A 57671-nucleotide genomic window follows, 5' to 3' on the forward strand; every position below is an offset into this window, starting at 1 on the left:
GATTGTTTGATTTTTTGAAGAAAAAAACACAAGAAGAACCTTTGGTAGAAAAAAACAAAGAGGGTATTTTTGAGCTGGACGATATTGAGGTGGAAACACCCCAAGGCGAAACGACGGATTTTGTTTTGGAAGTGGAAGAAGGCGACGACAAAATATCTGGTGTGAATCAAGCGGTGGGGAAAGCTATGGGAGCCGAGGACGTTCACATTTTTCGGGCGAATAAGGATACCTTATACCAAGAAATAGAGCAAAAAGGAGCAAACATAGAAACTGAATCAGAAATTGAAATCATCCAAGAGGATGGAGAAGCCTTTGTGTCGGAAAACGAACAAGAGGGCATTGCATTTATTGAGGCTGTGACTGATTTGGCATCGGAAATGCTTGAAAAGCCAAGGGGTGATGAGGAAATACTGATTACAACAGCTGAAGGTGACTGTTTTGTGGAAGAAACAAATGAGGAAGCGGAGGCCTTTGTGGAGGAGCTTGTCAATTTTGTGGAGGAGCAGCTGCAGGAGGGAAAAAACCAAAAAGCAGCAGAAGAAGTGCCAGAAGAAGTGCCAGAAGAAGTGCCTGTATCCCTGGAAGCGCAGACGGAAGAACCCAAAATGGGCTTTTTTGCAAAGTTGAAAGCCGGATTGGACAAAACTCGTAAAAATATTATGGGCGGTGTAGATGCGGTTTTAGGTGGTTTTACCCAAATTGATGAGGATTTGTTTGAGGAGCTGGAGGAAGCTCTGATTATGGCAGATATGGGTGTGCAGACCACCATGAGTATTGTGGAAAACTTGCGTAAGCGCGTCAAGCGTGAGCATGCAACAGACCCTTCGTTGATTAAAGGAATGCTTGCAGATGAAATTACGACAATTTTATCCGATGGCGTTCAAGAGGAAGAAAGCTTGCCAAATCCTTCCGTTATTCTTGTCATTGGTGTAAATGGTGTTGGTAAAACCACAACCATCGGGAAATTGGCGAGCCGTTATAAATCAGAGGGGCGCACCGTCTTACTGGCGGCGGCGGATACCTTTCGTGCGGCAGCCATAGATCAGCTTGAGGTTTGGGGACAGCGTTCGGGTATTGAGGTCATCAAGCAGGAGGAAAATTCTGACCCTGCGGCGGTAGTATTTGATGCGGTGCATGCGGCGAAAAACCAGAAATCAGACCTTTTGATTTGCGATACCGCAGGACGTTTGCATAACAAAAAAAATCTCATGGAGGAATTGCGTAAGATTGGGAAGGTGATTGAAAGAGAACATCCCAATGCTCATAAAGAGGTTTATTTGGTACTGGATGCTACAACGGGACAAAATGCGCTGCAACAGGCAAAGCTGTTTCAAGAGGTTGCCGATATTACGGGAATTATTCTAACAAAATTGGATGGTACGGCAAAAGGCGGCATTGTGGTGGCAATTAAAAGCGAATTGCAAATTCCTGTACGCTATATTGGTGTGGGGGAAAGCATCAACGATTTGCAGAAATTCGATGCAAGAGAGTTTGCCAAGGCGCTATTTGGAGAATAAGGAGAAATGAAGGATGGAAAATCAGAAAATTGTGAATACACCCTATGGTAAGGAAATTGATGAGCACATGAAAAAGCAGTTTCCTGAGCGCAAGGAGCGCGTGTTTTATGAGCAAAACTCCGAATTTTTACAAATAGAAATTCACTTATTGGAGGCACCAACAAAAAAGGACTTCCATGTTTTGTATACGGTGGGCATGAGTGCACTGCCTATGACCCTGCCGGAGGACTTATTACCCGAATATCAGGCTTTGGAGCGGGCAGAGATATTATTGCTCTTACCTGCGGAATGGAGCCTTTTTATGCCTGAGGACGGGAAGGTGGATAATCGCTTATGGTGGCCTGTGAATTTGATGAAGTACCTGTCTTATTTTCCCCATGAGAATAAAACATGGCTTGCCTTTGGGCATACGCTTCCCAATTCTGAGGCTTATGAGCCATATGATGATAGCACAAAGCTTTGTGGCGTCATGCTTGGGGCATTGCAGGAAGAAATCAGCATTTTACGGGGAAAAGATGGAACGCAAATCAATTTATATCCCTTAATTCCCCTGTATAAAGAGGAAATTGAGGGGAAGCAAGAAGAGGGCACAGAAGCTTTAATTACCAGACTTTCGACATTAAATGGGTTTGGAATGATTGTTTTTCCGGATCGGCCCAATGTATGGGCAAAATAAAGACTCTCAAAAATAGGCGTCGATGCTTTTAGTGCTTCGACGCCTATTGTATGCTTTATTTTGCCTCTTCGTTGATGATCAAAGCAATCATTTCCATATCTTCATCAGTATTATTTTCGATGGAGTGATATTGGCCAACCTCAATGAGACAGACATCTCCGGGGTGCACAGCTATTTTTGAGCCATCGTTGTCAATGAAGGTTCCTTCTCCCTTGATAATTGCATAAGGCTCTGTGTTTCCAACGTGCTGATGCCAGCCGATACTGCTATGAGGCTTTACGATAACACGGGCGTACATAGTGGCATGACCCAATAATTCTTCTTTTTCCAAGAAGTGATGAATTTCAACGGTGCCTTTTCCATCTCTTAAACCTTCTACTGTTACAACTCTTTCTTTTCTTACCATAATGATTGATTCTCCTTTCGTTTATGAAGCTGTTATTTTTCTACACCCTCTAAATTAAAAATGGGGGTGTAATCAGAGGTTGCAGAGCCTCTTTTTTGCATAAAACCATTTTTTAGCCCAATCGTTAAAAAATATTCCGTAACCTTTTCATATTCAAAGGTGGTTAGCTTCCGTGATAAAGCTTTTATCGTGCTTGCCCGGTGCATGGGTGTGTATTGGCTTAGGAGGGAAACATAGGTGTCCTGTCCAAGAGATTCCTTAATCCAATCCAGAATGTGGAAACTATCCCGATGGTGAGAAGGGAGCACAAGGTGGCGCACAATTACGCCTTTTTGCATAATTCCATTTACATCAAACATGTCTTGTGGTACCTGTCTTCTCATCTCAAGGATGGCTTGAGAGGCAATTGCGGAATAATTGGGTGCTGAGGAATACTTCCTTGCTAGGGTATCATCCCAATACTTAAAATCGGGGAGATAAACATCAATTAGCCCATCCAGTTGGAGAAGACCCTCTAACGCTTCATACCCATTGGAATTATAAACAACGGGTATTTTTAATCCGTTATGTTTTGCCATGCCCAGTGCCGTTGCTATTTGTGGGATGAAGTGGGTGGGTGAAACCAAATTAATATTGTGCAGTCCTCTGTTTTGCTGTTCCATAAAAATTTCAGCCAAGCGTTCTATAGAGATTTCCATTCCAAAGCCATCTTCGCTGATTTCGTGATTTTGACAAAAAATACAGCGTAAATTACAGTGAGAAAAGAAAACCGTTCCGGAGCCGTTTGTGCCGCTGATGGGAGGTTCCTCCCAAAAGTGAGTACTGACCAATGCAACTTTTGGAAGCTTATGTGCATGGCAAAAGCCTGTTTCGCCGTCCATACGGGCTGCATTGCATTGTCTTGGACAGATATTACAGAGGGTTATAGGTGTTTTTTGCTGTTCCATATTGAAAACCCGCTTTCCGGTACCCCTATTGAACAAGGTGAAGCATTTATAAACAGAGGTCTTTTGCTTTCTATATGATACCATGATTAGAAACAGTTTCATATAGAAAAATAAAATCTCTTGTGTTAAAATGTATTTATAAGTCGAAAAAGAAATAAAAAAATGGGGGTGGCGGATTGAAAGAATATGCTTTGAAAGCGCAAGATAGTCAGGTGCTTACAAAAGTGGTTTGTAATTGCTGCGGCAGGGAGATACCCCTTATGAGAGAAGGAATCAGGGAGGAATACTTTCATGGTGTGAAGACTTGGGGCTATTTTTCTAACCAAGATGGACGACAGGATTCCTTTGATTTATGCCAAGAGTGCTATGAAAAAATGATTGAAGGTTTTCAAATTAAAATGCACTAAGGGGGGAGCAATCCCCGATACATATGTGAATTCACTAACCCCATAAGGGGTTTTTTTATGAAAAAAATCCGCATGCCTATAAAAATGCCTAAGAGGCTGAATAGGAAAAATCAGCCCCTTGTATATTTTTTCAACAATTTATTCTTCTGTCATTCGATATCCCACGCCAACTTCCGTAAAAATATATTTTGGTGCGGCGGGGTTTTTTTCCAGTTTTCTTCTTATATTTGCCATATTAACCCGCAATATCTGGTTATCCTTCACGGCATAGGGCCCCCAAAGCTCGGTTATGATGTTATCGTAGGTTAAGACGCGACCGGCACTTCTGGCTAATAATGAAACAATTTTGTATTCAATTTGTGTCAGATGGACGTCGTTTCCGTCGATGGTAACCAGTCTTTTTTGAAAATCAATGACTAACCCTTTTGCACAAAATAGAGTTTCTACTGTTCCTAAATGGTTGCTTGTGCTATGGCGGATTGCAGTACGGATGCGAGCCAGAAGCTCAGAAGTACCAAAAGGCTTCACAATATAATCATCTGCTCCAAAATCAAGGGCCTCAACCTTATCCGATTCGTCGTCACGGGCAGAAACAACAATCACAGGCGTGGCGGTCCATGTTCTAAGCTGTTTTAATATGGCAATTCCGTCTATGTCGGGCAAGCCCAGATCCAAAAGAATTAAATCCGGGCAGTGGGAGGGTATCATGGATAAAGCTTCCTGCCCATTTTTTGCACAAATCACACGATAGTCATTGGCCTTTAGTGTGGCTTCAATAAAATTACTGATGGGTTCTTCATCTTCCACGATAAGTATTTTTGCTCTTGCCGGCATTTTCAAAATTCTCCTTTCATCGGTAATACAAAAGTAAAGGTTGCCCCTCCGCAAACATGATTTGCAGCAGAAATTTTGCCATTATGGGCAAGAATGATTGTTTTACAAATGGAAAGACCGATTCCTAACCCTCGGCTGGAATCCGCCGAAACGGTACTGCTTTTTCCTTCAAAAATTGTTGGAAGACTGGATGGATCAATGCCTTTGCCATAGTCGGTCACGCAAAAAACGGCCTCATCATTTTCCCGGGAAACCTTTAGCCACACGGGAAGGGAGGTTTCTGAGTGGCGAATGGCATTTTCCAGTAAGTTAATTAATACCTGCTCAATCAGCGTTGCATCCATAGGTACCATTAATATTTCATCAGGAACGGAAACATATATGGTGGCATCAGGAAATCTTTTATGAATCCTGGAAACAGATTCAGAAACAATTTCTTCAACAATTTCTTCTTGCTTCTTCACTTTTGCATCCTCGCTGCTGATTTTTGTGATAGAAAGCAGATTTTCAACCATGTGAATAAGCCACTGGGCATCATGATGAATATCATTAAGCAAGCAATCGAATTTTTCTTCGTTTATCTTATCCTTGTTTTCCAGTAAGGTTGTGCTGGCACCCAGAATACAGGTGAGGGGTGTACGCAAATCATGGGAAACTGCGCGTAAAAGGTTACTGCGCATTTTTTCTTTTTCCTGTTCCAAAAGAATCTGCTGCGCCTTTTCTTCGACAGCTTGCCGTTCTAAAGCAAGAATGGTCTGGGAGATCATAATTCTTGAAAATTGAAATGTGTCCGACAAAACAAAATCGGCATTTTCAAAAAGCAGGCCGATCACCCCATAAACCTTATTGTCGGTGGAAATAGGAATATAGGTGCCTTTGCAATTTTGTACCTTGGCCTCCAGTACGACACCCCGAATTTTATTTTTTACATAAGCATCGATGGCAATTTGTAATTCCAAGGGGCTGTTAAATATGGACTCGTCTTGATTTTGCAATGCCTTAATCAGCTTTATTTCTGGACTTGCAGGATTACCTAAATAAGTTACTACACTGCATTGATTTGATTGTGAAAAAAAATCAACGGTGATTTCCATTATTTTGTGTAGAGTATTTCCCGATAACAGGGCATTGCTCATTTTTGTCAGGTTTTCGGCTCTACTTTCTCGCATGGCGGAAAGGATGGCCGCTTTTTTTACTCTGGTGGTTAATGCACTTGTTAAAACGGACATAATAAGCAACAGTGCAAACGTAATCGGGTATCCTGCCATTGAAAAATTCAAGGCAAAATAGGGAAAGGTGAAGAAAAAATTCACGGCGATTACGCCTCCGATGGAAGCAAGAATTCCCCAAATAAAACCACTGGTTATGACAGAGGTTAAGGCAACTCCAAGCATATATACCCCAAAAATATTATTGCTGATTACATTCATTTCAACAACACATAATGCAAAGGAGGTTGCAATTAGAAATACCAATATTGTTTTGAACAGATCAAACAGAATAATATCGGGGGATAGTCTTATTTTTTTTAATTGACGCAAATAATCTCTCATAGAAGCCCTCACAAAAAAAGCATTTGTTTAATTCAATCGAACAAAAGTAAAAGGATGAAAAGGAATACATAAAAAACGGTGGTTTTCTCCGCTAAAACCATTTAAATATTGATAAACACAAAACCTATCCTATTTGAACTTAATCAATAAATTTTGTACAAATTACCTAGGGTTTTTCTCTATACTTATTGAAGAAAAGCTTAAAGAAACCAGGCTATTTATGTTGTTGACTTTATTCATATCTCATATTATACACCTATTCGCTATTAAGAGGAAATGTTTTGTTGCGTAATAATAATGTGGCGGGTTTTGATTTTTTTTAATGTTTCATTGCAAAGAATTGAATAGTTTGTTATAATTGAAAACAAATTTTATCATAGAAGGAGTTAAATTACAAATGAAAACACCATTTGTTTCTTTAGAGCAGGCAAAAAAAATAATAGAACAATACCCAACGCCTTTTCATCTTTATGATGAAAAAGGAATTCGTGAAAATGCCCGTCAAGTAAACCGTGCTTTTGCTTGGAACAAAGGGTTTAAAGAATACTTTGCGGTAAAGGCAACCCCTACGCCTGGCATCATGCAAATTTTAAAAGAGGAAGGCTGTGGTATGGATTGTTCCTCGTTTACAGAGCTAAAGCTGTCAGAGGCGGTAGGCTTTTGGGGAGAAGAAATCATGTTTTCCTCCAACATGACACCTGCGGAGGATTTTGTTTTAGCCAATGAGCTTGGGGCAATCATCAACTTTGATGATTTTACCCATATTGCATATTTTGAGAAGCTTGCCAAAATCCCTGAAACGGTTTGCTGCAGATATAATCCGGGTGGCGTTTTTCAAGTTGCCAACGATATTATGGACAACCCTGGGGATGCGAAATATGGCATGACGAAAGAGCAAATGAAGGAAGGCTTCCGCATATTAAAGGAAAAGGGAGCGAAACACTTTGGGATACATTCCTTCTTAGCAAGCAGTACAAATTCCAATACTTATTATCCCATGCTGGCTAAAATTTTATTTGAGTTGGCAGTTGAGCTGAAGAAAGAATTGGATATTCATATTGCTTTTATCAATCTTTCGGGCGGTGTCGGGGTTCCTTATCGCCCTGAAGAATCGCCATGCGATATTATGGCCATCGGCGAAGGTGTAAGAGAAGTATATGAGGAGATTTTCGTTCCGGAGGGCATGGACGATGTAGCCATTTTTACGGAAATGGGACGGTTTATGCTTGCGCCTTATGGAAGCCTTTTGGCAACGGTGGTGCATGAAAAGCATATCTATAAGGAATATGTAGGCTTGGATGCGTGTGCCGCAAATTTAATGCGCCCTGCCATGTATGGTGCATATCATCAAATCACGGTATTGGGCAAGGAAGATGCGCCCTGCGACCATATCTATGACGTGGCCGGCGGTCTTTGCGAAAATAATGATAAATTTGCCATTGACCGGAAGCTGCCCAAAATTGAAATCGGTGATATTGTTTATATCCATGATACCGGTGCCCATGGCCATTCCATGGGATACAATTATAACGGAAAATTGCGTTCTGCTGAAATTCTTTTAAAGGAAAACGGCGAGGCTGCCTTAATGCGTCGGGCGGAAACCCCTGAGGATTATTTTGCAACGTTTGATTTTACAGGGCTATTTAAAAAATAATTAGCATTTCTTCATGCTTGCACAAAAAAATAGCGGCTTATGCCGCTACAGATTGAAGGCAAAGTCAAAACCTTGAGGGCTTTTTGCCCTCAAACACCCACAAGGGTTTCTCCCTTGACCCACCTGAACCCGCATAGAATGCGGGTTCTATAAAGGTTTTTGGTCTTGCTTTTTTCAAAAATCAAGCAGGTGGTCATCAACTTTTGCTATGCAAAAGCCGGCTCTGCCGGCTGCCCTATCTTGGGCAGTGAGGGGCAAAGCCCAAGGTTTGACTTTATCGATACACTGATAGCGGCTTTTGCCGCTATTTTTTTGTTACTTTAAATGGGTATGCATATATTCTTCTCTAATTTCCGCTGGCACCAAGCTGCCGCCGGTTGCCCAGGGAACATGAATGGCATTGGGCATTTTTTGGCTCAGACCCATTTTTTCAATATAAGCCTTGGTAGCCGGCTCTTTCATAAGCTGAATGGGCCCCCAGAAGGCCGCACAGGCAGAGGGTTCTAAGAATATAGTTTGGGAATTTACAATATCACGCATCAAGTCATAAATATGATAATCCTCTAGGGAGAAAATTCCTGATAACATATGCTTCATTACACCGCCTACAAAGCCAGATGCACGCCCTACGGCAAGTCCATCTGCGTGGGTTTGACCTGTCAAGCCGAAATCCTGAACGCAAACCTTGTTTTGTAAGCCTGATGCCATACCCACCAGCATGCAAGGTGCTTGGGTAGGCTCCACAAAAAAGATATGCACGTTGTCCCCAAAAAACTGCTTCAACCCAAAAGCAACGCCACCCGGGGCGCCGCCAACGCCGCAAGGAATGTATACAAAAAGGGGATGCTCCTCATCAATAACGATGCCTTGTTCTTCAAACTGCTTTTTAATTCGTTTTGCAGCAACGGCATAGCCTAAAAATAGCGTAACAGAATTTTCGTCATCCACAAAATAGCTTGTGGGGTCTGCGTCGGAATTTTTGCGGCCAACCTCAACGGCTTTGCTGTAATCGTCGTTGTATTCAATGACCTCTGCGCCACGTTTGCGAAGCAAGTCCTTTTTCCATTGTTTTGCATCGGCAGACATATGAACGATGACATGAAAGCCAAGAACCGCACTCATGATACCGATACTCATACCAAGGTTTCCCGTTGAGCCTACCTGAATCTTAAATTTACTGAAAAATTCCTTAAATTCCTTTGATGCAAATATACTGTAATCATCACTTTCTTTCAGCATATTATGCGAAATAGCCAAATCCTCGGCGTGCTTCAATACTTCATAAATGCCACCTCTTGCTTTGATAGAGCCTGAAATAGCAAGATGGCTGTCTTGCTTTAGGAAAAGTCTTCCGGGTATTGTTGTGTTGTATTCTTTCTCCAATTGATGCTTCATTTTTTTGATTTCCGTGAAAGGAGATTCAATTAAGCCGTTTTCGGGGGCTGTTTCGGGGAACACCTTCAAAATAAAGGGGGCAAAACGAGCCAAGCGAGCTTCTGCATCATCAATATCTTTCATAGTAACTTCTATTTCTGGCAGGGCCATTTCTGCAGTCTTTAAATTCTCATTTACCCAAACAACTTCTTTGCCATTACTCACATCCTTTAAAAGCTCTTTGTTGTTCATTTGATTCCAAAGTTCTTGATCCATATACAATTCCCCCCGTTTTTATTGTTGTTTTTGCTAAAGTTGATTACTATTTCTTTCGTAATCGTATCATAATGCATGAAAATCTGCAAGAGGACTATATTTTGTTGTGGCTTGGCTCATTTTTGCGAAATATTGACAGCCTCTTTCACTGTCATGTATACTAAGTTAAGGCAACACCGCATCATACGCGGCTGACGCCTTGGACGCCCATCTGCTTGCATCTTTTCCGTTAGCCTGCACAAAATGCTCTCAAATACCTCCAGTATTCACTGTGCGTTTTGTTTTGTCTGACGAAAAACCAGACTGCACAGCTGGACATACAGAACTATGAGGAATTACCTTGATATTTTTAGGGAAAGCTTGGCACTTATTTGTGCATTGCTGATTCTAGTATATTTGAGGTTGTTTCGTTTAAGATAAGATAAAAAGCAGCTCTTTCAAGGATTATTCTGCGAAAGAGTTTTTATATTTCATATTTTTTTAGAAGGAGCATTTATGAACGATTATCAAGGAATGGTGGATAAGCTGATACAGTGGTATCAGGAAAATGCGCGGGATTTACCTTGGCGAAGAACAAGGAACCCTTATTATATTTGGCTCTCGGAAATTATGCTGCAGCAAACCCGTGTTGAGGCAGTAAAACCTTATTTTGAGCGTTTTATTGAGGTTTGCCCCACAATAGAAGCTTTGGCTTTTACCCATGAGGAAACGCTGCTAAAGCTATGGGAGGGTCTTGGCTATTATAGTAGGGTAAGAAACCTGCAAAAAGCGGCGAAAACAGTGGTAGAAGAATATGGAGGAAGCTTGCCCGCGGATTATCAGGCTTTACGAAGGCTAAGGGGGATTGGCCCTTATACTGCGGGAGCCATTGCATCCATTGCATTTTCACTTCCATATGCGGCGGTGGATGGGAATGTTCTAAGGGTAATGTCCCGCTTGACGGTGGACTCTAGGGATATTTCCTTAGAGTCCACAAAAAAGGCATGGGAGGAAGAAATTATTTTGATGATGCCCAAGGGGAAGGAAGGCACCTTTACCCAGGCATTGATGGAGCTTGGAGCCACGGTTTGCCTGCCCAACGGTATGCCAAAATGCCAGGCTTGTCCAATAAGGGAGTTTTGTCAGGCCTACAGAAAAAATGCCGTATTACACTATCCCATAAAAAGCCCGAAAAAGCAGCGGAAATTAGAATATATCTCTGTTTTCTTTTTGGCAGAAGGCAAAAAAATAGCTATTTGCAAAAGAGCGCAAAAAGGTCTGCTTTCGGGCCTTTGGCAGCTGCCCAATTGTTCTGAGGATATAGCTATGCCCGTTATTTTGAGGGATTGGGGCATAATATCTGCTGATATTAGGCTAATGAAAGCACAAAAACATATTTTTACCCATATAGAATGGCATATGAATTGTTATTTTGTCGATGTAAAGAAAAAAGAAAATCAAACTTTTCTTTGGTTAGAAAAGGAAATGGTGGAAAAAGAGTATGCATTGCCCTCTGCCTTTAAAAAGATTTGGATGGAAGGCTGCGGGTTTTTGGAGGAATAATATGGATATTCTAGAGTTGGTTCGGGCATATCAGCCATATAATATGGAAGAGGAAAAGGAAAAGGAAATTGTTTTGGAATTATTAGATCAAAGGAGGGAGCAGATTTTATTTCGTTCCTTCCCTTTCGTTCATGCTACGGCAACTGCCATGGTTTTTAATGAAAAGAAGGATAAAGTTCTAATGATTAAGCACAATATTTTTGATACATGGGCTTGCGTGGGCGGTCATGCAGATGGCAAATCTGATCTTATGTGGGTTGCAAAAAAAGAATTGCAAGAAGAAACCGGCGTTGTTGAAGCAACACCCATTTCTCGAGAAATTCTTTCCTTAGATATTCTTTTGGTTGCTGGGCATTATAAGAATGAGGCTTATGTCCCCAATCATTTGCATATCAACGCTACCTTTGGTTTTATTGCCAATGAAAATGTGAAGCTTACAATAAAGGCGGATGAGAATTCCGACGTGGCATGGATTCCTTTGGAGGAAATAAATTCCTATTGCAAAGAAGTAAGTTTTGTAAAAGTATACAAAAAAATAATCGAAAAAATTATTTATTGATAATTATTATCTGTTGATTTTTTCTAGTTTGTCTAGTAAAATAGTATGAGAACGGAAATAAATAGGAATAGAGTGAACAACTATGGAGAAAAGCGAATTGGTGAGAATTGCAAAGAAGAATGACATAGAAAGCTTTTATCATCTTTGGAAGCTCTGCTTTGAGGATAGCGATCGTTTTTGCAGCTGGCTTTTTCAAAATAGATTTTTTCCCGATTATTCTGTTTGTCTTGAGAAAGATGGAGAAATTCTAAGCGCTATGCAAGGGGTGCCTTATAACATACAGGTTCGGGAAAAGGTATTGGAGGGCGTTATGCTTTGCGGTGTTTCTACCCATCCCAGCCATCGCCAAAAGGGGTATATGCGTAAAATATTTACCTTTGAAATGGATCTGCTGCGACGAAAAGGCGTATTACTTGCCGTACATACTCCTGCTGTATTAGGGAGCTATTTTGCCTATGGGCATTATCCTGTGGCGGATGCGGCATATATTCAAGGCAAAAGAAAGGTTGAGAAAAGAGATGATTTTATTATCTTGGAAAAATCTCAATGGCCGGCATTGTTTCCTTTATATAAAGCAAATATCGGGGAAAGCTACAGTGGCGCACTAAGACGTACGAAACAGGAATTTTTGCGTAAGTGCGAGGATTATGTCTCGGATGGTGGCAGATGTATCGTTTTTCAAGATACAATAATACAAGGCTATGCGTTTTATTACCTTATGGAAAATCAATTAATCTGCCCTGAGGCAGTGGCAAACCCTGGTTTTTATAATGCTTTATTAGAAGAAATATTTGCGTTGGCAAAAGGGAGAGAGGTTTTGGTTAAGCTCCCACCTGATATAGATACTTCTCAGCAATTTGGCACCAAGAAGTGCTATCCAAAGGGAGTTGCAGGCGTTTGCAATATTGGTGCAATTCTTAAAAAAATGGAAATATATTGTCCCTATGCGGTTGAATTTTGCGATCCAATCGTACCGGAAAACAACGGCATTTTTTCCTTTGATGGAACGAAAGTGTGCGAAAAGCCGGCAATCAAAATTGATGCGGGGCATTTTCTGGGTGTGATCATGGGATATGCTTCCTTGGAAGAGGTAAAACCCTTTGTCACAATTTTTAATCAGGAAGGCTATGATTTTATTAATCAAGCTTTACCTAAATGTAAATGTTATATTATAGATGAATATTAATTGGAGGCAATTATGCAATGTATGAATGAAATTGAAGTGGAAGAGAAAAAGGAAGAAAAAACGATAAATTCCGTTTTTATATTTCAGCCAATCACGTTAGATAAAAAGGCCTTGATTGAAAGCTACACCAAGCCTTGGGGTGCTGAATGTTCTGACCTTTCCTTTGCAAATATGTTTATTTGGGGCACTGAGGGAAAAATGCAATATGCAGAAAAGGACAATGTGCTTTTCATTAAACTAGATTTTATAGGAGTTCCTGTGTATTTTTGGGCACCCATTCCTAAATTTGGAGTCAAGGTGGATTACCGTAAGGCGGTTTGTGATGCCATAGATTATATGAAAAAGCTTGGGAGTGAGCCAACCTTTCGCTCTGTTTCCAAGCCATTTTATGAAATGCTGCAAAATGCCTGTCCCCAGCTTTATATTCAGCCCACGGATATTGCATGGGATTATATTTACGAGCGGGAGAAGATGGAAACACTGAAGGGCAAAAAACTGCATGCAAAAAGAAACCATATTAATAAATTCCTCTCACTTTACCCTGATTTTGAGTATAGAAAGCTGGATTCCTCTATGATTCAGGATTGTATTGCCCTTTATGACCAATGGCAGGAGGAAAAGGAAGAGGAAAGCACAGAATACAACGAAGAAAGGGAATCCGTGCTTTTGGCTTTGAAGCATATGGAGGAGCTGGGGCTGGTAGGCGGTGCAATTTTTATTGACGAAAAGTTGGTTGCCTTTACGTTAGGCGAAAGATTGCAGCCCCATATGCAATTGGTTCATATTGAAAAGGCGGAAGCCTCTTATGAAGGTATCTATCCCATGATTAATCAGCAGTATGTGAAAAATGAGTGCATGGACGTGGAGTTGATTAATCGGGAGGAGGACATGGGGATCGAAGGTATGCGGAAGGCAAAACGCGCATACTATCCCGTTAAGATGATCGAAAAATTCATGTTTAGTACACACGACCTTTCTCAAGCAAAAGGAATTTGGGGCAGGGAGAATGAAAATTGATTTACTCCACTTTAAGTAATTTTGGTAGAGATAATTTTTTAATATGAAATCGATTGATATTAATATAGGTAAAGTCGAAAAGCCCAGGCTACATGGATTCTAAGAAGAATTTTATGTACGCAGTCGGGCTTTTTATATATTTGACTAATACGAAAAATTAAGCATTTACTGGATTTTAGCTTTTCTTGAAATATTCCCCAGAGTAAATCACAAGTTTTATTCTTCGTCCTCTTATCATATCTTAAATAGGAGGAGGGGAAGAGAATGAGCTTTATTGATGCAATCAAGCAATTGATTATAGAATTGGGCGCAGGCGGAATTTTTGTTGCCACCGCTTTAGAATATGGCTGTTTTCCTGTTTCCAGTGAGATCCTGTTGCCCTTTATTGGCTATGTGATTGCACTAAATCATTATAGCTTATTGAATGCCATACTCATTGCCACATTAGGCGGTATGATTGGAACCACCGCCTGCTATTTAGTGGGGAGAATAGGGGGACGGATGTTTGAAGAACTGGCGGTGCGCTTTGAGTGTATTGCCCTTGGCGTTAAAAAAGCGCAAAGTGTTTTTGAAAAATATGGAAAGGAATCTGTCTTTTTTGCCAGACTTTTTCCCATCGCCCGCACCTATATTTCTTTCCCGGCAGGCTTGGCAAAAATGCCGGCTATTCCTTTTGTGGTATATACTGCCTTTGGTGTATTGATTTGGAATACTGCTTTAATTAGCGCGGGGTATTTTTTGGGTAGCCATTGGGATATTTGTATAGCATTTTTAAAAGCTTATCAATGGCAATTGTCAGGTGGCATTGCCCTGGCGGTAATTCTATTTATTGCAGCAAAAAAATTTCTGAGGAAAAAGCATGACTGAATAAAGATGAAAAAAATCACCGCAGAGGAACTTCTGCGGTGATACGATTATTCAGGAAGCTGACTTAAAGCATTTTGCACATTTACAAGCTGGTTGGAATCAGGATAGTCGTTAATCACCTTTTCATAATAGGTTTTCGCCTTTTCTGTATCTCCGTCATTTTCTGCTATTTTACCTAAATAGAAATAAGCATCATCAATAAAATTTTCTGTGGATGCGTATTTTAAAGTGGCTTCCAAGTTGGTTTTTGCTTCAGGGAATTTGTTGCTCAAAAAATCACTCTTGCCTTTGGTGTAAAGGCTATCTGCCGCTTTTGGGTAAGCTGTCGCTTTCAGGGAATTGTATTTTGCAATATCTTCATCGCTAAAGCCTATGGTTTCAATACGATCCAGTGTGGAAACACAAGCTTCATAATCCCCGTCAGTCATTTGGGACACGGCGGTTTGCAATAACTCCAGGTTCGCCTGCTTTGTTTCCTCGCTGCGTAAACGTTTGTTTTCATTCTGTAAGGTTTCCAATTCGGTTCTCATGGCTAAAACTTCTTGCGGAGACATTTGAGTTTCGCCCGCGTAGTTATCAACCTTTGTCTGCAGATCTGTAATTGCTTTGTCCTTTCCTTCGTTGATGGCGGGCATAATTAAAACCAAAATCACAATCGCCGTAGACGCAACACCAAGAACGAAGGAAATAATATCTTTTTTTTCTAAAACCCCAACTTTCTTTTCCTTTCGCTTGTATCTAGGAATAGGTGGGGCGCTGTCTGTTTTTTTCACAGGAACCGTTTTTTGCAAGGCATCCTCTTTGTTTTCTGTGGAGCGGGCAGCTTTTTTTCGGCTGCTATTGGAAGCACCGCCATTGATAATACTTGCATATTTTAATGCCTTTGGATTCTTGGTGTCTTTTTTTAATACCATGTCAACAAAATGCTGGGCTCGTTTGTTGTTCTTCTCATCAATACAGCACAGCGTTAGCAAATTATAAGCCTCAATAAAATCCGGGTTGCAGTCTATGGCTTTTTTTAATTGAATAATAGCCATGTCATCACTGCCGTGGTTTAGATATAAGAGGGCTTGGTTATACATAATCACAGCATCGTTATATTTTTCCATTTCTCGGGCATTTTTTTGCAAAAAGTCCATATAGCCAAACGCCGGGTTATTTTCCTTCATAATAGAGGTACTGACAATCCAATGCTTTAAAGCATTGGCAATTCTGCCTGTTTCGCAATAAATCAGCCCCAATAGGTTTCGGGCTTGAACGTTATTTTTATCAAAAAGAAGGCTTTGCTCCAGTTTTTCTGCTGCGCCTGAAAGATCCATTTCCCTTGCCATTTCTAATGCTTCGTTATACAAGCAGATAGAAAGATTTCTGGTTCTAAGAAAAACAAAGGTATCAATCCCGCATTTTGGGCAGAGATAGCCTTCGGAAAAATCATATCCACAATTCGGGCATCTCATTTTCATCGCTCCTTTGCTTATTCTTGAGAAGCACTGATTTTTTTATCTTCTGCAATATGTTCTAAAATATCAACCAAATCTTTTAATTGATTGGGCTGTAGTGCTTCTTCAATTTGATCCAGCTCAAGGATGGGCTGATATCTGGAAAGTTCATCTTTAAAATTGAACATAATGTAACCTCCTTATTCAATTGACAGTATATAGGAACGCAAGGCACCAATCATATAAAGAGAGCCGCAGCAAAGAATTATTCCTGCTTCATCGGTAATTCTCAACGCTTCATGATACGCATTTTCAAGCTGGGGCTCAATATAGATAGGCAGCTCTTTAGATTGTATGATATTTGCTAACTTTTTTGCATCCAGCTTTCGCTCGCTGTGGGGTTCCGTTAGAACCACTTGATGGGCAAAGGGTAAAATCAGTTTTGCCATTTTTTCGTATTCTTTATCACCCAAAACGCCTAAAACCAGGGTGATTTTTTTGTTTTCAAAATAGATTCTTACACTTTCTGCCAAACGACCAATTCCATCTGCATTATGGGCACCATCGAGAACAACCAAAGGATTTTTTTTGCAAATTTCCATCCTGCCTGCCCAAAATGATTTGGAAACTCCGGTTTGAATTTGATTTTTGGTCAGAGGAAAGCCGCTTTTTTTCAAAACCTCGCAAGCCTCTAAAATTGTAACACAGTTTTGAACTTGATGCTGCCCTAATAAAGGTAAAAACAAGCTTTCATAGGTAAATGACCCACTTTTTACGCCAAAAATAGTTCCTTCCAAAGTTTGAGCGAAAATTGTTATCTCGGCATCCTTTGGGCAAAACAAGGGAGCATTCAAAAATTGAGCTTGGGTTTTTACAATATTATATACTATTTCTTTCTGGAAATACAACACCACCGGACAATTTTTCTTAATGATACCAGCTTTTTCCCCTGCGATTTGCTCTATTGTATTTCCCAAGAAATCTGTATGATCCATACTGATGGACATAATAACGCTTAGGATGGGGCTTTCAATAATATTTGTTGCATCAAATTTTCCGCCAAGGCCTACCTCGATTACGGCAATATCCACGCTTTCTTCGGCAAAGTACAAAAATGCAGCCCCCGTGATTACTTCAAAAAGGGTGGGGGCAGCCTTTCCTTCTGCAATTAACTGCTTACAGGCAAGCTTTGTTCTGGTCATGATTGTGGCAAAGGCATCATTTGAAATTTCTTGACCATTTATAAGAAAACGTTCGTTATATTTTTCTAAATGAGGAGAGGTATAGCAAGCGGTGCGGTAGCCTGCCTCTTGTAAAACAGACGAAAGCATTGCCGCAGCTGAGCCTTTCCCGTTGGTTCCCGCAATATGAACTACTTTGAGCTTTTTTTCGGGACTCCCCAGTTTTTTCATTAAATCAAAGATTCTTTCCAGCCCGGGGCAGGATGCAAACCCGATTTCTTCTTCTAGATATTGTATACTTTCTTTATAATTCATATTGTTCTCCATTCAACTATTGAAAAAGCTGTAAAAATTTGGTTTTCTATTGAAAAGGCTACCAGGGAAAATCAGTTTCAATAAAGTTTGTTGTTTCTAAAAAAATGCAGCTTTTTTTAACAGTAACAAAAATGTAAAAAATGATTTTAACGGTTCCTTTTATAAGCCTGTATCTATTATACCAAGAATCAAGCATTCTGCAAGAATATTAAGAAAACCACAAGAGAAATTTACGAAGGATTTTAGATTGCAAATTATTGTTGTCTGAATGCAAATAAAATTGTATAATAAAACAGATTTGTGGCTTAAGAAAGGAGAATTACCTTGAACGAAGATATAAATTTTGATAAAGAAAGAAAAAGGCAGGTAGAAAGACGGAGATTGAGAGAAAAAAAGCGTCAAAAGTTGAAATGGATACGATTTGGTGTTTTTCTTGTCATTGCCATCGTGATTGGACTTCTCTCTTTTGGAATTATGAAAAATTTTATGATGTCGTCTGTAGAAGAACCTGTTTTAAGTGGCGAAACGATAATTGTAACCATTCCCCAGGGTGCGTCTACGGCTGACATAGCTAATATTCTAAAGGAAAATAAGCTGATTAAAAATACCTTTATGTTTCGTTTAAGCAGCAGGCTTGACGGTTTTGACGGAACCTATCAGCAAGGAACCTATGAAATTGATAAGAGCCTAAACGATACACAGATTATGGAATTATTGCAAACGGGTGTGGTTTTTAATGATATAAAGTTTACTGTTCCTGAAGGGTATACAACTAAGCAGATTGCTGAAAAGGTTAAAGAAGCTGGTATTTGTACGGCGGAGGAATTTATTGAGGAATGCAACACAGGCAGATTTGATTTTGAATTTTTGAAAAACCTGCCGGACAGAGATTTTAAGCTGGAGGGCTATCTTTTTCCTGATACCTACTATATAAAGGAAGAAACAACGGCCCACGAGTTGATTGAGGCGATGTTGGCACGTTTTGAGCAAATGTATACAAAGGAATATCAAAATGCTGTGTCAGCAAGTGGATATTCTTTGGACGAGATGGTAACCATAGCGTCAGTAATTGAAAAAGAAATTAAATTGGATGAGGAGCGTCCTCGCGCTGCCGGCGTAATTTATAACAGATTGAAGGATGGAATGCCTTTGCAAGTGGATGCCACTGTTTTATATGCCATGGGCATTGTGAAGGAGGACATTACCACCGTCGATTTGCAGTACGATTCCCCTTACAATACCTACAAAGTAACTGGGCTTCCCATAGGACCCATTTCTAATCCGGGAGAGGCGTCCTTCAAGGCTGCTCTTAATCCTGAGGATAATAACTACATTTATTATATTGTTGAAGCAAAGGGGCAGGATAATCACGTTTTCTGCGAAACCTATGACCAATTTTTGAAAGCCAAGGAAAAATATAAGGCAAGCGGTAATTAATTTTAGGAGAGAATAGAATGAATTATGTAACGGACGAAACAATGAATACCTTCTTGCGTACCATTCAGCCAATGTATGACGGTGTTTTAGGCGAAATCCAAAGAGAGGCAAATGGGGCGAATGTGCCCATTATTCCTTTGGAAACAGCCAGATTAATTAGTGTTTTGCTTACCATGAAAAACCCGAAGCATATTTTGGAAATCGGTACTGCAGTTGGCTTTTCTGCCGGACTTATGAGCCGTTATTTACAGCCCGGCGGCACTGTAACCACCATTGATCGTTTTGAGGTTATGCTAAAGGACGCCCGTCCTAATATTAAGCGGATGGGACTGGAGGATGTCATTTCGATTTTGGAGGGAGATGCGGCGGATATATTGCCAACGCTGGAGGGGCCATATGACGTGATCTTTTTAGATGCGGCAAAGGGTCAGTATCATAGCTTTCTGCCCCATTGCCTTCGATTATTGCCCGTGGGAGGGCTTCTGATTGTGGATGACGTTTTGCAAGGAGGAACCATTGCCCAAACCCGTTACAGTGTGCCAAGAAGGCAGCGTACCATCCATAAACGCTTAAGAGCGTTCCTGTGGGAGATTACCCATAATGAAGCGTTGGAAACTTCCATTATCCCCATAGGGGATGGCATGGCCCTTTGTTATAAAACAAAGGAAACAAAAGGAGAAATTAAAAATGTGGAAACAGAATAAGCCGGAGCTTTTGGCTCCTGGGGGAGATTTGGAAAAATTAAAAATTGCAGTTTTATACGGTGCGGATGCTGTATATATCGGCGGCGAAGAATATGGTCTGCGGGCAAAGGCAAAAAATTTTGGTTTGGATGCCATGGCAGAGGGGATAAAATTTGCCCACGACCATGGGGCGAAGGTGTATATTACAGCTAATATTTTTGCTCATAATGCGGATTTTAATGGAATGGCGGAATATTTTCAGGCAGTTGAAAAAATCGGCGCAGATGCCTTGATTATTTCCGATTTGGGGGTGTTTTCTGTGGCAAAGGAAGCAGTTCCTAATATGGAAATACACGTCTCAACTCAAGCAAATAATACCAATTATATGAGCGCATGCATGTGGTATCAGTTGGGAGCAAAGCGAGTGGTTTTGGCAAGAGAGCTTTCTTTTCAAGAAGTGAAGCAAATTCGGGAAAAAATCCCCCAGGATATGGACATTGAAGCCTTTGTGCATGGAGCTATGTGCATTTCTTATTCGGGCAGATGCTTGTTAAGCAACTATTTAAGCGGCAGGGATGCCAATAAGGGGGCTTGTTCTCACCCGTGCAGATGGAAGTATCATTTGGTTGAGGAAACCAGACCCGGGGAATATATGCCCATCGAGGAGAACGAACGAGGAACCTATATCTATAATTCCAAGGATCTTTGCATGATTGAACATATTCCCGATATTTTAGAATCGGGGATTATGAGCCTGAAAATTGAAGGGCGTATGAAAACACCGTTTTATGTTGGTACGGTGGTTAAGGCCTATAGACAGGCAGTGGATGATTATTTGAAAAGCCCTGCATTATATCACGAGAGGTTGCCATATTATTTGGAAGAGGTTTCAAAAGCCAGCCATAGAGATTATACAGAAGGTTTTTTCTATCAAAAGCCTGACGGGAAACAGCAGATTTATAACAGTAATACCTATATTCGCGGTTACGATTTTATCGGTATGGTTCAGTCGGACAGTGACCCTGCTACAGGGATTGCTGTTGTGGAGCAGCGAAACAAATTTTCCGTTGGCGAGGAGATCGAGGTTATGCCGGCAAAGGGAGATGCCTTTACCATGAGGGTATCAAAAATGATGGATGAAGATGGGAATTTTGTGGAATCTGCGCCACATCCTCAGCAGATTTTACAAATATTCTTTGAAAAACCAGTGAGAAAATTCGACATGTTGCGCAAAATTGTGTTGGATGCAAAATAAAAAACTTGATTTTTGTCAGAAATACGGCTATCCTATATAGTAGAATTGAGAAAAAGGAAAAGGAAAAGCTTATGGAATTAACACAGTGTATTAACTATTTATTGACTACGGCGCAGCATTCTGTTTTTCAGTTTTTAAGTTCCAAGTTGTCTGAGTATGATATTACGCCTTCACAGTATGGTGTATTAAGCTGCTTATGGCAAAGGGATTTTGCTACGCCCAAGCAAATTTCTGAAATTCTTTGCTTGGAAACATCTACTATTTCAGGCGTGCTGGATCGTATGCAGAAAAAAGGTCTGATAGACCGAGTAATCAACAAAGAAGATAGACGCGAGGTAAGAGTAGTTCCAACGGAAAAAGGAAAGGCATTAGAAGAGCCGATTTCTAAAATTATTGATGATGTGAATGAAGAGGTTTTGAAGTGCTTTAGCGATGAGGAAATTGCTGTTTTGAAAAATAATCTAAGGATTATTGCAGAAGGAAGTCATTATGCAGAAGGGTAAGTAAGAAAGGTGGGTCATTGACCTGCTTTTTTTTTGGTGAAAATTCAATATGTATCAGGGCAAGCCCTGATTAATCTTTTAAAGCGGCATTTAGCTTTTTTAATGCTTTTTTTTCGATTCGTGACACGTACTCGCCTGTTACACAAGGACTAAATTTATTTTTTAAAAACGATGCTGAAAGATTGCCATGGCAGTAGTTTTTATTAAAAAAAGCAGAAAGAATTTTATTTTGAATTAAATATAGTTGAAAAGGCCGTATTGCAAGGTAAATCATGCAAATCGGTTTTTTTTGCGTGCTTAATTTTTTTGTTTTATAGAAGTATAAAATTTTTTAATAATACATCAATACAAAATATACTGAAGGTATCTTTTTATAATTCATAGGTTTTGAATAAATGTCAAACTAGTTTGCCGTAGTGGAAGGTTTTGCACAAAAAATGATTTTTGAGAAAAATTTTATTTTTACGGGCATATTGACATTCCAGTGATTGTATAGGCTATAAATTAAGATATAAATGCTGTCCTAAGAAAACTTGTGTATATTATTTTATTTGTTTAAAAATGCTTTTCGTGTTTTTAGTCAAAAGGAAACCCAAAGAAAGTTATTTGCAGAAATATCAAAAAAGGAAGGATGAATGGAATGGACTTTTCATTAACGAGAGAACAAGAACTTTTGAAGAAGCTTGCTTGCCAATTTGCCGAAGACGAATTGGAGCCCGTTGCAGAAGAGATTGATCGTGAACATGTTTTTCCTGCCGAAAACTTTAAAAAAATGGCGGGCATCGGTCTGACGGGGATTGGTATTCCCAAAGAATATGGCGGTTCTGGAGGCGGAACGTTGGAGAAGGTAATTGCCGTTTCTGAATTTGGTAAAAAGTGCATGGCTTCTGCTTCAATTTTATCAATTCATTTGATTGCACCCCAAGCTATATATAAATACGGAAATGAAGAGCAAAAACAAAAATTTCTTCCCCCTTTGACAAAGGGTGGAGAACTTGGTGCCTTTGCATTAACAGAACCAAATGCAGGTTCCGATGCGGGAGCAGTAAAAACAACAGCCATTCTTGATCCCCAAACAAACGAATTTGTGTTGAACGGAACAAAATGCTTCATTTCCGGAGGAAGCAGAGCAGGCATTCTTGTAGTATTTGCTTTGACAGACCCGAAAAAACGTTTAAAGGGCATGTCTGCCATTATTGTGGAACGGGGCACTCCGGGCTTTAGCATTGGTAAAATCGAATCAAAAATGGGTATTGCGGGATCCGAAACAGCGGAGCTCATTTTTGAAGATTGCCGTGTTCCTGCTTCTAATCTTCTTGGAAAAGAAGGCAAAGGCTTTAATATTGCCATGCAGGCGCTGGATGGCGCCAGAATTGGTGTGGGAGCCCAGGCAATTGGTATTGCGGAAGGAGCCATTGATTTATCCATAAAATATGTAAACGAACGTATTCAGTTTGGAAAGCCCATTGCAAGCTTGCAGGGAATTCAGTGGTATATTGCTGATATGGCAACAAAAACCGCTGCTGCAAGGGCTTTGGTGGAATATGCCGCTTACCTTGAGGATGCCGGAAAGCCTTTCACAAAGGAATCGGCGATGTGCAAATTAAATGCTTCTGAAAATGCTCGTTTTGTAACAAATTTGGCACTGCAAATCCATGGCGGCTATGGCTATATGAAGGATTACCCGTTGGAGCGAATGTATCGTGATGCCAAGATTACGGAAATTTATGAGGGTACTTCGGAAATACATAAGGTTGTAATCGCCAGAGAAGTAATGAAAAGATAAAAAGGAGTGTAGGTCATGAGAATTTATGTTTGTGTAAAACAAGTTCCGGATACATCTGGGAAGGTTGCAGTAAACCCCGATGGCACATTAAACCGTGCATCTATGGCTGCAATTATCAACCCCGACGATATGAGTGCCATTGAGCAGGCATTGAGAATAAAAGACACTACCCATTGTCAGGTTACGGTTGTAACAATGGGGCCTGCGCCCGCAGAAGGTATGCTTCGGGAGATTATTGCCATGGGAGCTGACGATGCGGTTTTGATTTCCGCCCGTGAATTTGGAGGTTCTGATACCTTTGCAACCTCGCAGATCATTGCAGCAGCCATCCACAAATTGGGGCTAGGGAAAGAGGATATGATTTTCTGCGGCAGACAGGCAATCGACGGGGATACGGCACAGGTTGGTCCTCAGATTGCAGAAAAATTAGGTATCCCTCAAGTGACCTATGCAGCGGGAATAAAAAAGAGCGAAAGCTTGATTTTAGTAAAACGTATGCTGGAAGATGGTTATATGATGATTGAGGTGCAAACTCCTTGCCTGATTACTTGTATCAAGGATAAGAGCATTAAGCCTCGTTACATGACATTAAGCGGAATTATGGAATGCTATAGCAAGCCGCTTTTGGTTCTGGATTTTGAAGCGCTGAAGGAGGAACCGTTAATCGAGCTGGATACCATTGGTTTGAAGGGCTCACCCACAAATATTTTCAAATCGTTTACTCCGCCACAAAAGGGTGTTGGCATTATGCTTCAGGGGTCAGACAAAGAAAAAGTAGATGATTTGGTTGACAGATTAAAAACGAAACATGTCATTTAACCGAAAGGAGATGGGCAAGGATGAACTTTAACAGTACGGATATTCATTCGTTTAGAGATATTTGGGTTTTTTGTGAACAACGCGACGGCAAGCTGATGAATACTGATTTTGAATTGATTTCGGAAGGAAGAAAGCTGGCTGACGAGCGGGGTTCAAAGTTGGTTGGCATTTTGCTTGGGTACGAGGTAAAGGATATTGCAAAGGAATTGGGCGGCTATGGTGCAGATAAAGTTATTGTTTGCGATCATCCGGAGCTAAAATTTTATACCACAGATGCATATGCAAAGGTGCTTTGCGATGTGGTTATGGAGGAAAAACCCGAGGTTTTATTAATTGGAGCAACAAATATCGGGCGTGATTTGGGGCCAAGGTGCGCAGCGCGGTTGCGTACAGGACTTACGGCAGACTGTACCCATCTGGACATTAATACAAAAAAATACATAGATTTTTTATCGACCTCATCCACTCTTGATGTGGCTTCCATGTCTTTCCCTATGGAGGATACAAACTTAAAAATGACTCGTCCTGCTTTTGGGGGACATTTAATGGCGACGATTATTTGCCCCCGCTTTCGCCCTTGTATGTCAACGGTAAGACCGGGGGTTATGAAAAAAGCACAGTTTAGCCAAGAAAAGGCGGATGCTTGCCAGATTGTTATGCGCCATGTGGAGCTTTCCCCAGAGGACTTAAAAACAAAGGTAATAAATATTGCAAAAGAAGCGAAAAAGATGGTTGACCTAATCGGTGCAGACATTATCGTATCCGTAGGGCGCGGTATCAGCAAAGACGTGGATGGCGGTATTTTGCTTGCGCAAAAGCTTGCTGAAGCCTTTGGAGATGGTGTTGTAGGCGGTTCTCGTGCCGTAATAGATTCTGGATGGCTCCCTGCGGATCATCAGGTGGGGCAGACGGGAAAAACAGTGCATCCCAAGGTTTATGTTGCTCTTGGTATTTCGGGTGCAATTCAGCATAAAGCGGGCATGCAGGATTCAGAATTAATCATTGCCGTAAATAAGGATGAAACAGCTCCAATTTTTGACTGTGCAGACTATGGTATTGCAGGCGATCTGTTCAAGGTTGTCCCAATCATGATTGAAGCAATCAAAGAGACAAAAAATGCCTAGGGAGTCTCTATCGATGTGCTTCAAGAACCGCCTTTGTCTACTGTTGTGAAGTTTGTTTATGAAACCTATTGATTTTTTAGGGGAGGATTTTTATGAGAAAAGCACTGGAGGGTTTGAAGGTTGTTGACCTTACAACGGCATTAAATGGCCCTTTTTGCACCATGATTTTAGCAGACTACGGTGCGGAGGTTTTGAAAATTGAACCTATTGATGGGGAGCAATGCCGCTTTTGGGGGCCGATTGATGAAAAAAGCGGTGAGAGCGGATTTTACAATTATGTTAACCGCAATAAAAAAGGCGCAACGTTAAATTTGAAATCGGAAAAGGGTTTGGAATTATTTTATGAGCTTGTAAAAGATGCCGATGTTCTGGTGGAAAATTTCAGGGGCGGCGTGACTAAAAAATTGAAGATTGACTATGAAACCATAAAGAAGATGAACCCTGCTATTATTTATGCATCAGGCTCAGGCTTCGGTCAGTATGGCCCCATTACCCATCGTCCATGCTATGACATTGTGGCACAAGCCATGGGCGGGATGATTAATCTTACTGGCTTTCAGGATACAAATCCCGTGAAGGTTGGCCCCTCTGTTGCAGACCATGTTGCCGGAATTTATTTGTCCCTTGGCGTAATGCTGGCGCTGTATAATCGTAAAATTACCGGTGTCGGCCAGCTGGTGGATGTGTCTATGTTTGACACCATTTTCAGCATATTGGAAAATGCCTTGGTAAACTATACCATTGGTGGCGTGATTACGGAGCGTAATGGGAATGTAGATCCCTCTATTTCTCCTTTTGATGTATATGCGTGTAAAGATGGATTTGTTGCAGTAGGTGTTGGAAATGACAGGCTTTTTCAAAAGTTTTGCAACACCATTGGTCACCCCGAACTCTTAGAAGATCCGCGGTATACAACAAATGAGCTAAGACGCATGAATTACATACCGGATTTGCAAAATATAATCAGCCAATGGAGCAGTGATTTTACAAAGGGCGAAGTTGAAGCCATTATGGAGGAAGCGGGAATCCCTTGCGGCCCCGTGCTCAACGTGAAGGAAGCAATTGAGCATCCCCATATTAAAGCAAGGGAGATGATGGTGCATTGTGAGCATCCCACTGCCGGAGATCAGTATTTCCAAGGCTGCGTCATAAAGCTTTCGGAAACTCCAGGGGAAGTTGTAACGCCTTCTCCCCTTTTGGGACAGCATAATGCAGAGATATTTGGACTTACCGAAGAAGAAGTAAAGAAGTTAAAGACCGAGGGTGTTATGTAAAGCGATTTGCTTTGCAAAGCTATTAAGTTAAGTTATGGTGGAGGTGTAAATGGCATGAGAAAGGTATCCATATTAAGCTACAATATGACCACTGCCGACGGAGCCAACCAGGATGGATTAATCCCCATTGGCCGTCAATTCGATTTTATCGGAGATGTGGAAACAGAGGAAATGATTTTGGTAGACGGGGACGAGTCCCTATGCTTAGGCTACGAGGATGTAAAGTGCTATCGGGATGTTTATGTGGGGGATATGATTGATTTTAAGGCAACCCTAACCAATGTGGGCAATACCTCAAGAGATTGCTGGATAGAGGTATTTAAGTTGGCCACACCTGCGTTTCGCGAGGGGAAAACGGACTGCAAGCCGGGGGATATGGTTTGGTTTGAGGAACCTGTACTCTGTACAGAGGGGAAAGTGCGCTTAGTGGTAAAAAAGCACTTGCAGCGAGGCGCACAGCCGGAGGGCAAGGTTGTTGATCCTTGGCGTCCGTTAAAGGATTTTCCGGAATAAACAACGTAGTTTTGAGAAAAGAGGGATGATTGATGAGTGAACAAAGTGTAACGTTTCGTTATAGGATGTCAGATAGAGATGTATTTTATGGGGGCGGCGTGGTAAATGGTGCAAGAAGCATTACCCTTGCCAATGAAGCTGCAAACCGCTTGATGGCAAAGGTGTTTCAAAACACGGGGCATTGCATTGAGGTAAGAAAGGTGCGTCTATATGAGCCTTGCTTTGCCGGGGATTATATGGAATTTATGGCAAGGGTGAGGAAAATGGAGGGAAATCGTGCGGTTCTTGAGGTGCGTTCCTTCAAAATTATTGAAGTGCCGGAGAATCCGCCATATCCAAGCTCCATAGATGTGCTTCCAGAGCCGCTTTTGTCTACTGTTGTGCAGTTTGTTTACGAAACCTATTAAGCCTATGGATACCATGGAATGTATAAAAAATCGGCGGAGTATACGGCGGTATTTGCCCAAAAAGGTAAAACGGGAGGTGATCGAACAGCTTGTTGATGCTGCCAGGTGGGCCCCATCGTGGAATAATTGCAAGGCAGTGCGGTATACTGTGGTGGATAAAGAGGAATACCTTCAAATGCTTGCGGATACGCTTATTGCACAGGAAAACATTCATATTGTAAAAAATGCGCCCTTGATTTTCGTTGTTTCCAATGTAAAAAAACGTTCCGGTTATGAACGGAATGGGTGTCTTTCTTCCGTCAAAGGGGAAAGCTGGGAGATGTTTGATGCAGGTGTGGCATGTCAAACACTATGCCTTGCGGCAACAGAGTTAGGGCTGGGTACGGTAATTATGGGGACTTTTGATGAAGATGGCATTGCAAAGTTTATTGGGCTGCCCGAGAATGAAGAAATGATTGCGCTTGTTGCCTGCGGCTATGCCAATGAAGCCCCAAAAGCCCCAAGGAGGAAAGAAGTGGCTGAAATATTAAGGTTTCTATAATGAAATCATGATATATTAGGGGAAAGAAGAACGTTGCTGAATTTTAAAGTCCTCCGCCATTTGACGGGGGACTTTGGATTTTCACTAGGGAACGGATTGTATATTGATCAATTATTTTTGATGTTTTTTTTCAATAGGTATGATAATTTTTGTGACATGTTCGTTTATATTATTAATATCAAGGGGGGAAATAATAAATTCTTCGGAAATAGGGCCGATGATTTTATATTGATTTTGATTAATCCATTGCACCAGACGTATATGTGTATGTATAATGTCCGCATAATTGCCTACATGTATTGCAGTAGCTGCAGTGAAATTACCAAAGGTTCTAAAGCATTCTCCATCTCCTATGGCATCAACAGTTGTACCGAATTCTATGTCGGTATCTGTAAACAAAAATTGCTCCAATGGATTGCAATAATATGTTACAATAATGGTACCTTTATTTTTAATATTTAAGTCATCACATAAATTAAGAATTTCCACCCATCTATGAACGGAAACGTCAATATTTGAGTAATTTGTCATGGTTTTTCTTGTGAAAACCAAATTCGTTTCAGGAATTTCTTCTATGGCAATATCCTCAAGGCATATTTCGCCTTTAATATTTAAAAGGTCTACACCTGTTTTTAAGCGTTGAAGGAAGGCGTTGGTGGAGGCATATTTTTTTTGGAGGCAATTGATTTCATCCAAAAGCTCCTCTAGCTTTTGTTCTATATTTTTTTCCAGACCATCTGCTTTGTTGCCCGTAATGATATTTTGTATTTCTTTTAGCCCAAAATCCATTGTACGAAGTTTGCGAATAATACAAAGGGTAATCAATTGATTTTTGCTGTAGTATCTGTATCTGTTGATTTCATCTCGAAATTCGGGAACAACGAGTTTTATTTCATCGTAATAACGCAAGGTTTTGCTGGGAATATTACAAATTTCTGAAACTTCTCTTATAGAATATTTGTGGTTTTCACTCATTTTCTCATCCTCCCCATAAAGAATATAGTGTATTATAGCATAATTAAATAATTAATTCAAATTGAATGAGGAGAAGAAAACAACAAAAATCATTGTTTTGTCATACTTGTTTTATTTATGTAACTTTTTTATTATGAAAAAAAATACATTTTAGTTAATAAGATACAGCAGTAGGAAGGTTTTGGAAAAAAACAAATAATTTTAAATAAAAAATAAATAGAAATAAGGTTGACATTCCCCTTACAGCAATGGCTATAATTAAGCCAAGATAATTGTTTAATAATTATAGTTTTATTAATTAGTTAATATATTATTTGACATAATTATGCAAAAAAACAAACAAAGAAATTATAGATGAAGTGTATTATATCCAATTTTTATTTTTTATTATAAAAAAAGTTGGATGATTTTATTTTAAAGCGAAAATGATTATGATTCGTCAAATTGGAGTGTTCGTAAGTATAAGCTTAGAAGGAATGCTTAAAAATGGGACTTATTACTATGATTTTATTTTTCATAGGTTATAAATAAGCGTAATCAATACTGTATTTTATAAAAAACAAAGGAAAGGAGGTAAGACAAGGCACATAGGCAATGGTGGCAGAAAGAAAAAAGCTATTTTATGAACAAGGAAAGGTGAGTGTGAATGGACTTATTAATTAAAAACGGTACTATTGTAACAGAAAAAGAGATGTTTCGGGGCGATATTGCTGTAAAAGATGGAATTATAGTTGCAATTGGCAACGACCTCTCTGACATTCCTTGTAAAAATGTAGTTGATGCAATAGGCAAGCTTGTTTTGCCTGGGGCCATTGATGCACATACCCATCTTGCAATGCCTTTTGGTGGTACGGTTTCTGCGGATGATTACTATGCAGGAACAAGAGCAGCAGCTTGTGGTGGAACGACAACGGTTTTTGATTTTGCACTTCAGGATTTCAACGAAAAGATGGTTGATGTAGTAAAAAGAAGAGATGCACTTGCAGCACCCCAAGCAGCCGTGGATTATGCCTTCCATATCGGTGTAAAGGATGTTCACGGTGAACTTTTGGATTCTATGAAAGAGGCTGTTGAATATGGCGTTCCTTCCTTCAAAGTTTTTATGGTTTATGACTTTGGCGTAACTGACGGTGTATTCTACAAGGTTTTGGCAAAGGCAAAGGAAATTGGCGCAATGATTAGTGTTCATGCTGAAAATAATGAAATGGTAAACATGCTGGTGGAAAAATATATTTCCGAAGGAAAAACCGATGCATGGCATCACTATTTATCACGTCCCGAGTTTGTGGAAGCCGAGGCAGACTCCAGAGCCATTGCCTGGGCAAAATCCTTGGATGCTTCTCTTTACATAGTACATTTGGCAAATAAGCAGGGTGTTGAATATGTAACCAAGGCAAAAGAGGAGGGCTATCATATTTATGCTGAAACCTGTCCTCAATATTTACACTTTACTTGTGATGTATATAAAAGAGAAGACGGAAGAAATTTTGTTTGTTCACCTCCAATGAAAGGGCAAGAAAGCCAGGATGCTCTTTGGGAAGCCCTGAAAAGAGGAGACATTGACACGGTAGCCACAGATCATTGCCCGTTCCAGCAGGCTGAAAAGGATTGGGGCAAAGACGATTTCAGAAAAATCCCCAATGGCTGTGCCGGTGTTGAAAATATGTATCCTTATATGCTTGGAAAGGCAAATGAAGGAGTCATTCCGTTTACCAAGGCTGTTGAGGTTTGTTCCTCTAATCCAGCAAGAATTTTTGGTTGCACACAAAAAGGCAGCTTAACCGTTGGAAAAGATGCGGATATTGTTATTTACGATCCTGAAAAAGATTTTACTGTAACTTGCGAAAATATGCATTCAGATTATGATCACACAGTTTGGGAAGGTACGAAGCTTCATGGCTATCCTGTGAAAACCTTCTCAAGAGGTCGCTTGGTTTATGATAATGGTGAATTTGTTGGGGAACCAGGCTGGGGCAAATTATTAAAAAGAAAGTTAAGCCAATAAAATCTAAAAAAATTGGAGAGGGTTATATGAGTAAATACACGCAACAGGAAAAAAACGGCCTTTTTGAATTAACACCGCAAGCCGCTTCCGAACTGAGCAATTCTCAATACTATAATTCGGACTTGGCGCCAACCACTGTAAATGAAAGAACCTGGAATGCCTTTAGTATTTGTAACCTTTGGGTAGGTATGTCAATTTGCGTTCCGTCCTTGGCGCTTGCGTCTTCTTTGGTTGCTTTGGGTATTTCCCCCATGCTTGCTGTAATCAATGTTATTTTAGGTAACCTTATTGTATTAATTCCAATTCAGTTAAACTCTAAAATTGGTACGAAATATGGTATTCCATTCCCTATTTTCTCCAGAATGACCTTTGGAAACAAGGGAACTCATCTGCCAACTTTTTCCAGATCAATTATAGCCTGTGGTTGGACAGCAGTACAAAGCTGGGTTGGCGGCGGAGCAATTGCTGCTTTGATTGGTGTCGCCATTCCTATGTTTGCCGACCAAAACGTGACGGTTGCCCTTCCTGGGAATGATCATGTTGTTGTTGGACAGATGATCGGATTCTTTATCTTTATCCTTTTGGTATTTTTAGTTGCTTATAATGGCATGGAAAAAGTAAGATGGGTACAAAATATTGGTGGGCCAATTTTAATTATTGTAATTTTAGGCTTGCTGTTATGGTCCTTAAATGCAATCGCTACTTCCGGACATTCTATGGCAGATGTATTTGCTGTTGGTAACGATCCGGCTTTAATTGAACGAAACGGTGGTTTTGCCTTTGTTTACATGGCAGGATTGACAGGAAATATTGCTTTCTGGTCAACAATGGCCCTTAATATTCCTGACTTTTCCAGATTTGCAAAGAGCCAAAAGAGCCAGTTTATGGGACAGCTGACAGGTATGCCAATTCCTATGGCTTTGTGCGCATTCGTTGGTGCCTTATTTGCACAAGCAACAAAATATACGGTGGGTGAAGCCTTATTTGATCCTACAAGCGTATTCTACTATGTGGATAGCAAAGCACTGGTTGTTGTTTGTGCAATTGGTGTAATTATGGCAACCATTACAACCTGTGTTGCTGCAAACGTTGTTGCTCCCTCAAATGGTTTTTCCAATATTTCTCCCAAGAAAATCAGCTATAAAAAAGGTGTAATTATTTCTTGCCTCATAGCAACCTTTGTCACCCAGCCTTGGTGGATTTATGGTTCCGGCGCAAGCTATATTTTCACATGGTTGAATAATTATGGAACAATTATTGCTCCAGTTGCTGCAATTTTAATTGCCGACTACTTCATCTGTAAAAAGCAGTTGGTTGACGTTGCAGGATTGTATCAAGGAGAAGGCGGCAGATATTGGTATGATGGCGGTTGGAATAAAAATGCAATGATTGCTTGGGGTGTTTCCTTCATTATTCCGTTGGTTGGCAACACAGCGTTGAAATATCAAGCAGGTTCTGGCTTGAAGCCTAACTTCATTCAATTTTTGGCAGCAAACGGATACATTATATCCTTTGTCATTGCGATTATCGTTTATGTTGCTTTAATGAAGTCTTCACAAGGCAAAGCGCATTATGGCTTTGTAAGTGAAGATGAGCATGAAGGGTTTACAGTGAGAGAATGATATGAAATAAATTAGGGGCTTGAAGATTCACCTCAAAACATGTTCCTAACGGACAAAGAAATAAACTCGGAAATTCCCGCTGCCTTTGGGAACGGGAATTTCCGAAAAGCCCGTTAAATAAAGATAAAAACTAAAGTATGTAGAAAGAAGGAATGAATTATGTACAGATGCAGTTTAGAAAAAATGAGTGACAAAATCAGAACTTTTTCTAAGTTTGGTGACGCGGGACACGGCGGAATTACCAGGTACTCTTTATCTGATGAGGCGAAGCAAGCAAGGGAATATTATACAGAAAAGATGAAAAAAATTGGTGCAACCATTGAAATGGATGACTTTGCCAATATGTACGCAACCTTACCGGGAAGTGATCCGAATGCAAAAAGAATTGTAATGGCTTCCCATGTGGATTCCGTTAAAAACGGCGGCAATTATGACGGTATTTTAGGTGTTATTAGTGCGATGGAGGTTTTGGAAACCGTAGTGGCAGAAAAAATTCCTCATAAGCATCCGTTAACCGCAATGATCTGGACAAATGAAGAAGGCTCTTTATATCCTCCCGCAATGATGTGTTCAGGCGTTGTTTGTAATGAATACTTACCTGAAGGTATTGCAAAAAACTTTAAAGAGGAAAATATGCTTGCTTCTAAGAGCGTTTTGGATAGAACAACAACCTTTGGCGAAGCCCTTGAAAAAAGCGGTTATAAAGGTGCTAAGGAAAATCGTTTAAGCCCAGACAAGTATGAGGCAATGTTTGAATTGCACATTGAACAGGGTCCTATTTTGGAAAATGCTGGTTTGGATGTTGGTGTAGTTACTTGTGTATTGGGTATGTTTAACACCAGAGTGAAATTCTATGGCCAAGCTGCCCATGCCGGTACATTCCCTATGGAATACCGTCAGGATGCTCTTTATGCAGCTGCACAGGCAATTTGCTATTTGCATGAAGAAATTGATAAATTAGGTCATCCCGAATTGGTTTATACCACAGGTGAAATTGTAGCTCATCCTTGCGTACATACTGTAATTCCCGATTATGTGGACTTCTCCATTGATGTTCGTCATGAAGACCCTGAAGTGCTCAAAAAAGTATATCAGATTGTAAGAGGGTTGGATGGACCGGAATTGGCAAAATGTCGTTGTGAAGTCGTTGACCAGTGGAATCGAGATACAGTTTATTTTGATAAAAAATTGGTTGGCTATGTAAAACAGGCAGCAGAGGAACTGGGAAGCAAGCATCAATACATCAATAGCGGTGCAGGCCATGATGCGCAGTTTGCGGCATATGTTTTGCCTACTACCATGATATTTGCTTCTTCAGAAAAGGGTCTATCTCACTGTGAACCAGAGCATACCAGTGATGAGGTCTGCACAGAGAGTGCCAGTGTATTACTCAATGCAGTTTTGAAGTGCGATATGGAATAGTCTTTGTAAAAAATGAGAAATACATTTTTACAACTTAGACAGCTGGGAGGTGGCTGAAAGAAACAATTTTGAGGCGCCTCCTTCTTTTATCACATCACTTGTTTTAATAAATAGCAAGGGAAAAAGTCAAAGGACTTAGGGAAGGTCTAGGCGGATTTTACGAGTTTACATAAGCTTAGATATTTGAGAGGAGTTGAAGAATTTGAGTAAAGTAAATAAACCAACATATGTTTCGGATGCTGTTGTGGGACTCACACCGAGAACGGCCATAGAGGAGGCTTCAAGATGCTTATTATGCCATGACGCCCCTTGCAGCAAAAGCTGTCCTGCGGGGACTGATCCTGCAAAATTTATTCGTTCCATTCGTTTTAGAAATGTGAAGGGCGCAGCAGAAACAATCAGAGAAAACAATGTTTTGGGGGGGAGCTGTGCCAGAGTCTGTCCATATGATAGACTTTGCGAAGAAGCTTGCAGCAGATGCGGCATTGACAGACCCATAGAAATTGGGAAATTGCAAAGGTATGCAATTGAACAAGAGGAAGCTTTGAATATGACTGTTTTAAAAGCTCCCGAAGCAAAAAAAGAAGCGAAAGTTGCTTGTATTGGTTCAGGTCCTGCTTCTCTGGCTTGTGCGGCTAAGCTTGCAATGGAAGGCTACGAGGTTACAATTTACGAAGCTGAGGAAAAGGCTGGCGGCGTATTAACCTATGGCATTGCCCCCGCCAGATTACCACAGCATGTGGTTGACCATGATATTGAAACAGTGAAGAATTTGGGTGTGAAGTTTATTTTTAATACCAAGGTTGGGAAGGATATTACCATGGAAGCCTTGCAGGAAGATTATGCGGCTATTTTTATCGGCACAGGCTTATGGCAGGAAAAATTGCCGGATATTCCCGGTGTTCAATTGCCGGGGGTTATGGCAGCGGCAGATTTCCTGAAAAAAGCAAGAAAATCAGAAGGTACATACAATCCCGGTAGAAGAGTCATTGTCATTGGTGGCGGCAATGTTGCCATGGATTGTGCAGTTTCGGCAAAACTATTGGGTGCGGAAAAGGTTGATATTTATTATAGAAGAACCATCGAGGAAGCACCTGCGGATATGGCTGAATTCCAGTATGTACTTTCTTTAGGCATCTCCATTACCACAAACTTTGCACCTGCTGAGGTCATTGGAACGGAAAAAGTGGAAGCCATGAAATTCAAAGGAAGAGATGGCGAATCCGAAGCAAAGGTTGCTGTGGATACCATTGTTTTTGCAATCGGACAAGGTGCGGAGGATATGGGGGAATTGGCGCCGTTTGCCTTAAATGAAAAGGGGTTAATTATAATAGATGATGGCTGTAAAACAAATATAGACGGCATCTTTGCCGGCGGAGACATTGCTTTGGGCGGAAAAACCGTTGTGGAAGCTGTTGCATCGGGAAAGGCTGCAGCGGCAGAAATGATGAATTATCTTGCAAAGAAAGAGGTGAACTAAAATGAGCATCAAGAAAGACTTGTCAATTGATTATTTGGGTGTAAAATGTGAAAATCCATTTTTCTTGTCATCCTCCCCGGTTGGGAGCAATTATGAAATGGTGGCAAAGGCTTTTGAAGCCGGTTGGGGCGGCGTTTTTTACAAAACCATTGGTATTTTTGTTGCTGATGAATGTTCACCCCGTTTTGATCATGTGAAAAAAGAAGGCACACCATGGCTGGGCTTTAAAAATATGGAGCAAATTTCCGATAAACCCACAGAGGTAAACTTTGAAAATATGTATAAGCTGAAAAAAGCTTATCCCGAAAAAATCATGGTTGCTTCTATTATGGGTTCCAATGAAGAGGAATGGCGTAAGCTGGCAAAAATGTGTGAAGAGGTTGGCGTGGATTTAATCGAAGGAAACTTCTCCTGTCCCCAGATGACCTCCCATGCCATGGGCTCTGATGTTGGTTCAAACCCGGATTTGGTTCGGGCTTATTCCAAGGCAGTTGCGGAAACCACAAAAATTCCTTTTATCGCAAAAATGACACCCAATATTACAGATATGGTCATTCCTGCCATTGCTGCCATTGAAGGCGGCGCAAAAGGTATTTCTGCAATTAATACGCTGAAATCCATTACTAATATTGATTTGGAAAATATGACGGCAATGCCTGTTGTAAACGGAAAATCTTCTATTTCTGGGTATTCCGGTGCCGCAGTGAAGCCTGTTGCCCTAAGGTTTATTGCCCAAATGCTGCAAAATGAGAAGTTGAAAAATGTTCCCATGTCAGGCATTGGCGGTATTGAAACATGGAGAGATTGCTTGGAATTCCTGTTATTGGGCTGTAGAAACTTACAGGTAACAACATCCGTTATGCAGTATGGTTACCGTGTGGTTGAGGATATGTCCAATGGCTTGATGCATTGGATGGATGAAAGAGGCTATGATAGGCTGGATGATTTTGTTGGAAAGGCTTTGGGCAACATTATTCCTGCGGAAGAATTAGACCGTGACTTTAAGGTTTTGCCTGATTTTAATTATGATAAATGTGTTGGCTGCGGCAGATGCTATGTTTCTTGCTACGACGGCGGCCATCAGGCAATCGATTGGGATGGGGAAAAACGCAGACCTGTTTTAAATGAAAAATGTGTTGGCTGCCATCTTTGCCTGAATGTCTGTCCTGTGACAGACTGCATTACACCCGGAGAAATCCAGTGGAAAGACGGCAGAGAGAAAAAGGAAATTGCTTTGAAAAAGATTTATGAATAATTGAAAGGATTTCCGTAAGATTCCCATGGAAACATAAAGACTGAACAGTGAAACACCCCTGATTGCAAGAGCTTATTGCCATTGGGGGTGTTTTTTATTTCAAGTAAAGAGAAAGAAGGCAAACTTTGGGCGCCGCCCACTCACTGCCCAAGATAGGGCAGGCAGCGAAGCTGGCTTTTGCAAAGCAAAAGTGATGACCACTCACTGCCCAAGATAGGGCAGGCAGCGAAGCTGACTTTTGCATAGCAAAAGTGATGACCACTCACTGCCCAAGATAGGGCAGACAGCGAAGCTGGCTTTTGCATAGCAAAAGTGATGACCGAAACCCTTGTGCGAGTTTGAGGGCAATGCCCTCAAGGCTTTTACTTTGTCGACATCCTCGAAAATTCTTGTCTTGAATAGGACAAGAATTTTTTTTATATAAATGGAATAGGAGAGACGAGGGGGATTTTTATGATTACATTAAAGCAATTGGAGGAAATGAAAAAAGTAGACCCATTCACCATTAATCCTGAGGATTTAGTAGACATAAAAGATGTGGAAATAAATATTGAGTTGCCGAAGGAAGAACGAATTGCTGATTTTATCAGGCAAATTAAAAATCCGTATTTATTTAAGTGCGGTGATATTGTGGTTGCTTGTGAATTTTCTCCAAAAGAACCAACCTTAACAGAAAGAATAAAGCAATATTTGCGAATGATTGACGATGATTGGGACAATAAGGGCGAGATGTAAAAATCAAGACTTGCTAGCGGTTTTTGTTTTCTACCTTTCAAAAAGGCTTGGGGGATGTTTTATGGATTTTGAAGGTAAGCCTATGGTTTATCAGGCGGCAATATATCTTCGTTTATCTCGGGAGGATGGAGATAAATTCGAGAGTAATAGCATCAAAAACCAAAGGGATTTAATCAAATTTTATTTGCGAGATAAAGCAGATATCTCGGTTGTCAGTGAAAAAATTGATGATGGCTATAGCGGTGTTTCTTTTGATAGGCCGGCACTAAAGGAACTTTTGGAAGAAATAAAAAATAGGAAAATAAATTGTATTATCGTTAAAGACCTTTCTCGTTTTGGTAGAAATTATATTGAAGTGGGCAGATACATTGAACAGATTTTTCCGTTTTTGGGTACTCGTTTTATCGCAATCAATGACCATATTGATACGGCCTGCGATAGCGCTCAGGCAGACAGCATACTGATTCCCTTTAAAAATTTGATGAATGATGCCTATAGCAGGGATATTTCCATAAAGTCAAGGTCACAGCTTATGATAAGACATAGGTGCGGAGATTTTGTGGGTGCTTTTCCTGTTTATGGATATTCTCGTTCCAAAGAGGATAAGCATAAGCTGGTAGTCGATGAAGAGGCAGGCCAAACCATAAAGGAAATATTTTCTCTGCGGATTGCAGGCTATAACAATGCATATATTGCAAACCACTTGAATCAATTAGGCGTGCCATCCCCCATGGAAAATAAAAAACTCCAAAATTCCAACTTTTCCACTTCCTTTAAATTGAATCCTCGGGCAAAGTGGTCACCAATGGCGGTGGATCGAATTCTAAAAAATGAAATATATACAGGTGTAATGCTGCAAGGAAAGGAAACAACATGGAATTATAAAATAAAAAAAAGAATTAAAAAACCGAAAGCCGATTGGGTACGCGTTGAAAATACCCATAGTGCCATTATTCCTAGGGAGGATTTTGAAATTATACAAAGAATTATGCAGGAGGATACCAGAACGTCCCCCAAAATGAAAAAGCTGTATATGTTTTCAGGTTTATTACAGTGCGGTAGCTGTGGGAGCAATATGGTACGTAAAAACGTAAAAGCACGGGGCAATGTGTATACCTATTATATTTGCTCAAAAAACAAGGAGGATAAAAAAGAATGCAGCAGCCATAGAATTCGGGAAACCGTGATTGAGGATGCAGTGCTTGCCTTACTAAAAAAGCAGGTAGAAATTTTTTGCCAATTTGATGAAGAAAACGAAAAAGATTTTTTTGCGGAAAAGCAAAAGGAAAAGCAAAAAATAGAAAAGCAGATACAAACCAAAAAGTATGAGCTGAAAAAATATGAAGAACTTAAAAGGGCACTTAATGGGGACCATCAAGAAGGCGTTTTATCAAAGGCTGATTATGATGATATAAAGGCAGGCTGTGAAAAAATCTGTGCAGACATTAGGGAGAATATAAAAGCTTTATATTTAAAAAAGCAGAAAATACTTAAAAAAAATGATTGTAATGTTTATTGGTTTCATGAATTTCTAAAAAGTCAGACTGAATTAAAATTAAACAGAACGTTCTTGGCTTTTTTAATTGATAAAATAATAATTTTTCAGAAAAACAAAATAAAAATAAAATTAAAATTTGACGATGAATTTGAAAAAGCAATGAAGCGTCAATTTGATTCTTCTTTGCAGGAGGAATAAGAAATGGCAAGAAAAAGCAGAAAAAATATGGGGAGAGCATTTGAACAAAAAGAAGAAACCCTTACTTACAATGCAGCAATTTATGCAAGGCTTTCCGTTGAAGATTTGGAAAAAGGGGGTCCTTCTATTGAAACTCAAATTTTGATTGCTCAAAAATTTTTGGAAGAACAGGAAGATTTGCATTGCGTTGATATTTATATTGATAATGGCCAAACTGGTACAAATTTTAATCGACCAGCGTTTTCAAGGCTTATGGATGATTTGCAAACGGGTAAAGTAAATTGCATTATTGTCAAAGATTTATCCCGTTTTGGAAGAAATTATTTGGATACAGGAAATTATTTGGAAAATATTTTTCCTAAAATGGGCGTTAGGTTTATTTCGGTTACTGATAAATTCGACAGCAATTTGGTGGATAATCAGACTGCCTTAATGGTTTCATTAAAGGCCATTTTGCATGACAGCTATGCAAAGGACATTTCAAAAAAAGTCAGCACTGCCATTGCGGTAAAGAAAAAAAGCGGCAAATTTATGAGTAGAATAACACCCTATGGCTATGCTCACGCAAAAAATGATAAATACCAACTGGAAATACAAAAAGAACAAGCAGAAATCGTAAAAAAAATTTACCGTTGGTGCCTGGAAGGAGTGGGGTCTGCCGCTATTGCCAGAAGGTTGAATGATATGGGGGTGCCAACCAAGGGAAGAATTCGCTTTCTGGAAGGATATGTGGATGGAAAGGATACATCCCTTTGGCATGGTTCTACGGTGCTAAATATTTTGAAAAATCCTTGCTATTTTGGGTGTTTGGTGGAGCGAAAAACCCAAGGGGCATTATGCACAGGAGGAATTACAAAGGTTATTCCCAAAGAGAAATGGAATATGATAGAAAATACCCATGAACCCATAATAACAAAGGAGGTTTTTGAGAAGGTGCAAGATGTTTTGCGGCAATCTGCCCTGCAAAAAAACATGAAAAGGCAAAAAAATGTCTCGAAACAGCGAACAGAGAATGTTTTTCGAGGTCTTCTACGGTGCGGAGAATGCGGCAGCGTTTTACAGCGTGATGGGGGCTATTATCCCAAGGATGGTGCACAAATTCGCTATTCCTACAATTGTCCCAGAAAATATTTGAAGGTAGGGGGATGCGCAATCTCTGCGATTGGGGAGCAGGAGCTTCGAGAAGCTGTTTTTCAGGTGTGTAGGTGTCAGCTTGCGTTGTTTCTTGATTGTAGGGAAATGAACAATCAAGATTTTTGTGGGGCGAAAAGTAACAAAATGAGCAAAGAAAGGGAAGGTGTTCCTCTTGCAAAAAAAGAAAACTCAAAACTGATAGAAAAAAAAATGACAGAGAAAGAAAGTTTTTGGAGAAATTTTCTTCTTACAATAAAACAAAAAAACTGTGGGATGAAAATGTTAGAAAAATCACAAAACGAAGGAGAAAATGGGTCAAATAGTTTCACATTTTGCGGGAATGAACCTGAGCAATTTGTAAAGTTTAAAAATCCAGAACAATTAACCCATGAAATGTGTAGTTTTATGATAGAGAAAATAATTGTAAATCACAATCATTACTGCCTTTATTTTGCATATCAATGGGAATATGACAAGGCGGTTGCGGCGTTGGAAAAAAATGCAGAAGGAGATGGATAAGCTTGACCAAAAGAATGGGAATTTATCTACGCCTTTCTGATGAGGATGGGAATTTAAAAGAAAGCAATAGTATTCAAGGGCAAAGAGAACTTATATTTCATTACATAATGAATCATAATGGGCTTACATCCTATGAAATTGTGGAGTTTTGCGATGATGGGTACAGCGGAACAGACTTTTACCGTCCGGGGGTGCAAGAATTACTGAAAGAAGTGAAAAATGAAAAAATAGGCTGCATCATTGTAAAGGATTTTTCGCGCTTTGGACGAAATTACATTGAGGTGGGAAACTATATTGAACAAATTTTCCCTTTTTTAGGGGTGCAATTTATTTCAGTTAATGATAATTATGATAGCTCCAGGCGTTCCGTCAACGGCGAGTTTACCGCAACTGCCTTTCAAAATCTAATGAATGATCTATATAGTAAGGATTTATCACAAAAAATTATAAGTGCAAGGCGAACAAAAGCAAATGAAGGCAAGTTTATTACGGCCTTTGCGCCATATGGCTATGAAAAAACGAAAGAACAGCGGCTTGTGGCTGACAAAGAGGCTGCACCTATTGTGGAAAGGATTTTTAATATGGCTTTAGAGGGTACATCTCAAGTTCAAATTGCTCGTACCCTTAATTGTGAAAAGATCCCTAGCCCGTTACTGCTTCGAAAAATGAAAAAAGAAAATTTTTTTTGCGCTACCGTGAATAAAAAGTATTTATGGCATCCTGGGGCAGTATCAAAAATTTTAAAAGACCAAAGGTATGTGGGAGATGGGGTATACGGAAAAGTTGTACCCAAAAATGTGGGTAGCAGCCAAACGAAAGCAGTCCCCCAAAAAAATTGGATTATTGTACCCAATACCCATGGGCCAATTGTGGGCAGAGAGACTTTTGATCTGGTAAATGCAAAGCACAAAAGTCATCAGCCTAGGGAAAAAAAGGCGCCGTATCCTTTATGGAAGAAAGTTCGCTGTGGTGCTTGCAACCACAGGATTCCCCGTGAAATTTCAGGTGGTAAAAACCCTCAAGGTGCAGCTGCTGTATTTCGCTGTACTACGCCCCGTGTTACGGAGGAGTTTGGCTGTTATAAAGGAAAAATTGCAGAAAGGCGGATCGAGGAAATCATTCAGATTCTATCAAATAAAATGCTGTCAATCATTTATGATGGGGATTTGCAGGGGTTTTTAGTCAAGCAAGCTCAAGGGAACATTCTAATTGCGCAAGCCAATATAAAGCAGCTTGAAGTAAAGCTGAAACAAATTTCATTAAAAAAAATGCAGCTATATGAGTTATATAAGGCAAATAAGCTGGAGAAAGAATCGTTTCTCAATAAAAAAATGGTGTGGGAAAAGCTTTACGACAAAACACAAAATACTCTTATCGTGGAACGGGATAAAATTATCTGCTTACGCGCAAAAACACAAAATAGTTTAGATAAAAGTCTTAGCGTAAATGAAGGTGTTCCTTTTCAAGGCGTAACAAAGCAGCTTGTGGAAGCGTTTGTGGTAGAAGTTTTCGTTGAAAAAAATGGTTCCATAAAGGTTTTCTGGAGGTTTCAAGATATATATCAACAGTAAAATCAAAAAAAGGGGATATAGTCATTTAAATGGAGTAATTATTTTAAAACAGTTTAGCCCTATAATATCAGGAGAGTAAGAACGGGATATTCCTAAACGTTCTGCGATTTCTTGTTGTGTTAGAATATCTTGATTAGATAAGCCGTATCGCAGTATAATGACTGTTTGTTCACGAGGGGAAAGAATGGTTTTTATAGCCGCTAACATTTTTTCTGATTTCATTGAAAAATCTATGGTGTCCACAAAATCCGGATTGTGGCTGTTGATAATATCTAACATTACAATTTCGTTTCCATCCCTGTCGGTACCGATGGGTTCGTGGAGAGAAATGTCATTTTGAAATTTTTTTCCACTTCTTAGCCACATGAGCAATTCATTTTGAATGCACTTTGCTGCGTATGAAACCAGCCGGACATTTTTCTCTGTGTTATATGAATTAACTGCTTTAATTAAACCGATTACGCCGATGGAAATGAGTTCTTCGGGATCTCTTGCATTACAGGAGTACTTTTTTGCAATATGGGCTACTAACCGAAGATTATGGAGAATCAGCTTATCCTTTGCTTCTTTTTTCTCTCCTTCATTTCCTGTTTGATACAGGTTTAAATAGAAGGCCTCGTCTTCCTTAGATAGTGGTTTGGGAAAAGCCCCGGCAGTAGTAAAGGCAAATAAAAAAGGCAAAATTGCAAAAAAAACCAGCACATACTCACCCCCAAGTTTTTAAAACGCAGCGGAAACGTGTTATAAATTTATTGTATGAAAAAATGTTTTCTTATGTGCGTGTCTGAAAAAATGTTTTTTTGTCCTTTTTTTCGAGGACATGTCGTGTCAAGGGAGATTTTGATGATGGATTTTGAGAGCAAGAGTCAAAAAATCATGTATAGTTATTAGGGAAACGTTGATTTATTTCGTAGGCACATTTAATTGGGATTTTTTTTGACGGGGATAAAAGGCTTTCAGCAGTGCTGCTATTGCCACGTTGTTTCTTGCCAATTGAACAATTTCCTTGACAAACTGCTCACCCTACATTAAATCAATGAATCTTAAGGAAGGAGGAATTTTATGGAGCTTAAATTTTTAAAACGAAATAGGACATTGATTATTACAATTGACGGAGAAATTGACCATCATACTTGTGAGATTTTGCGAGGAGAAACGGAGCGTGCTTTAGAAAAAATGGGCGGAAAAAATATTGTTTTTCGTATGGGTGGCGTTTCTTTTATGGACAGTTCAGGTATAGGTGCAATGATTGGACGATATAAGGATATCCAAAGGCTGGGAGGCAAAATTGCAATCGCAGAAGCAAATGATAGGGTTGGACAGATTTTTCTGCTATCGGCAATGCAATCTCTTATTCCATCATTCCCGAATATTGATTTGGCTTTGGAATATGTGGAAGGAGGAAAGGAATAATGGAATATCAAAATGCATTTCGTGTATTTTTCGCCGCAAAGTCCCAAAATGAAGCTCTTGCAAGAATTATGACTGCAGCCTTTTTATCTCAGTATGATCCAACGTTGGCTGAACTTACAGATATAAAAACAGCGGTTTCAGAGGCTGTTACAAATGCAATTATTCATGGATATGAAGAAAAGGCAGGGGAAGTTGAACTGTTTTGCGGCTACCAGGATGGAAAAATTTACATAGAGGTTGCCGATCAAGGGGCGGGGATTGCGGATATCAATCAAGCCCGAGAGCCCCTATATACCTCCAAACCGGAATTGGAACGATCGGGAATGGGTTTTACAATCATGGAATCCTTTATGGATGGGGTTAGAGTACAGAGCAAGCAAGGAGAAGGTACACGAGTTTATATGGAGAAATCATTGACTACGGAATGAGGGGATACCATGGATAGGACAATGGAACTCATTCGGCAGGCAAAGGATGGAGATCAAGAGGCAAAGGAGATATTATTGCAAGAAAATTCGGGCTTGGTTTGGAGTGTTGCAAGGCGGTTTCAAGGCAGGGGCATAGAGATAGAGGATCTTTATCAAATCGGTGCAATAGGCTTATTAAAATGTATCGAAAAATTTGATTTTTCTTTTGAAGTGAAATTTTCCACTTATGCAGTCCCTATGATAATTGGGGAAATACGCAGATTTCTTCGGGATGATGGAACAATAAAGATTAGCCGAAGTCTAAAGGAATTGGCCGCCAAGGCAAAACGAATGCAGGAAAAGCTTCAGCAAGAAACCAATCGAGAGGTAACACTGCAAGAGCTTGCCGATGCATTGGGGGTTGAAGTGGAACAGCTCGTTCCGGCTTTGGAGGCAAAAAAAGAAGTGGAAAGCTTAAATGCGCCCATTGCCCATGAGGAGGATTTGCAAATTCAAGACAAGCTGCCTGCAAAAGAAGACGGAGAGCATGTAATTAATCACCTTTGCTTAATGGAAGCCTTGGATAGCCTTGAGGTTAAGGAAAGACAAATTATTGTCCTTCGTTACTTTGAGGATCGAACGCAAACAGAGGTTGCAAAACGAATGGGTATCTCACAGGTTCAGGTTTCACGTATTGAAAAAAAGGTTTTGGAACGTATGAAAAAAAGATTGTCGTGGGAATAAAGAAATTGAATTAGCGTTTAGGCAAAAAAAAGGGCGAAAACGTTTTTTTAAGGTTGATAAATTTTGAAATGGCTTTGAAGGCATAAAAAAAGTAGTTTTTTTGTTTGGATTGAATAAAAAGGTACTTGTATTTAAAATATCCGATGAATGGAATTTGGCTCATGCTGCATATTATACTATGTGGTCATGAGCCAATTTTTTTTTTGCAAAAATGATTATAATTTTCTGCCGCATTTGGGACAATAAGTATATTCTGAGGACAATAAAAAACCGCAATCAGGGCAATGCGCATAAGAAACACTTGTGCCTACGATTTCAAGATCATCCTCCCGTAAGGTTACAGCTTCTCCTCGCGCAATGGCTTTGCCTATTTCATCAGGGATAGAAAACGTGGTTTGGCAGCAATTTGAAACAGCATAATATTTTTTCCCCCATTTAAATAAGGGGATGAAGAAAAAGCTAAAGTATGTGTAAACCATGAAAACGGAAACACTGCTGTAGCGTCCGCATTTTTTGCAAATTAAAGTTTGTATAAAGCCTAAATCCTTCTGACCTTGGGCGATACTACCGATAAAAATCATAAAAACACACTTCCTTATAAAAATTTAATGATTTTATTTTACTTCTTATGGGTAACATGATAAAATATTTCCATATAATTTGCAAGCTTTTCCGAAGGGAGGTAATTTTGTGAAAGTATCTCGTTTGGTAGTGAGTGCAGTTTCTCTTGCCGTATCGGCTGCGCTGTTAACGTTATCAATTATTGATATGTTCTGTTCAGAAAAATACTAAAGTTGATGGTCTTTGTATGCTTGGGAAGAATGAAAATGGTTTTAGAGTTTTTAATGCGGAAATCACCGCAATTTGCCAATTTTTCTTTTTTTAAGTAGAAAAATGTGGTATAGTAGAATAGGTAATTGTTTTGCCGAAAATTACAATTATCTATTAAATTTGAGGAGGAATTTATATGGTAAAAGTTGGTATTAACGGGTTTGGCCGAATTGGTCGATTGGTGTTTAGAGCAGCAATAGAGCGTGGGGACGCGGATGTTGTTGCTGTAAATGATCCTTTCATTGATGTTGCGTATATGATTTATATGCTGAAGTATGATTCAGCCCATGGCCGTTTCAATGCAAAAATGGAAGAAAAAGATGGGAAGCTTGTGGTAAACGGTAAGGAAGTTACTGTTTATAATTGTATGGATCCCAAGGAAATCCCTTGGAAGGAAACCGGTGCGGAATATGTATTGGAATCCACAGGGTTGTTTACAACCATGGATAAGGCGGCGGCACACTTTAATGGTGGTGCAAAAAAGGTTGTTATTTCTGCACCTTCTGCGGATGCTCCTATGTTTGTAATGGGTGTAAACAACAATACCTATACAAGCGAAATGAAAATTGTTTCCAACGCTTCTTGCACAACGAACTGCTTAGCACCTTTAACTAAGGTTATTAACGATAATTTTGGTATTGTAGAGGGCTTAATGACTACAGTACATTCTCAGACTGCAACACAAAAAACAGTGGATGGTCCTTCTAAAAAGGATTGGAGAGGTGGACGTGCGGCTTCTGCCAACATTATTCCTTCCTCTACCGGTGCAGCGAAGGCTGTAGGAAAGGTTATTCCTGAAATGAATGGAAAACTAACGGGCATGTCTTTCCGAGTTCCTACAATCGATGTTTCCGTTGTGGATTTGACTTGCCGTTTGGCAAAGCCTGCAACCTATGAAGAAATTAAGGCAGCAATCAAAAAAGCTTGCGAAAATGAAATGAAGGGTATTATGGATTACACAGAAGAAGATGTTGTTTCCTCTGACTTTTTGACTGATGCACATACTTCAATTTTTGATGCAAAGGCAGGGATTGCATTGAATGATAACTTTGTAAAGCTTGTTAGCTGGTATGACAATGAATGGGGCTATAGCAACAAAGCCTTGGATTTGATTATTCATATGTATCATGTGGATAATGCATAACAAAAGTTTTGAGTATTTTATTAGAAATGGAAAATTTGTGGCTTGATAATATTTTTGTGTTAGACTTGGTTTTTAAAGAGACAAGTTAAAAATAAATACCCCTTTTCTTTATTAGAGATAATAGAGAAGGGGTATTTTTTGTCATTCTAGGGCTCCTCTGAGTCCTAATTTTATTATTAATATTAAAAAATAGCTAGAAGTGAAACATCCTTGCAAAAGCTTTTCAAAGAGAGAGGAAAAAACAGGTTTCATCAAGATGGTTGAAAGTAAAAAGCTTCACATAAGGGCAGTGAGTATATCGTATCAGTAATTTGTTTTCTTTCTTGCCCGTCAAGCTTAATTTTTTTGAAACAGTACCATTTAGTGTTCACCGTGGGGATCAATTGATTCCTCATTTTTAATGCCCCAATGGATCAAGAAAGCTAATGCAGCTCGCAGCACAATAGTAGCACCTACGATTAAGAGCTCAGAAAAATCATGCACTACAACAGTACGCAAAATTTCACCGCCAAGCTTGAATTCAAGGGCCATTGCCATTCCTTTGCAAAGGTTAAGACGAGCAAGAGGATCGCGACGAATATAGCTATATATTCCATAGATGCCCGAAACAATAAGCACACTCACACCTACAAATTCAAACAAAACAATTGCAGCCTCTGTGACTGTTAACAAAATTATGTGTAAAAAATCCATAATTTAGGTCAGCTCCTTTCTAAAATATTTTAATTTATTTTACCACGTTTTTATACAAAAAGCTATAGAATATTACTTCTTTATACAAAATTCCACTGTTTTACTATGACATAGATGGATTGTATATTATTTTAACTGAAAGAAAAATAATAATTTGTCGAAAAAAATAAAGTATTATATGTAGAGTAAATTTTTCCAGGACATAAGTCTTTGCGATATTTTGCTAGAGATAATGAGCAAGAATAAGGTCAATACAATATAGGGAAGGAAAAAAATGGTTTCACAAGTAGCGTATTGGCAAATAGTTTACCAATGAATAATTGAAATAAAGTTGAAATTTTTTAAAAATACGAAGTATTTTGTCTATGTTAAAATTGTTTATAAAAAAGCCCATTTAAAAATAGGACAAAAAATGTCCCACTTTTTCATATAAAAATATGAAATTGGACGAAAAACGTCCCACGTCGGTAGCAAGTTTTCATAAACTTAAAATCAGAAAAAGGGGCACTTATGGTTAGAGTTCTGAAAATTATTTTTTTCCTTATTTTTGGCTTTTTTTCCTATTAATTGTGCTAAAATAAGCCTTGCGAAAAAGTTTTTCAAACAACGAGAGGGGATACACAAATGGCAATTAAAGTGGGTATCAATGGTTTTGGGCGTATAGGCAGAGTGGTTTTTAGAGTGTTAATGAACCGACAGGACGAGTTTGAACTTTGCGGAATCAATTTAAGAAATGCTGAATTGGACTATATGGTTTATCAGTTGAAATATGACAGTGTTTTTGGACGTTTTCATGGACAAATTGAAACAGGAGAAAACTGTATTATTGTCAATGGGAAAAAAATTCGTGTTTTCAGTGAAAGCGATGCAGGTTTAATTAACTGGGCCGATTGCGGAGCTGAATATATTATTGAATCTACAGGCGCATTCAATACGGTTTTAAAGGCTGGATTACATAAAATTGGCGGTGCAAAGAAAGTAATATTAACGGCACCTTCCAAGGACATCGTTATGCCAACATTTGTAATGGGCGTAAACCATATGGAATATAAGCCTGAGTATGACATTGTATCAAATGCTTCTTGCACAACAAACTGTTTGGCGCCATTAGTTAAGATTGTCCATGATAGCTTTGGTATTGAGCAGGGATTAATGTCCACAATTCATTCGGCAACGGCAAAGCAAAAAGCGGTAGATGCCAGAGCGGGGCGGGACTGGAGAACGGGACGGTCTGTTTTTGGGAACATTATTCCTTCTTCCACAGGTGCTGCAAAGGCGGTGGGCCGGGTTATTCCCGAATTGCAAGGGAAATTAACTGGAATGTCTTTCCGCGTGCCTACAAATGACGTTTCTGTGGTTGATTTAACGGCACGTTTAAAAACACCTACTACCTATGAGGAAATTTGTGCCAAGGTAAAAGAGGCTTCGGAAACGACAATGAAGGGCATTATTAGTTATATCAACGATGAAATCGTTTCCTGTGATCTTTTAGGTGATTCAAACACCTGTATTTTTGACGAAAAAGCAGGAATTATGCTGGATGATAACTTTGTAAAATTAATTGCTTGGTATGACAATGAATGGGGCTACAGCAATAAGGTGGTTGATTTAATTGCTCATATGCATGCTGTAGATAACCAGTAATTTCAATATTTATTGAGTTTTATTATAATTATTGTTTATCAATACTAAACCTCTGTTATGACAATGAAACTTCTTTCTTTTACTTGAAATAAACAAGAGAAAGGAGTTTTTTTATGAAGATAAGCACAATTGCAGAGGAATACTTATTTGATTGTGTTTTGTCTCCAAAGCCTACTATATAGGATTGACAAAATTAGAAAAGCAGGGTACTTTCGCAACAGTGTTATATAACAATGTTACGAATGTTGAGTTGGGGTGAAAATATGGCAAAGCAGATGGAGGGGGGTACAGATAAATTATTGTCATGTGCAAAAAAAGAGTTTTTAGAAAAAGGGTTTAAGGATGCTTCCTTGCGTGTTATTGCAGAAAATGCAAATACCAGCACAAGCTCCATATATACAAGATTTAAGGATAAAGCCGGAATATTTAATGCTCTTGTGAAGTCAACAGCCGATAACTTTGAACAAAAATTTCAAGAGGAACTCGATATTTTTGATAAAATGGCTCCGATGAATTGGGACAAAATGCTGGAATACACAGACAATCTACAGAATTTGCTGATTGATATGATTTATGATGATTTTTCTGCTTTTAAATTGCTTGTATATCATGCGGAAGGAACGGTGTTTTCCGACTTCAAACTTAATGTCGTTGAATATGATGCAGCATATACTATGAAGTATATCGAGTCAATCGGCAACGATGCAATTGTTTCTAAACGCCTTACGCCGGAGCTTTTGCATATTCTGTGCAGCTCTTATTGGTCAGGCATTTTTGAAATAGCAGTCCATGATATGAGCAAAGAAGATGCAAATGTATATATTCGCCGGCTGAAACAATTCTTCAGCTGCGGCTGAGTAACAAACCATATTAGTCATTCAATAGGCGGTTCTGGGACTGCCTAAAAATAAGCAGCTTAGTTAGTTAAATATAACTTCAAGGGGAAGATTTTTGGAGCAAGTTAAAGATGCATGAACAAAACTGCAAGAACAAAACTGCAAGAACAAAACTGATTACGGAAAAACCCTTTTGACTAATGATTTCTCTTAGCCTGTCTGCAATTATAGGCATGGTGGTAATGGGTCTTTATAATTTTATGGATGCGGTATTCGTCGGGCAGATGATTTCACCACGGGCAATGGGAGCTGTTACGGTGTCGTATCCTTAAAATAAAAAGTATCTGAGTGCCAAAATTACTTACAGCCCTCCGAATTTAAGAAAATCGGAGGACTGTTCCCTGCATATTTTTCATCATAAAGTGATTACATACCTTCTGCCCCACCAATCTTTTCATATATTTTGCAAAAATATGTATAAAAGACCATAAAGTCAAAACGCAAGATGGTTTACTTCACGGCAAAATAGTAAACGATAATACGAATAGTTTGTTAACTTTTCCAATGACTGTTAACTTCTGATCTTGAAAACTTGCGTTTTAGGTTTGATTGTGCTAACGTGTGTATAAAATAGGCAGAAGGGGGGCCGCACGGCATGGAAATCCGAAAATCTGCGGAGGATTATCTTGAAATGATGCTGATGCTTCAGGAAAAGTACGGATACATCCGATCTATCAACATTGCGGAGGAATTAGGCTTTAAAAAGCCCAGTGTATCCTATGCCACAAAGCGGCTGAGAGAAAACGGATATATTACTATGGACGAAAATAATTTGATAACGTTGACAGAAGCAGGTATGGAGATTGCTACGCGCATGTATGAACGCCATAAGCTATTGACGGAATTTCTCGTTGCTCTGGGCGTTGACCTAGAAACTGCCCGCACGGATGCCTGTAAAATTGAGCATGACCTGAGCGAAAAAAGCTTTAAGGCAATCCGTAAACACGTGGAAAACAATGATAATGTTAAAATTCAGAAATAATATTTCTGGTACACGAAAACGGCTGAAAACAGTTTTGTAAGAATACTGTTTTCAGCCGTTTGGTTATTCCTATGCTCCTATCACACTGCGTTCCTGCGGCTCCACCCCCGGCTGTTTTGCCGAACATTCACGAAATCTCGGTAGATTCCGCCAGCATTCATCAGTTCGTCATGCGTTCCTTTCTGAGCGATTTTACCGTCCGCAATGACCAGTATTTTGTCGGCGCTGCGGATGGTATTTAGCCTGTGAGCGATGACGAGCAGGGTTTTGCCTTTGCAAAGTTCACTAATGGCTTGCTGAATATAGCTCTCGTTATCTGCATCCACACTAGCGGTGGCTTCGTCTAGAATTACGATGGGCGCATCCTTCAAAATGCAGCGTGCAATGGAAATTCTTTGTTTTTCGCCTCCGGAAAGAGTCTCGCCGCCCTCGCCGACCATGGTTTGGAAACCCTCCGGCAATGCCATAATGAAATCATAGCATCTTGCCTTTTTAGCGGCCTCCAGTACCTCGGCTTCGCTGGCATCGGGGCGTCCCATGCTGATGTTGTTATAGATGGTATCTTGAAACAGGTATACCCGTTGGAATACCATGCTGATATGGTTCATCAGGTCACTGAGCTGCACTTCACGCACATCTTTGCCACGAATCAAAATCTGCCCGGATTTGACGTCCCAGAAGCGGGTCAGAAGGCTGGCAATTGTGGATTTTCCACCCCCGGATGGGCCAACCAGCGCCAGCATGCTGTTTCGGTTCAAGTCAAAGGAAACGTTGTGCAGCACATCTTTATCCCCGTAGGCAAAACTCACATTTCTAAATTCTACTTCCGGGGATTGGCTTGCTTCCGGAATGCTATTCTGACCGTTATCCGGCAGCTCATGCTCGGCGAATACCGCCTCGATGCGATCCATACAGCTGTTCATAACCGTCAGCCGTGCGCTCTGGCTGTATAGAGCTTTGAGCGGGCCGAAAAGGTCGAACACAAAGAGCATGATGCCCACAAAGAATGTTACATCCATCAACCCACGGGAATTTAAATACGCAGAGAGAGCGATAATCACCACTGCACCAAAGCCGTAGAGGATATTCAGCCAGCGCTGCCACGGTGAATGGTTTTCCTCAAATTGAATGCTGATCCGGCAGCTTTCCCGGAAGTTGTCCGAAAGCTCCTTGGACTTTTCACCCATCAGGTTATAGGTTTTGATGATGCCGATACCCTCCGTGAAGTCCAGAACTGATTCTGTTAGGTTCTCGCTTTGTTCCTGACGGATGGCCGAATCTACAAGGCTCTCTTTTTTCATTCCTCGTGCAACAGGGAGGATGATAAGAAGGATAACGATGCCTGCAAAACCCAGCCATACGTTAAAGAAAAGCATAAATACCAATAGGATGGCTTCCGCAAAGATATAGCTCATCATATCTGCGAGTACCATCATGCAGTTTTCCTCAATAAATACCATATCGGTAGACAGCACCGAGCTGATCTTGCCAATGTTTCCTTCTGTAAAATAGCCCATGGGCATTTTACGCAGATGGGCGCCCAGTTCCATACGCTTCTCGGCGAACACCATAAACCCCGCTGCTGACTGTAGTCGGTCCGCTATATGGTGGAACAGAACCTGCAGCAGTACGCTTCCGGCCATGGCAATCCCGATCCACAGGCACATATCCGGACTTGCAGTGCCGTTATAAAATGCGGCAAGAGCAAAGAATCCAAGGCCAATGGGCGCTTTTGCCAAAAAAGATTTTAAAAAAGAGAATACAAATGCCAATTGAATTCTGCCCTTGTACTTTCCGGAAACCGTAAGGATGCGTCTCATTAAAGCAATCATTCGTTTTCATCTCCTTTCTCTGTGCTGACCTTCCATCTTGCGCTGCCTTCGGCAGCCTGCCAGAGCTTTTGATACTCCAGGCAGCCATCAAGCAACTCCCCATGGGTTCCGGTTGCTGCGACGCTGCCGGAATTTAGGACACAAATTTGATCCGCATTCACAATGGAGTGCAACCGGTGCGCGATGACAATGACAGTTTTTCCACAGATGACCTCGGCGATGGCTTCATTCATCTTCTCCTCGTTTTCCGGATCCATAAACGCCGTTGCCTCATCAAGAACAACAATGGGGGCATTTTTTAAAATCGCCCGAGCCAGTGAAATGCGCTGGCGTTCGCCGCCGGAAAGCTGTTTTCCACCGTCGCCGGCCATGGTATAAATCCCGTTTTCAAGCCTTGCCAGAAATTCCCCGCACTGCGCCTTTTCTGCTGCCTGCATAACCTCCTCATCCGTCGCGTTCAGCCTGCCGAGGCGAATATTTTCAAGAAGACTGATATTGAACAGAAACTGTTCCTGTGCCACATAGGAGATCTGATTGTTTAGCGTTTCCAGACTCATATCACGGGTGTCCTGCCCGCCTATCTTTATTGCGCCGTGGGTCACATCGTAGAAATGGACGAGTAGCTTGGCTAGGGTTGATTTGCCACTGCCGGATTTACCCACAAGTGCGGTCAGACTGCCCTCCGGAACTGTAAGCGAGATATTGTGAAGTACCTCGGCGTCCTTGTAGGCAAAACGAACGGAGTCAAATTGTACGGAATGATCTTTTCCTTCAAATGGTTTATGGGACTGCTGCAACGGCGGGGTGCTCAGCATCTGCTCAAGGGTTTCGATTTTGTAGTTGATCTGGGGCAGTGTGCCAATGAAGCTCATGGCTCTGAGAAGAGGGGCACCTATTCCCAAGGACATACACAAAACCAGCACGAAATCCGGAAGAACCGAGTAGCCTTGAAGCACCAGATATGCGCCTATAGGAAGGACGAACAGTGAAGCTGTGGGCAAAATACTGTTATACAGCGCCATCCAGGGCCAGCTGGCCTTATACCAAGCCAGCGTGAAATCCCGATAGCTCTTCACGTCTCCCTCAAATCGGTGATAGGATTCACCGTCCCGGTTAAAGACCTTGACAACCTCCATACCGTTTATGTATTCTACAATGGTGTTGTTCATCTTCTGCGCCGCCGCATAGTAGCTTCCCATTTTGTCTATGCCGATTTTATACATGGTCATCATGGCAAGCAATCCAAGAGGTAGGGAGCAAAGTGCAAGAAGCGCCAGCTTCCAGTCCACGAGGAACATTCCTACATACACTATGGCCGGAACGGCCAGATTGGCGATTCCCTCGGGAAGTGCATGAGCAAGCAGCAGCTCAATCGTTTCGATGTCATCAATGAACATCTTTTTGATGGAGCCGACACCCTTTTCCTGAATAGCTCCCAACGGTTGCGCTTCCAGCTTTCCTTGAAGAGAGATACGCAGATTCTTCAGTGTATTGTAGGCACTGCGGTGGGAAAGGGAAAGTCCCCACACATAGAACACAGCGTACAGAAGAACGCAGACCGCTATGGCTGCAATGCGCCAGAGTACATATCCCGCTGTCAGCGTCTCACGCATCAGTAACGGTTTGATAATTTGATAGATAAACAAAAATGGCATGACGTTCATTACGATACCGATTAGCATGGCAACAACAGCCGCATACGTCGTCTTGCGGTACTCGCCGGTATATTCCAGAACTTTTTTAAACAAGTGGCATCCTCCTTTATTATATAGTGGTTAGCTTTGTCTAACTTTAGGATATAAAAACACTTCCTACCGTTTATAGATTTATGTAGGAAGTCCAAACCCCAATACACGCTGCCAGTTGAACAGGTCGCAGACCAGTTTGCAATGGGCCTCCATTTGTTCCCATGCATAGTGGTGGATAAATGGCTCGTATATTGTTGTCCAGAATGCGGAAAGCAGGATGTGCATTTCTTCCATGGAAACATTCACATACGTTAGCCCCCGTTTCTGTGCCTCACAAAAGTATTCGTAGCTTTTCACGGTCATTTTTTCAACCCAGTCGTGCTGAAAATTGGAATACTCTGTACCATCTGCGCATTTGATTAGCAGAACAAAGTTGTCTCGACGGGCATACAGAAATTGAAACCACCACAGCATAGCTTCTTCATCCATATCCCAGGCCTTCATCAGTGCATCATCGGACAAATCATTTACGTCCACGGCACATCTTTGTTCCACCACACCATTGAGGTCTGCAACTGTATCTGCGACAACGGAACAAAACAGATCTTCTTTACCTTTATATCGCTTATATAGGGCGCCGGTGGTAATCTTGGCATTTTCGCAGATCGCTTTTAAGGATGCTTTTTCAAAACCGTAGGCTAAAAATTCTTTTTTTGCGCTTTCCCTGATGCGGGGATCGATGGAATGATCGGGCTTTGACATGCTGCACACCTCTTAACTAGATAATATAAAAGTGATAACTTAATTATCGATAATTTAATTATCACTTTAGCAATCTATTTTAAATTTGTCAAGTATAATGCACAAATCTTTTCAGATCTCATATGTTTGATTGACACGGAATTCACTCGGTTGGATTGCCTGGAAAATCGAGCATGACTTGTGTGAAAAATACTATATGGAAATCTGTAATCACATAGAAAACAATGATAATGATAAAATTCAGAATTAATAAATAGAGCGGCTCTGGGATAAAACGCAAGGCATCAGGTTTTTCAGCTTGATATCTTGGGTATTTTTGTTGAAACTGTATTTTATGCTTCATCTTTTCATTATCCTTCTGATCCTGAAATTGAAGCACCTATTGGTTTATTCTTTTAAGGAAAATATTACGTCCGCTGGTTGTCAAGAAATTCAGCCGTTTCATTTCCCTGCCATACAAGGTAAAATAGGATGGGATGATTATAAACAAGTATCTTAGCTCCAGCAGATATTTGTGAAACTGGGCACAAGGGGAAGTGTCCTCATATGAAATGGTGTAATGGGGACGATGTCAGTTTTCTGTCGTTTACATGGATAACAAAATAAATTAGTATAAATACCAGAATACCCCCTTTATTTCGGGTTGAAATAAAGGGGGTATTCTACAGTTTAAGAGCTACTTTGTCAACTGGTTTAACTTGAAATACACTGGATCTACTTTAAGATACGTACTGAAACTCTAATTAAGGAAGTGCAATTATCCTGTCAAATAAATCTTTATTTGCCTCGATATCATTTGGGGAGGCAAAAACTACATAGTTCATGTCGTTATTAAGATTTTCAAAATATTGAGCATAAACGGCTATATCCTCAAGGGAGGTTTCTTTTATTTCATTTAAGTAATGAATTGAATCCAGTGTGGTCACACCCATGCAATTGAGTGTTAAAGCATTTAACGCACTTTTTAATTCCCCCGAACTTTTTGTAGCTGAGGCATAGGCTGCCAATTTGTAGGTTTCCAAAGCCTTCTGCGTCATACTACTGTCCAGACTTTTTAAGAATTCATCTGTTTTGCTAAGGGCTGCTAGGGAAGTTGCATAGGTGTTGTCTCGATAGGTATATACAGTATAATTATTATTATAAAAAATTGCGCCTACACCGTATGCACCCCCATTTAAGCGAATTTCAGGTACAAGAAAAAGATTATCCAAAATACAGGCAATTACCTGGTTTTTACCGCTGATAGGTACATCGTTTTCTAATAAAGGTGCATTTGCAAATAAGTATTGTACAGTTAAATCACCAGTTAGCGCCTCTCTTTTGGCTGGTGTAGGCAGTATATAATCTGCTTTAGGATAGGAGACATCAGGCAGTTTCTGAGTAAAGGTCCCCATAGACGCTTCAAATTTATTTTTTGCTGTGGAATTTCCTGCCAACAGTATAGTTAAATTATTTTTATTAAATGCTTTTGCGCGAACACGGGCTATTTTATCGGCCACTTCATTGGGAGTAGTTTGAAGCTGTGTTTCTAAAGCCATAACAAAAGTATAATAATCTAACCCTTTCAAATAATTAATATATCTGGAAGAGGGGCTGGAATAAGCCAACGAACGCATGAAAGCGAGGTCAATGGGTTCTGTAAATAAATTTTGATAACGACTTTTAATATTTGCAATGGTTCTGGTGGAGTAAGTTGAAATATCTGAAACTTTGGAATTTAATAAAATATCTGAAATCAAATCCAGAGAATCAGAAAATTCATCTTGAAAGCCATAATAATCTGCACTAAAAACAGGATGGGCAGAAGTATCATTTTTATCATCCATATTCACTTTTATTTCCGTTGATTGGTTATAGCTTTTATATAAGGTTTCATTTATTATTTGATTTTCTTTTCTGTGATCTGTAGCCATTCCGCTTCTTATCATGTCATTGTAAAACTGCAAATACAACAATTCTTCTGGGGTTAGATGGCTTAAATCAAAATTTATGGAAATGGCACTTATTGCATTGACATCTGCATTGGCGTGCATTAGCTTTACGCCGTTTACGGTGGTTTCGCTTATATTTCTGTCTGTTATTTCTATTTCAATTTCATTGAGACTTACAGCCTGAAGGGAATCTAGTGT

At 40.1% G+C, this 57671-nt stretch carries 53 protein-coding genes (1 of these 53 only partly in view); 36 read left to right on the forward strand and 17 right to left on the reverse strand.

What is annotated here, in order from left to right:
• Nucleotides 1–605 precede the first annotated feature (605 nt).
• Both ftsY and CLNEO_RS10960 read left to right on the forward strand, forming a co-directional pair.
• Nucleotides 606–1517: a signal recognition particle-docking protein FtsY gene (ftsY, locus tag CLNEO_RS16675; RefSeq protein ID WP_066088871.1), complete on the forward strand. Its 912-nt coding sequence runs from the start codon at nt 606–608 to the stop codon at nt 1515–1517.
• 13 nt (nt 1518–1530) lie between these two features.
• On the forward strand, nt 1531–2193 hold the full coding sequence (locus CLNEO_RS10960) for a suppressor of fused domain protein (RefSeq protein WP_083531976.1): 663 nt from the start codon (nt 1531–1533) through the stop codon (nt 2191–2193).
• A 55-nt stretch (nt 2194–2248) separates the two neighbouring features.
• Here CLNEO_RS10960 and CLNEO_RS10965 read toward each other — a convergent pair whose 3' ends face one another.
• Both CLNEO_RS10965 and CLNEO_RS10970 read right to left on the reverse strand, forming a co-directional pair.
• Nucleotides 2249–2599 (reverse strand): cupin domain-containing protein, encoded by a 351-nt coding sequence (locus tag CLNEO_RS10965; protein WP_066088710.1) that lies wholly within the window; start codon nt 2597–2599, stop codon nt 2249–2251.
• 32 nt (nt 2600–2631) lie between these two features.
• Nucleotides 2632–3546: a radical SAM protein gene (locus CLNEO_RS10970; protein WP_066088712.1), complete on the reverse strand. Its 915-nt coding sequence runs from the start codon at nt 3544–3546 to the stop codon at nt 2632–2634.
• A gap of 176 nt (nt 3547–3722) precedes the next feature.
• On the opposite strand from CLNEO_RS10970, the gene CLNEO_RS10975 reads away from it, so the two are divergent.
• Nucleotides 3723–3953 (forward strand): hypothetical protein, encoded by a 231-nt coding sequence (locus CLNEO_RS10975; RefSeq protein ID WP_066088715.1) that lies wholly within the window; start codon nt 3723–3725, stop codon nt 3951–3953.
• Nucleotides 3954–4091: 138 nt separating this feature from the next.
• On the opposite strand, the gene CLNEO_RS10980 is transcribed toward CLNEO_RS10975, so the two are convergent.
• Together CLNEO_RS10980 and CLNEO_RS10985 are read right to left on the reverse strand one after the other, a co-directional pair.
• On the reverse strand, nt 4092–4787 hold the full coding sequence (locus CLNEO_RS10980; protein WP_066088718.1) for a response regulator: 696 nt from the start codon (nt 4785–4787) through the stop codon (nt 4092–4094).
• 2 nt (nt 4788–4789) lie between these two features.
• A complete protein-coding gene (locus CLNEO_RS10985) occupies nt 4790–6340 on the reverse strand; it encodes an ATP-binding protein (protein ID WP_066088721.1) in 1551 nt (516 codons plus the stop codon).
• Between the two features lie 397 nt (nt 6341–6737).
• On the opposite strand from CLNEO_RS10985, the gene CLNEO_RS10990 reads away from it, so the two are divergent.
• The gene (locus tag CLNEO_RS10990; RefSeq protein WP_066088724.1) at nt 6738–7994 is read left to right on the forward strand and encodes a diaminopimelate decarboxylase family protein; all 1257 of its coding nucleotides are present in this window, start codon (nt 6738–6740) and stop codon (nt 7992–7994) included.
• A gap of 315 nt (nt 7995–8309) precedes the next feature.
• Here CLNEO_RS10990 and CLNEO_RS10995 read toward each other — a convergent pair whose 3' ends face one another.
• Entirely contained in the window at nt 8310–9644 is a 1335-nt protein-coding gene (locus CLNEO_RS10995) for a D-serine ammonia-lyase (RefSeq protein ID WP_201032910.1), read from the reverse strand.
• Nucleotides 9645–10139: 495 nt separating this feature from the next.
• Between CLNEO_RS10995 and mutY the strand changes: the two genes are divergently transcribed.
• The 5 genes from mutY (at nt 10140) to CLNEO_RS11020 (ending at nt 14815) form a co-directional block, all read left to right on the forward strand.
• On the forward strand, nt 10140–11186 hold the full coding sequence (mutY, locus tag CLNEO_RS11000; RefSeq protein WP_066088726.1) for an A/G-specific adenine glycosylase: 1047 nt from the start codon (nt 10140–10142) through the stop codon (nt 11184–11186).
• A gap of 1 nt (nt 11187) precedes the next feature.
• On the forward strand, nt 11188–11745 hold the full coding sequence (locus CLNEO_RS11005; RefSeq protein ID WP_066088729.1) for an NUDIX hydrolase: 558 nt from the start codon (nt 11188–11190) through the stop codon (nt 11743–11745).
• Between the two features lie 82 nt (nt 11746–11827).
• Nucleotides 11828–12931, forward strand: coding sequence for a GNAT family N-acetyltransferase (locus CLNEO_RS11010; RefSeq protein WP_066088732.1), 1104 nt, complete (start codon nt 11828–11830; stop codon nt 12929–12931).
• A gap of 21 nt (nt 12932–12952) precedes the next feature.
• On the forward strand, nt 12953–13948 hold the full coding sequence (locus CLNEO_RS11015; RefSeq protein WP_157723553.1) for a DUF2156 domain-containing protein: 996 nt from the start codon (nt 12953–12955) through the stop codon (nt 13946–13948).
• Nucleotides 13949–14212: 264 nt separating this feature from the next.
• Nucleotides 14213–14815 (forward strand): DedA family protein, encoded by a 603-nt coding sequence (locus CLNEO_RS11020; protein ID WP_066088738.1) that lies wholly within the window; start codon nt 14213–14215, stop codon nt 14813–14815.
• Between the two features lie 47 nt (nt 14816–14862).
• Here the strand turns inward: CLNEO_RS11020 and CLNEO_RS11025 are convergent, their stop codons facing one another.
• The 3 genes from CLNEO_RS11025 to CLNEO_RS11030 are packed head-to-tail and all read right to left on the reverse strand — an operon-like array spanning nt 14863 to nt 17750.
• On the reverse strand, nt 14863–16272 hold the full coding sequence (locus tag CLNEO_RS11025) for a tetratricopeptide repeat protein (protein WP_066088740.1): 1410 nt from the start codon (nt 16270–16272) through the stop codon (nt 14863–14865).
• A gap of 17 nt (nt 16273–16289) precedes the next feature.
• Entirely contained in the window at nt 16290–16442 is a 153-nt protein-coding gene (locus CLNEO_RS15870) for a hypothetical protein (protein WP_157723554.1), read from the reverse strand.
• A gap of 12 nt (nt 16443–16454) precedes the next feature.
• A complete protein-coding gene (locus tag CLNEO_RS11030) occupies nt 16455–17750 on the reverse strand; it encodes a bifunctional folylpolyglutamate synthase/dihydrofolate synthase (RefSeq protein WP_066088743.1) in 1296 nt (431 codons plus the stop codon).
• Between the two features lie 324 nt (nt 17751–18074).
• Between CLNEO_RS11030 and mltG the strand changes: the two genes are divergently transcribed.
• The 11 genes from mltG to CLNEO_RS11085 all read left to right on the forward strand — a co-directional run bounded on the left by mltG (nt 18075) and on the right by CLNEO_RS11085 (nt 28092).
• Nucleotides 18075–19187, forward strand: coding sequence for an endolytic transglycosylase MltG (gene mltG, locus CLNEO_RS11035; protein WP_083531979.1), 1113 nt, complete (start codon nt 18075–18077; stop codon nt 19185–19187).
• Between the two features lie 17 nt (nt 19188–19204).
• The gene (locus CLNEO_RS11040) at nt 19205–19891 is read left to right on the forward strand and encodes an O-methyltransferase (RefSeq protein WP_066088746.1); all 687 of its coding nucleotides are present in this window, start codon (nt 19205–19207) and stop codon (nt 19889–19891) included.
• Entirely contained in the window at nt 19875–21125 is a 1251-nt protein-coding gene (locus tag CLNEO_RS11045; RefSeq protein ID WP_066088749.1) for a peptidase U32 family protein, read from the forward strand. The genes CLNEO_RS11040 and CLNEO_RS11045 overlap by 17 nt, the downstream gene beginning before the upstream one ends.
• A 71-nt stretch (nt 21126–21196) precedes the next feature.
• Nucleotides 21197–21628: a MarR family winged helix-turn-helix transcriptional regulator gene (locus CLNEO_RS11050; protein ID WP_066088880.1), complete on the forward strand. Its 432-nt coding sequence runs from the start codon at nt 21197–21199 to the stop codon at nt 21626–21628.
• A 640-nt stretch (nt 21629–22268) separates the two neighbouring features.
• Complete coding sequence (acrC, locus tag CLNEO_RS11055; protein WP_066088752.1) at nt 22269–23414, forward strand: acryloyl-CoA reductase; 1146 nt, start codon at nt 22269–22271, stop codon at nt 23412–23414.
• Nucleotides 23415–23429: 15 nt separating this feature from the next.
• Nucleotides 23430–24233 carry an acryloyl-CoA reductase electron transfer subunit gamma gene (gene acrB / locus CLNEO_RS11060; protein ID WP_066088755.1) on the forward strand — a complete coding sequence of 268 codons (804 nt, stop codon included), beginning with the start codon at nt 23430–23432 and terminating at the stop codon, nt 24231–24233.
• Nucleotides 24234–24253: 20 nt separating this feature from the next.
• On the forward strand, nt 24254–25357 hold the full coding sequence (gene acrA / locus CLNEO_RS11065) for an acryloyl-CoA reductase electron transfer subunit beta (protein ID WP_066088757.1): 1104 nt from the start codon (nt 24254–24256) through the stop codon (nt 25355–25357).
• Between the two features lie 92 nt (nt 25358–25449).
• Nucleotides 25450–26631: a CaiB/BaiF CoA transferase family protein gene (locus tag CLNEO_RS11070; protein ID WP_066088760.1), complete on the forward strand. Its 1182-nt coding sequence runs from the start codon at nt 25450–25452 to the stop codon at nt 26629–26631.
• 54 nt (nt 26632–26685) lie between these two features.
• Nucleotides 26686–27144, forward strand: a complete 459-nt coding sequence (locus CLNEO_RS11075; protein WP_066088764.1) for a beta-alanyl-CoA:ammonia lyase — start codon at nt 26686–26688, stop codon at nt 27142–27144.
• 32 nt (nt 27145–27176) lie between these two features.
• The gene (locus CLNEO_RS11080) at nt 27177–27551 is read left to right on the forward strand and encodes a hotdog fold domain-containing protein (RefSeq protein ID WP_066088768.1); all 375 of its coding nucleotides are present in this window, start codon (nt 27177–27179) and stop codon (nt 27549–27551) included.
• A gap of 13 nt (nt 27552–27564) precedes the next feature.
• Nucleotides 27565–28092, forward strand: coding sequence for a nitroreductase family protein (locus CLNEO_RS11085; protein WP_157723555.1), 528 nt, complete (start codon nt 27565–27567; stop codon nt 28090–28092).
• Between the two features lie 111 nt (nt 28093–28203).
• Here CLNEO_RS11085 and CLNEO_RS11090 read toward each other — a convergent pair whose 3' ends face one another.
• Nucleotides 28204–29067: a MerR family transcriptional regulator gene (locus CLNEO_RS11090; protein WP_066088776.1), complete on the reverse strand. Its 864-nt coding sequence runs from the start codon at nt 29065–29067 to the stop codon at nt 28204–28206.
• Between the two features lie 646 nt (nt 29068–29713).
• Here CLNEO_RS11090 and hydA point away from each other — a divergent pair.
• The 9 genes from hydA (at nt 29714) to CLNEO_RS11135 (ending at nt 42506) form a co-directional block, all read left to right on the forward strand.
• A complete protein-coding gene (hydA, locus tag CLNEO_RS11095; RefSeq protein ID WP_066088779.1) occupies nt 29714–31072 on the forward strand; it encodes a dihydropyrimidinase in 1359 nt (452 codons plus the stop codon).
• 26 nt (nt 31073–31098) lie between these two features.
• Nucleotides 31099–32694, forward strand: coding sequence for an NCS1 family nucleobase:cation symporter-1 (locus tag CLNEO_RS11100; protein ID WP_066088782.1), 1596 nt, complete (start codon nt 31099–31101; stop codon nt 32692–32694).
• A 159-nt stretch (nt 32695–32853) separates the two neighbouring features.
• Entirely contained in the window at nt 32854–34116 is a 1263-nt protein-coding gene (locus CLNEO_RS11105) for a Zn-dependent hydrolase (protein WP_066088785.1), read from the forward strand.
• A 202-nt stretch (nt 34117–34318) separates the two neighbouring features.
• A complete protein-coding gene (locus CLNEO_RS11110) occupies nt 34319–35596 on the forward strand; it encodes an FAD-dependent oxidoreductase (protein WP_066088788.1) in 1278 nt (425 codons plus the stop codon).
• Nucleotide 35597: 1 nt separating this feature from the next.
• A complete protein-coding gene (preA, locus tag CLNEO_RS11115) occupies nt 35598–36851 on the forward strand; it encodes an NAD-dependent dihydropyrimidine dehydrogenase subunit PreA (RefSeq protein WP_066088791.1) in 1254 nt (417 codons plus the stop codon).
• Between the two features lie 453 nt (nt 36852–37304).
• Nucleotides 37305–37586, forward strand: coding sequence for a DUF6870 family protein (locus CLNEO_RS11120; RefSeq protein ID WP_242864200.1), 282 nt, complete (start codon nt 37305–37307; stop codon nt 37584–37586).
• 61 nt (nt 37587–37647) lie between these two features.
• The gene (locus CLNEO_RS11125; protein WP_066088794.1) at nt 37648–39282 is read left to right on the forward strand and encodes a recombinase family protein; all 1635 of its coding nucleotides are present in this window, start codon (nt 37648–37650) and stop codon (nt 39280–39282) included.
• 3 nt (nt 39283–39285) lie between these two features.
• Nucleotides 39286–40935, forward strand: a complete 1650-nt coding sequence (locus tag CLNEO_RS11130; protein WP_066088797.1) for a recombinase family protein — start codon at nt 39286–39288, stop codon at nt 40933–40935.
• A 2-nt stretch (nt 40936–40937) separates the two neighbouring features.
• A complete protein-coding gene (locus tag CLNEO_RS11135) occupies nt 40938–42506 on the forward strand; it encodes a recombinase family protein (RefSeq protein ID WP_066088800.1) in 1569 nt (522 codons plus the stop codon).
• A 21-nt stretch (nt 42507–42527) separates the two neighbouring features.
• Here CLNEO_RS11135 and sigK read toward each other — a convergent pair whose 3' ends face one another.
• The gene (sigK, locus tag CLNEO_RS11140) at nt 42528–43208 is read right to left on the reverse strand and encodes an RNA polymerase sporulation sigma factor SigK (RefSeq protein ID WP_066088804.1); all 681 of its coding nucleotides are present in this window, start codon (nt 43206–43208) and stop codon (nt 42528–42530) included.
• 360 nt (nt 43209–43568) lie between these two features.
• Here sigK and CLNEO_RS11145 point away from each other — a divergent pair, with 360 nt between their 5' ends.
• From CLNEO_RS11145 to CLNEO_RS11155, 3 genes are read left to right on the forward strand one after another with little or no spacing between them, the layout of a single operon-like run.
• A complete protein-coding gene (locus CLNEO_RS11145) occupies nt 43569–43919 on the forward strand; it encodes an STAS domain-containing protein (protein ID WP_066088807.1) in 351 nt (116 codons plus the stop codon).
• Complete coding sequence (spoIIAB, locus tag CLNEO_RS11150) at nt 43919–44347, forward strand: anti-sigma F factor (protein ID WP_066088811.1); 429 nt, start codon at nt 43919–43921, stop codon at nt 44345–44347. Before CLNEO_RS11145 ends, spoIIAB begins: the two co-directional genes overlap by 1 nt.
• A gap of 9 nt (nt 44348–44356) precedes the next feature.
• Nucleotides 44357–45070, forward strand: a complete 714-nt coding sequence (locus CLNEO_RS11155) for a SigB/SigF/SigG family RNA polymerase sigma factor (RefSeq protein ID WP_066088813.1) — start codon at nt 44357–44359, stop codon at nt 45068–45070.
• 215 nt (nt 45071–45285) lie between these two features.
• Here CLNEO_RS11155 and CLNEO_RS11160 read toward each other — a convergent pair whose 3' ends face one another.
• The gene (locus CLNEO_RS11160; RefSeq protein WP_066088815.1) at nt 45286–45651 is read right to left on the reverse strand and encodes a zinc ribbon domain-containing protein; all 366 of its coding nucleotides are present in this window, start codon (nt 45649–45651) and stop codon (nt 45286–45288) included.
• Between the two features lie 386 nt (nt 45652–46037).
• Between CLNEO_RS11160 and gap (CLNEO_RS11165) the strand changes: the two genes are divergently transcribed.
• Nucleotides 46038–47045, forward strand: coding sequence for a type I glyceraldehyde-3-phosphate dehydrogenase (gap, locus tag CLNEO_RS11165; protein WP_066088819.1), 1008 nt, complete (start codon nt 46038–46040; stop codon nt 47043–47045).
• Between the two features lie 360 nt (nt 47046–47405).
• Here the strand turns inward: gap (CLNEO_RS11165) and CLNEO_RS11170 are convergent, their stop codons facing one another.
• Nucleotides 47406–47738, reverse strand: coding sequence for a DUF1622 domain-containing protein (locus CLNEO_RS11170; RefSeq protein ID WP_201032912.1), 333 nt, complete (start codon nt 47736–47738; stop codon nt 47406–47408).
• Nucleotides 47739–48362: 624 nt separating this feature from the next.
• Between CLNEO_RS11170 and gap (CLNEO_RS11175) the strand changes: the two genes are divergently transcribed.
• The 3 genes from gap (CLNEO_RS11175) to CLNEO_RS11185 all read left to right on the forward strand — a co-directional run bounded on the left by gap (CLNEO_RS11175) (nt 48363) and on the right by CLNEO_RS11185 (nt 51260).
• The gene (gene gap, locus CLNEO_RS11175) at nt 48363–49382 is read left to right on the forward strand and encodes a type I glyceraldehyde-3-phosphate dehydrogenase (RefSeq protein WP_066088827.1); all 1020 of its coding nucleotides are present in this window, start codon (nt 48363–48365) and stop codon (nt 49380–49382) included.
• Between the two features lie 263 nt (nt 49383–49645).
• Nucleotides 49646–50239 carry a TetR/AcrR family transcriptional regulator gene (locus CLNEO_RS11180; RefSeq protein ID WP_066088830.1) on the forward strand — a complete coding sequence of 198 codons (594 nt, stop codon included), beginning with the start codon at nt 49646–49648 and terminating at the stop codon, nt 50237–50239.
• Between the two features lie 634 nt (nt 50240–50873).
• Nucleotides 50874–51260, forward strand: a complete 387-nt coding sequence (locus tag CLNEO_RS11185) for a metal-dependent transcriptional regulator (RefSeq protein WP_066088833.1) — start codon at nt 50874–50876, stop codon at nt 51258–51260.
• Nucleotides 51261–51340: 80 nt separating this feature from the next.
• On the opposite strand, the gene CLNEO_RS11190 is transcribed toward CLNEO_RS11185, so the two are convergent.
• From CLNEO_RS11190 to CLNEO_RS11210, 5 genes are all read right to left on the reverse strand, one after another.
• Nucleotides 51341–53092 carry an ABC transporter ATP-binding protein gene (locus CLNEO_RS11190; protein WP_066088835.1) on the reverse strand — a complete coding sequence of 584 codons (1752 nt, stop codon included), beginning with the start codon at nt 53090–53092 and terminating at the stop codon, nt 51341–51343.
• A complete protein-coding gene (locus CLNEO_RS11195) occupies nt 53089–54840 on the reverse strand; it encodes an ABC transporter ATP-binding protein (protein WP_066088838.1) in 1752 nt (583 codons plus the stop codon). The genes CLNEO_RS11190 and CLNEO_RS11195 overlap by 4 nt, the downstream gene beginning before the upstream one ends.
• A 78-nt stretch (nt 54841–54918) precedes the next feature.
• Entirely contained in the window at nt 54919–55542 is a 624-nt protein-coding gene (locus CLNEO_RS11200; protein ID WP_066088841.1) for a TetR/AcrR family transcriptional regulator, read from the reverse strand.
• A 142-nt stretch (nt 55543–55684) separates the two neighbouring features.
• Entirely contained in the window at nt 55685–55885 is a 201-nt protein-coding gene (locus tag CLNEO_RS11205; protein WP_066088844.1) for a hypothetical protein, read from the reverse strand.
• Between the two features lie 400 nt (nt 55886–56285).
• Nucleotides 56286–57671, reverse strand: the 3' end of a protein-coding gene (locus CLNEO_RS11210; protein ID WP_066088847.1) for an insulinase family protein. Its footprint extends 1632 nt past the window's final position; only the last 1386 of its 3018 coding nucleotides appear in the window; the start codon falls outside the window, past its right edge; its stop codon occupies nt 56286–56288.

The sequence above is a fragment of the Anaerotignum neopropionicum genome (genome assembly GCF_001571775.1).
Classification (GTDB): domain Bacteria; phylum Bacillota; class Clostridia; order Lachnospirales; family Anaerotignaceae; genus Chakrabartyella; species Chakrabartyella neopropionicum.

Bases quoted from the DNA above. Each gene is read 5' to 3' on its own strand.
- preA (WP_066088791.1), top strand. From the start codon at position 35,598: ATGAGCATCAAGAAAGACTTGTCAATTGATTATTTGGGTGTAAAATGT.
- CLNEO_RS10985 (WP_066088721.1), bottom strand. From the start codon at position 6,340: ATGAGAGATTATTTGCGTCAATTAAAAAAAATAAGACTATCCCCCGAT.
- CLNEO_RS11130 (WP_066088797.1), top strand. From the start codon at position 39,286: ATGGCAAGAAAAAGCAGAAAAAATATGGGGAGAGCATTTGAACAAAAA.
- gap (WP_066088827.1), top strand. From the start codon at position 48,363: ATGGCAATTAAAGTGGGTATCAATGGTTTTGGGCGTATAGGCAGAGTG.
- acrC (WP_066088752.1), top strand. From the start codon at position 22,269: ATGGACTTTTCATTAACGAGAGAACAAGAACTTTTGAAGAAGCTTGCT.
- CLNEO_RS11145 (WP_066088807.1), top strand. From the start codon at position 43,569: ATGGAGCTTAAATTTTTAAAACGAAATAGGACATTGATTATTACAATT.
- CLNEO_RS10965 (WP_066088710.1), bottom strand. From the start codon at position 2,599: ATGGTAAGAAAAGAAAGAGTTGTAACAGTAGAAGGTTTAAGAGATGGA.
- CLNEO_RS11200 (WP_066088841.1), bottom strand. From the start codon at position 55,542: ATGTCAAAGCCCGATCATTCCATCGATCCCCGCATCAGGGAAAGCGCA.
- CLNEO_RS11075 (WP_066088764.1), top strand. From the start codon at position 26,686: ATGAGAAAGGTATCCATATTAAGCTACAATATGACCACTGCCGACGGA.
- CLNEO_RS10960 (WP_083531976.1), top strand. From the start codon at position 1,531: ATGGAAAATCAGAAAATTGTGAATACACCCTATGGTAAGGAAATTGAT.
- CLNEO_RS11160 (WP_066088815.1), bottom strand. From the start codon at position 45,651: ATGATTTTTATCGGTAGTATCGCCCAAGGTCAGAAGGATTTAGGCTTT.
- CLNEO_RS11185 (WP_066088833.1), top strand. From the start codon at position 50,874: ATGGAAATCCGAAAATCTGCGGAGGATTATCTTGAAATGATGCTGATG.
- CLNEO_RS10990 (WP_066088724.1), top strand. From the start codon at position 6,738: ATGAAAACACCATTTGTTTCTTTAGAGCAGGCAAAAAAAATAATAGAA.
- CLNEO_RS11190 (WP_066088835.1), bottom strand. From the start codon at position 53,092: ATGATTGCTTTAATGAGACGCATCCTTACGGTTTCCGGAAAGTACAAG.
- ftsY (WP_066088871.1), top strand. From the start codon at position 606: ATGGGCTTTTTTGCAAAGTTGAAAGCCGGATTGGACAAAACTCGTAAA.
- CLNEO_RS11125 (WP_066088794.1), top strand. From the start codon at position 37,648: ATGGATTTTGAAGGTAAGCCTATGGTTTATCAGGCGGCAATATATCTT.
- CLNEO_RS11120 (WP_242864200.1), top strand. From the start codon at position 37,305: ATGATTACATTAAAGCAATTGGAGGAAATGAAAAAAGTAGACCCATTC.
- CLNEO_RS11030 (WP_066088743.1), bottom strand. From the start codon at position 17,750: ATGAATTATAAAGAAAGTATACAATATCTAGAAGAAGAAATCGGGTTT.
- CLNEO_RS11085 (WP_157723555.1), top strand. From the start codon at position 27,565: ATGGAATGTATAAAAAATCGGCGGAGTATACGGCGGTATTTGCCCAAA.
- acrB (WP_066088755.1), top strand. From the start codon at position 23,430: ATGAGAATTTATGTTTGTGTAAAACAAGTTCCGGATACATCTGGGAAG.
- mutY (WP_066088726.1), top strand. From the start codon at position 10,140: ATGAACGATTATCAAGGAATGGTGGATAAGCTGATACAGTGGTATCAG.
- CLNEO_RS11005 (WP_066088729.1), top strand. From the start codon at position 11,188: ATGGATATTCTAGAGTTGGTTCGGGCATATCAGCCATATAATATGGAA.
- CLNEO_RS10980 (WP_066088718.1), bottom strand. From the start codon at position 4,787: ATGCCGGCAAGAGCAAAAATACTTATCGTGGAAGATGAAGAACCCATC.
- CLNEO_RS11070 (WP_066088760.1), top strand. From the start codon at position 25,450: ATGAGAAAAGCACTGGAGGGTTTGAAGGTTGTTGACCTTACAACGGCA.
- CLNEO_RS10995 (WP_201032910.1), bottom strand. From the start codon at position 9,644: ATGGATCAAGAACTTTGGAATCAAATGAACAACAAAGAGCTTTTAAAG.
- CLNEO_RS11100 (WP_066088782.1), top strand. From the start codon at position 31,099: ATGAGTAAATACACGCAACAGGAAAAAAACGGCCTTTTTGAATTAACA.
- CLNEO_RS11180 (WP_066088830.1), top strand. From the start codon at position 49,646: ATGGCAAAGCAGATGGAGGGGGGTACAGATAAATTATTGTCATGTGCA.
- gap (WP_066088819.1), top strand. From the start codon at position 46,038: ATGGTAAAAGTTGGTATTAACGGGTTTGGCCGAATTGGTCGATTGGTG.
- CLNEO_RS11155 (WP_066088813.1), top strand. From the start codon at position 44,357: ATGGATAGGACAATGGAACTCATTCGGCAGGCAAAGGATGGAGATCAA.
- CLNEO_RS15870 (WP_157723554.1), bottom strand. From the start codon at position 16,442: ATGTTCAATTTTAAAGATGAACTTTCCAGATATCAGCCCATCCTTGAG.
- CLNEO_RS11090 (WP_066088776.1), bottom strand. From the start codon at position 29,067: ATGAGTGAAAACCACAAATATTCTATAAGAGAAGTTTCAGAAATTTGT.
- CLNEO_RS11080 (WP_066088768.1), top strand. From the start codon at position 27,177: ATGAGTGAACAAAGTGTAACGTTTCGTTATAGGATGTCAGATAGAGAT.
- spoIIAB (WP_066088811.1), top strand. From the start codon at position 43,919: ATGGAATATCAAAATGCATTTCGTGTATTTTTCGCCGCAAAGTCCCAA.
- CLNEO_RS11040 (WP_066088746.1), top strand. From the start codon at position 19,205: ATGAATTATGTAACGGACGAAACAATGAATACCTTCTTGCGTACCATT.
- CLNEO_RS11205 (WP_066088844.1), bottom strand. From the start codon at position 55,885: ATGAAGCATAAAATACAGTTTCAACAAAAATACCCAAGATATCAAGCT.
- CLNEO_RS11025 (WP_066088740.1), bottom strand. From the start codon at position 16,272: ATGAGATGCCCGAATTGTGGATATGATTTTTCCGAAGGCTATCTCTGC.
- CLNEO_RS11015 (WP_157723553.1), top strand. From the start codon at position 12,953: ATGAATGAAATTGAAGTGGAAGAGAAAAAGGAAGAAAAAACGATAAAT.
- CLNEO_RS11045 (WP_066088749.1), top strand. From the start codon at position 19,875: ATGTGGAAACAGAATAAGCCGGAGCTTTTGGCTCCTGGGGGAGATTTG.
- hydA (WP_066088779.1), top strand. From the start codon at position 29,714: ATGGACTTATTAATTAAAAACGGTACTATTGTAACAGAAAAAGAGATG.
- CLNEO_RS11010 (WP_066088732.1), top strand. From the start codon at position 11,828: ATGGAGAAAAGCGAATTGGTGAGAATTGCAAAGAAGAATGACATAGAA.
- CLNEO_RS11020 (WP_066088738.1), top strand. From the start codon at position 14,213: ATGAGCTTTATTGATGCAATCAAGCAATTGATTATAGAATTGGGCGCA.
- CLNEO_RS11170 (WP_201032912.1), bottom strand. From the start codon at position 47,738: ATGGATTTTTTACACATAATTTTGTTAACAGTCACAGAGGCTGCAATT.
- acrA (WP_066088757.1), top strand. From the start codon at position 24,254: ATGAACTTTAACAGTACGGATATTCATTCGTTTAGAGATATTTGGGTT.
- CLNEO_RS11105 (WP_066088785.1), top strand. From the start codon at position 32,854: ATGTACAGATGCAGTTTAGAAAAAATGAGTGACAAAATCAGAACTTTT.
- CLNEO_RS11050 (WP_066088880.1), top strand. From the start codon at position 21,197: ATGGAATTAACACAGTGTATTAACTATTTATTGACTACGGCGCAGCAT.
- CLNEO_RS10970 (WP_066088712.1), bottom strand. From the start codon at position 3,546: ATGGAACAGCAAAAAACACCTATAACCCTCTGTAATATCTGTCCAAGA.